Genomic DNA, 57,671 nt, shown 5'->3' with positions numbered 1-57,671 from the left:
CGCCATCGAGTAGCCGAGGCGGTCGAGCGTCACGGGTGCGTTGAACTCGGTCGCCATGCGGTGCTCGGCGACCTCGAACTGCATGGGGCCGACCACGGCCAGCACGGGCGCCTGGTCACCGCGCAGGTCCGAGCGCAGGACCTGCACGACGCCCTCCGCGCCGAGCTGCATGACGCCGCGCTGGAACTGCTTGTAGCGCGAGACGTCCTTGGCGCGCATGACCGCGAAGTGCTCGGGCGCGAACGTCGGCAGCGGCGGGAACTCGACCTTCTTGTCCAGGTACAGGGTGTCGCCCACGCGCAGGCCCGCCGCGTTGACGAGGCCCACGACGTCGCCCGGGTAGGCCGTGTCGACGATGGTGCGCTCGCGTCCGAAGACCTGCTGCGCGTACTTGGTCGCGAAGGGCTTGCCCGTGCGGCCCGAGCTCACGACCATGCCGCGCTCGAACACGCCCGAGCAGATGCGCGCGAACGCGAGACGGTCGCGGTGCGCGGTGTCCATGCCGGCCTGCATCTTGAAGACGAACGCGCTGAAGGGCGCCTCGACGGGGCGTGCGTCGCCCGTGACGGTCACGCGCGGCGAGGGCGAGGGTGCGACGTCGACCAGGACGTCGAGCAGGGCGTGGACGCCGAAGTTCTGCACGGCCGACCCGAACAGGACGGGTGTGGTCTGGCCCGCCAGGAACGACTCCTGGTCGTGGTCGCCGTTGGTGTCGGCGAGCAGCTCGGCCTCCTCGACCGCGGTCGTCCAGGTGTCGCCCTCGCGCTCCAGGGCGGCGTCCGGGTCCATGACCTCCTCGGGGGCGATCGTGGTGCCACCGGCCGTACGCGTGTAGTGCACGTACTGGCCGGTCCGGCGGTCGAGCACGCCGCGGAAGTCACCGCCGACGCCCACGGGCCACGTGAGGGGAGTGGGGACCAGGCCCGTGCGCTCCTGGATCTCGTCCATGAGCTCGAGCGCGTCCTTGCCCGGACGGTCCCACTTGTTGATGACCGTGATGAGGGGGATGCCGCGGTGCTTGCAGACCGCGAACAGCTTCATGGTCTGGACCTCGAGCCCCTTGGCGGCGTCGACGAGCATCACGGCCGCGTCGACCGCGGACAGCACGCGGTAGGTGTCCTCGGAGAAGTCGGCGTGGCCCGGGGTGTCGACGAGGTTGATCATGGCGTCGCGGTACGTGAACTGCAGCGCGGCCGACGTGATCGAGATCCCGCGGTCCTGCTCCATGTCCATCCAGTCGGACACCGTGCGCCTGCCCGCTTTGCCGTCGGCGCGCCCCGCCTCGCGGATCGCGTTGGCGTGCAGCGCGAGCGCCTCGGTGAGCGTCGACTTGCCCGCGTCCGGGTGGCTGATGACCGCGAACGAGCGACGCCGTGCCGCTTCCGCGAGGACGGTCGCCTGCTCCTTCGAGGACGTCGCGGACGTCGAGGACGTCGTGGACGTGGACGCGGCCGTCTCGTCGGTCGATGCGGCCCCCGCGGGGTCCGCCGACGAGTCGTCGGGGGCGAGGGGGCTGGAGGTCGTGGTGGGCTGGTCCGCTGAGGGCACTGGAACGTCCTGTGGCTTCCTGCAGTTTCCTGCGCGATCGAGGTCAAGGGGGTGGGGCGCATCCGCGCGGGACGCAGCACCCAGCTCTCCATTCTCCCGCGAGATCGGCGCCACGATGACCACGCGGCGACGGTCCACGCCGGGCGTCGCTCGTGACGGCCGCCCGCACGGCGCGCGCCCGCCGCGCGCTCACTCCGGGGCCGGGTCGCCCCTGCTGAGCCGGATCTCCTCGAGGTCGAGCCGTGCCTGGATCTGGCGCAGGACCGTGTCGTCGATCGCGCGCTCGTCCCGCAGGCGCACGACCGTCTCGCGCTTGCGTGCCAGCAGCGCGAGACGCAGCTCGGTGTACTCGTCGTCGAGGCGCACCGCGGGGTCCTGCTCGTCGCTCTCGCCGCCCTCGGCGTCCCGGGCGCGCAGCAGCGTCAGGTGCTCCTCGTACTCCCCGCGCAGACGGTCGACGACCGACGGGTCGGTGCCGAGCGAGGCCGCGACGTCGGGCAGCGCGTCGAGGGCCTCCTGGGCGGCCGTCTCGTCGGCGAGGCGGCGCTCGCGGGCGACCCCGTCGTCGTCGGGCAGGCGGGCCCACCTGATCGTGGGGGCGAGCAGGAGGCCCTGGACCACGAGCGTCGTCGCGACCACGCCGCACGTGATGAACACGATGAGGTCCCGGTCGGGGAACGGGGCGCCCGAGCTCAGGGTCGTCGGCACGGCGAGCGCCGCGGCGAGCGACACCGCCCCGCGGAACCCGGCGACGGTGCTGACCGCGCGTGCCCTGTTCGTGACGCGCCGCCCCCGTTGCGACGGTCGCCGGTCCACGAGGCGGATCGTGTACGCCGAGAGCACGAGGAACCCGAACCGCACCACGAGGATGACCGCGCACACGACCGCGACCCCGACGACGGCCGTGACGAGGTCCTCCGAGACCAGGTTGCGCACCGCGGACTGCGCCTCGAGCCCCACGAGCACGAACAACGACGCGTTGATGAGGTACGTCGAGACCGACCAGAACGCGACGGTCTGCTGCCGCGTCGCCGCGCGCCCGATGCGCGGCCCGACCTGGCTCATGACCAGCCCGCACACGACCACGGCCAGCACCCCGGACGCCTCGATCAGCTCGGCGAGCAGGTATGCCGTGAACGGGATGAGCAGGACGACCACGTTGCCGAGCAGCGGGTCGTCGATGCGGCGCCGGGCCAGGACCGCGAGCCACGCGACGAGCAGGCCCACCGCGATCCCGCCCCCGTAGGCGAGCACGAACAGCCAGGTCACGTGCCCGGCGCTGAGCGTCTCCTCGCCCACGGTCACGCCCACCGCGACGCCGTAGAGGACGAGCGCGGTGCCGTCGTTGACGAGGCTCTCGGCCCGCAGGACCGTGACGGTGCGCCGGGGCAGGGCCCGCGCGAGGACCCCGACGGCGGTCGCGTCGGTCGGCGCGACAGCGGCCCCGAGCACCCACGCGGGTCCCCACGGCAGGCCCAGCGCGTGGGCCGCCGCGGCGACCGCGGCCGCCGTCGCGACCACGAGCAGCGTGCTCGTCAGGACGATCCCGCGCAGGGTCGCGCGGATCTCGCGCAACGAGATGGTGATGGCCTCCCAGTAGAGGAGCACCGGGAGGAACACCAGGAGCATGAGCTCGGGCGGCAGGTGCACCTGCCGCAGCGCGGGCACGAACCCGAGCGCGATCCCCGCCACGAGCAGCAGGATCGGGTCGGCCACGCGGGTGCGGCGCGCGAGGACGCCGCACACCACGATGACCACACCGAGGACCACGACGAGCTCGAGACCGATCATGGCGTCCTCCTCCTGGTCGTGCGCGCCGCCGGGGCGGCGCGGCCCCGCGAGGCCGGCGGTCCCTGGTCGCGGGTCCGTGCGGCTCGCCGGGTGGGCGGTCGGGCGCTCCGGCGAGCCGCGAGGGTCGCGGCGCCTAGCTCGACGTCGGGACCGGGTGGCCCTCGGAGGCCTGCACGACGACGATGCCGCGACCCGTGAGCCCGAGCTGGTACGCCTCGCCCGACCCGCGGCCGATCGCGGCCGAGAGCTTCGCGGTCTTGCGGATCGTGGACGTCAGGGACGTCGACCACAGGACCGCCGCCTGCATGTCGACGTAGGTCGGCTCGTCGACGTCGAGGACGACCGGCGTCCCGTACGCCGTCACGGCCAGGGCCCCCGTGCCCGTGAAGGTCGTGTTGAACAGTCCGCCGCTGAGCATCGACGCGCCCTCGACACGGTTGATGTCCCAGGTCAGGGCGCTCTCGAACGCGAGCACGTTGGCCCCGTTGACCGTCACGGACTCGCCCTCCAGGTGCAGGACGAAGACCTGGTCGGCGTCCTGCGCGAGGAAGACGTCGCCGCTGCCCGAGACCTTCATGAGGGACATGCCTTCACCGGTGAAGGCCTTCTTGAACATCTTGGCCACGCCGCCCGCGCCCTGGTACGCGAAGTCGACGTCACCCTGGTAGGCGACCATCGAGCCCTGCCGTGCGTAGAAGAAGCCGCCCGTGCCCGCGAGGTCGACCTTGAGCATGCGGTCGTTCTGCAGCTGGAAGCTTCCCGGTTCGCCCGGCTGTTCGGTGTGGTGCATGAGTGTGCTGCGCATGGCACCGATCATCCGGCACAGGCCGGGTCGGTGCACGCGTCAGCGCTGGACGATCGTCGTCACGACGTCGGTCACGACGGGCCGTCGAGGCGTCGAGCCGAACCCGAACCGGACGGGCGGGTCGACGTCCCGCAGGTCGCCCAGCGGCTCGCCGGCCCACTCGGCACGGGCGGCCGTGATCTCGTGCACGTCGGTCGCGCCGTAGTGCTCGACCCTGCCCGGCCCCGCGCTCCCGCGCGTCCTGACCCCGCGGAGCAGGACCCGTGCGACGGGGTCGGTGAGGACCGTCGCCCGGTGGGAGGTGGCGACCCGGCGGGGCACCGCACGCAGCACGCGACCGAGTGCCGTGCGGCGCCCGACGTCGACCCACGCCTCGAGCGGCCCGGCGACCACGTGCCAGTCCTCGGGCTCGGCCACCGGGCTCACGGTGACCGGGCACACCTCGACCCGGTCGAAGCGGTACGTCGCGGCGACGAGCTCCGCGACGCGGTGCGACGGGGCGAGGAGGATGCGCTCGCCGTCGGGCCGCTCGACCATGACGTCGGCGAACGCCCCGAACGGGGAAGCGACCCAGCGCCCGACGACCAGACGCGTCCCCGACGCCGTGCCCCACCCGGCGATGCGACCGCGGAACCGCTGGAGGCTCGACATCCACCGAAGCCTAGATCGCCGGGGCGAACCCGGTCGAGAACAGGGCGGCGACGACCGCCACGGCGGTCACGAGCACGAACGCCACGAACACCAGACGCTCGGCCCCGGGGCGTCGAGCCCACGCCTGCCGGCGGGCGGCGAGCAGGAGGACCAGGCTCACGACGACGACGCCCGCCGACACCGTCGCGGCGCCCGTCCGGGTGCTCTGCGCCGGGCAGGGGGGCAGCATGTCCAAGGAGCCGTCCGGGCTGCCCCACGCCGCGGCGCACACGACCTCGAGCGTCGCGCTCCACACGAGCACCACCAGCGCAGCGGCGGTCAGCAGCACGGCACGCCGGACCGGGTGGGCGGGGCGGGCTGGGTGGACCGTCGCCGTCGGGCGTGGCGGGTCGTGGGGGCTCGTCGCGACCTCGTCGTCGGGCATCGCAGCAGTCTGGCAACTCCCGCCCGTTCCCGCCAGGCCCAGACCCCGCGCGCCCTCCAGATCCGCGCTCCGAGATCCCGAACGCCCGTCCCAGGGCCAGCCCGACCGGCGCGCCGCCGCCGGCTCCCGGCCGCCGGAGAGACCATGGCGGGATGAGCGCTGACAGCGAGGTCGCCGACCGGGTGCGGGTTCTGACGAGCAAGGGTGCGGTCGAGGGAACCGTCGTCGACGGCGTCGAACGGTTCCTCGGGGTGCCGTACGCGGCACCGCCGTTCCGCGACCGTCGCTTCGCCGCGCCCCGTCCGGTCGAGCCGTGGGACGGGGTACGGGACGCGACCCGCTACGGTCCCACGTCCCCGCAGTCGCCCTACCCCGGCGCGCTCGGCGCACTGCTCCCGACCGTGAGGATCGCGGGGGAGGACGTCCTGCACGTCAACGTCTTCACCCCGGCCGAGCGCGGGACGGGGCTCCTGCCCGTGCTCGTGTGGGTGCACGGCGGGTCGCTCGCGCACGGGTCGAACGCGCTCGCGGGCTACGACGGGACGCGGTTCGCGCAGGACGGTGTCGTGTTCGTCGGGATCAACTACCGGCTCGGCGCCGAGGGGTTCTCGGTGCTCGACGGCGCCCCGCGCAACCTGGGCCTGGCCGACCAGCTCGCGGCGCTGGCGTGGGTCCAGGACGAGGTCGCGGCGTTCGGCGGCGACCCGCGGCGCGTGACGCTCGCGGGCCAGTCGGCGGGCGGGAACACGGTCTCGGCGATCCTGGCCCACCCCTCGGCGCCGGACCTGGTCGCCCACGCGATCGTGCAGAGCGGCCCGCTGTCCGCGCAGCCGGCGGCCCGGGCCGGGCGCATCACGCGCGCCATGGGCAAGGACCTCGCGGTCCCGACGACGCGTGAGGGTTTCGCGACCGTCCTGCCCGAGGCGCTCGTCGCCTCGCAGGACCGCGTCACGGCCGGGGCGACCCCGCTCACGGGTGGGCCGGGGTTCTCGCTGTGTCTCGACGGCGACCTGGTTCCCCGCGCGCCCCACGACGCTCTCGTCGCGGGCGCCGGCCGGACGATCCCGCTGCTCGTGGGCGCCACGACCGAGGAGTACCGCCTGTGGTTCGTGCCCACCGGCCTGCTGAGCACGTTCCGACGGCTGCATCTCGCGGTGGCCCGTCGCAGGGTGGGGATCTCCGCGCGGGCGGTCCGCCTGTTCCGCCGCAACCGGCCCGGGGCACCGACGGGGGTGGTCCTCGGGGCGCTCGCGACCGACGTCCTGCTGCGCGTGCCGCTCCAGCAGGTCGCCGACGCCCGCAGGGCCGCGGGGGCGCGGACGTACGTGTACGAGTTCGCGTGGCGCAGCCCGGTCGCCGACCTCGGGGCGGCGCACGCCGTCGAGCTCGGCTTCGTGTTCGACGGGCTCGCGACGCCCGACGCGGTCGCGCTCGCGGGACCCGACGCCCCGCAGTCGCTCGCGACCGCGATGCACTCGGCGTGGGTCGCGTTCGCGACGACGGGCGACCCGGGCTGGCAGCAGTGGGACGAGACGCGCCCGGTGCGGGTCTTCGACGGCGAGCAGGACCCCGTGGTCCGTGCGCCGCGCGACGACGAACGCGCTGCGCTCGACCGGCGGTGACCCTGCCGGGTTTCTCGCGGGCACCCGGGAGGGGTGAGGATCTACCCGTGCACCGTAGCCACCTCGACACCGACGTCCCCGCCGCCCCGTCCGCCGACCTGCCTGTCGACCGGGTCGCCGGGCGCACCGGCCACAACGCCTGGACGGTGTACCGGTCGGCAGCGGTCGATGCCCCGCAGCGCCCGCCCGTCCTGCTCCTGCACGGCGTGACCGACTCGGGGGAGTGCTGGCCCGGCACGGTCCGCCACCTCGTGCGCACCCGTGACGTCCTGACGCTCGACGCCCGAGGGCACGGGGGCTCCGACCTGCCCGACGAGCCCTTCACGGTCGCGGCGCTCGCGGCCGACGCGGCCCGCGTGGTGCGCGCGGCGCTCGGGCGACCGGTGGTCGTCGTCGGGCACTCGATGGGGGGCCTGACGGCGCAGGAGCTCGCGCTGGCGAACCCCGAGCTCGTCCTCGGTCTGGTCCTGGAGGACCCAGCGTGGGAGGTCCTCGACGCCGAGCAGGACGAGGGCGGCCGCCCGGTGTTCCTTTCCCCGGGCGTCGACGAGGCCCGCGGACGCCCGACGGCGGAGCTCGCCGCGGACTTCCGTCGGCGCTACCCGCAGTGGTCGCCCGAGGAGTCGGAACCGTGGGCTCGTGCGCAGCAGGCGGTCTCGCCGCGTCTCCTGGAGGTCTCGCACGAGTGGACCGCGCGCGACTGGCCCGTCGCGTTCGCCGGGGGAGTGCCGGTCGTGGTCGCCGCGGGCGAGGTGGCGAACGGCTCGCTCGTCCCCGACGACGGGGCGCGCCGCGCGTCGGAGGCCCTGGCGGGCGCGGTCTGGGTCGTGCGCGTCGCCGGGGCGGGACACTGCGTGCGGCGGGACGCCCCGGCGACGTTCCTGGGGCTGGTCGACGGGCTGCTGGGCGAGGTCGACCCCGGCCCGGGAAGCACCCGCGGCGACAGCGACTGACGCGTGGTGGCTAGGCGAGGACGAGCTTCTCGCCGTCCGTCGCGTGCTCGGCCAGTGCGACGCTGCGGATCGCCGGGTCCTCGTAGGTGTTCCAGTAGTAGGTCGCGGTCCGGGACGAGAAGAGCCCGGTGTAGATCGTGATCTCGAACTCGCCCGAACCCATCGCGGCGCACCCGTCGACCATCGCGACCTGCTGGAGCGTGTGGAAGGCGCGGGAGACGTTCTCCTCCTCGGTCCCCTTGGTCCGGTAGTGGGTGTTGACGTAGGCGGCACGGACGAACCGGGAGGGCGAGTAGTAGTCACCGGGGATGCCGCGCATGTGCGAGCCCGAGCCGAACGGGGTGAGGTGGGCCCTGCCCAGCGTGGTCTCCTGGGGGAACTCGGGCGAGGTGTTGAGGTAGTTGCGCAGGTTCTCGTGGTGCCAGGCGAACCCGGGCTGGTTCGTCAGGACGTCGACGTCGTCGTCGAAGACCTGCATGCCCTCGCTCGTGTGCTCGACCACGATGGCGCGCTTCGCGTCGGCGATGATCCAGTGGAGCAGCGAGCTCGGGTACTTGTCGTTGATCGGCTTGTCGACGATCACCACGTCCTTGAGCGCCGCCTCGACCTCGTCCACGCTCGCGAACTGGGAGCTCACCCACAGGGGGAACTCGTACGCGGCGACGTTGACCGCGCCGTCGACGGGGCCGGGGGCGTACGCCGCGTACCCCGGGAAGTTGAGCCCTGCGACGGCCAGGCCCGCGTCGTTGCCGCAGTCGAAGTAGAGCGGCGTGTCCTCCTCCACGATGCCCATGCCGATCGTCGCGTGCCTGATGGCGGGCACCGCGCCGAACGGTGACCTCGGTGCGTAGCCCGTGGGAGTGATCACCACCTGCTCCCCGTACCCGCTCGTCCAGTCGAGGTTCCGTGCGAGATAGACGTGGTCCTGGCCGTCCGAGAACCTGATTCCCGTGCACATAGCGTTGCCCCTGTCGTCGTCGATGCAGGTCGGGGCTGACGCGGCTCGTCACACCGCTGCGTCGTGCCCCCGTGCTCCCATGCTCGTGCCTGGCGGGTGATCTCGCTCGGTGAGGTCGAGGTGGTGCCGGGCTCCGTCCCCGGTGCGGCGTCCGCACCGGCGAGTTGGTCGATCCGCCCACCCGGGGGAATGATCGACCCATGCTCACCCTCACCGGAGCCGCCGGCTCGCGCATCGTCGGGATCGGTCACCACCAGCCCGAGAAGACGCTCACCAACGACGACATCGCGCAGCTGGTCGAGACGAACGACGAGTGGATCCGGTCCCGGACGGGGATCGTGACGCGGCACGTCGCGGCCGAGGACGAGACCGTGGCCGACATGGCGACGGCTGCCGCCCGGCACGCCCTGCAGGACGCCGGGGTCGCGGCGAGCGAGGTCGACCTGATCATCGTCGCGACCGCCACGGCGCGCGACCGTTCGCCCAACACCGCGGGCCGGGTGGCGTACAACCTGCGCACGGGCGTCATGCCCGGCCAGTCCACGCCCGAGGAGGAGGACGCCCCCGACCTGCGCGGCGTCGTCGGGCCCGTGATCCTGGACGTCAATGTCGCGTGCTCGGGGTTCGCGCACGCCCTGGCGCTCGCGGACCAGGCGATCCGCACGGGCTCCGCGACCACGGCCCTCGTGATCGGCGCCGAGAAGCTCACCGACTTCACGGACTGGACCGACCGCGTGACGTGCATCCTCACGGCCGACGGCGCGGGCGCGTTCGTCGTGCAGGGCACCGACACCCCGGGGATCGGTCCGGTCGCGTGGGGCTCGGAGCCCGAGCTGACCCCGGCCGTGCTCATCGAGGCCCCGGACGAGAAGTTCGTGCAGGACGGGCGCGCGGTGTTCCGCTGGGCCATCACGCGTGCGGCGGACCGGGCGCGTGCCGCGGTCGAGAAGTCGGGCCTGACGCTCGACGACATCGAGGTGCTCGTCGCGCACCAGGCGAACCTGCGCATCATCGAGCCGCTCGCCAAGGCGCTGGGCCTCGAGGACAAGGTCGTCGTCACGGACATCACCGAGTCGGGCAACACGTCGGCCGCGAGCATCCCGCTGGGCCTGTCGAAGTGGTGGCACTCGGGCAAGATCCCGGCGGGTGTGCCCGCGCTGCTCATCGGCTTCGGTGGCGGCTTCGCGTGGGCCGGGCAGGTCGTGCAGACACCCACGCGCTGAGCGCGGTCGGCGAGGGCCGCACCTGACGCGGGCGGGCCCGCCGAGACGGCCGCGCGCCCGCGTGCCACGCTGGGCGCATGGCTGGTGACCAGCGGGTCCGTCGACTGCGCCGCGAGGCGTGGGGGTTCGTCGTCGGGTCGTTGTGCTTCCTGGTGGGTGCACTGCCGCCCTACGCCGAGGCCGTGGGGCCGGTCGTCGTGGGGGTGACGTTCTGCGTCGGGTCGGTGTTCTTCACGTTCGCCGCGACGGTGCAGCTGATCCTGAGCGGACGGCGGGTCCCGCGACGGGGCGCGAACCCGGCCGACCGGTGGGACTGGTGGTCGGCGGCGGTCCAGCTCGTCGGGACGGTGTTGTTCAACATCAGCACGGCGGCCGCGCTGGGGGCGGCGATCGCGGATCCCGCGCGCGTGGGTGCGGGCTGGCGGCCCGACGCGTACGGGTCGGTCGCGTTCCTTCTCTCGAGCGCGTTCGCGGTCGTCGCGACGAGGGACCGGGGCCGTCTGTGGGACACGGACGCGCGCACGTGGCACGGGACGTGGCTCAACCTCGTGGGGTCGGTCGCGTTCGGCGCGTCGGCCGTGGGGGCGTACGTGGCGCCGCAGACGGACTCGCTCGTGAGCGCGTACTGGGCGAACCTCGGCACGCTCCTGGGGGCGGTGTGCTTCCTGGTCGCGGCGCTGCTGTCGCGCCGCACGATCGACGCCCCTGCTCCTGTGGCGTCGCGCGGTCCGGGTCCTGCGGCCTGAGGCGCGGCTAGCGCGTGGCGCGCGCCCGCGTCGAGGACGCGGCGTCCATGCCCTGCACGACGACGGCACAGCGGTCCTCGTCGTGGCTCGCGCCGTCGGCGGCGCGGTCGAGCAGGCGGCGCAGGGTCGCGCGGTCGGCGGCGTCGAGGCCGCCGAGCAGGTCCTCCTCGGCGGCGGCGACGCGGGCGTCGAGGTCGGCGAGGACCTCGCGCCCCTTGGCGGTCGCGACGATGCGCCGGGTCCGGCGGTCGGTCGGGTCGGCCTGCCGCTCGACGAGGTCGCAGTCGACGTACTTGTCGATCAGGTAGGTCATGACGGTCCGGTCGATGCCGAGGCGCGCTGCGAGCGCGGCCTGGCTGGGCGGGGTGTCGTGCACGACGGCGGAGAGCACCTGGTAGCAGCGCGTCCCGTCGGGCAGGTCCTCGGCGAGCGAGTCGACGCGCGCGCTCCACTCGCGCAGGAGCGCGGTGAGCGGCCAGCCGAGGGGGCTGGGGGTGCGGGTGGTGTCGGGCGTCGCGAGGGTCACGGGACCAGGATACATCGGAATGATCTCGATGGAAGATGAGTTGCTGATGATATCGTCTGTAACTCAGACGATCTTTGGAGACGACCGCCGCCCCCGCGGCACACGGAGCGCGCACGCATGACGGACTACGGCCACGACCTCATCCTCGGGACCTTCCTGACCCCGCAGAACAGCGACCCGCAGGCGCCGGTGCGCCTCGCGCAGATCACCGAGAACGCGGGGCTCGACCTCGTGACCTTCCAGGACCACCCCTACCAGGCGGGCTTCCTCGACGCGTGGACCCTCATGACCTGGGTGGCCGCCGCGACCGAGCGCGTGCACGTCGCGGCCAACGTCCACAACCTGCCGCTGCGCCCGCCGGCTGTCCTGGCCCGCGCGGCCGCGAGCCTCGACCTGCTCTCGGGCGGACGCTTCGCCATGGGCCTGGGTGCGGGCGCGTTCTGGGACGCGATCGAGGCCATGGGAGCCCCGCGCCTGACACCGGGCGAGGCCGTCACGGCCCTCGACGAGGCCGTCGACATCATCCGCGGCATCTGGGACACGAGCGACCGCACACCCCTGCGCGTGCACGGCACGCACCACCAGGTCGACGGCGCCAAGCGCGGCCCGGCCCCCGCGCACGACATCCCGATCTGGATCGGTGCCGTCAAGCCGCGCATGCAGCGGCTCATCGGCCGCAAGGGCGACGGCTGGCTGCCGTCGCTGTCCTACCTCCAGCCCGGTGACCTCGCCACGGGCAACGCCGTGATCGACGAGGCCGCGCTCGCGGCCGGTCGCGACCCGAGCGCGGTGCGCCGTCTGGTCAACGTCAACGGCAAGTTCACGGCGAACCGCCTGGGCTACCTCCAGGGCCCCGTCGAGCAGTGGGTCGAGGAGCTCGGTGACCTCGCGCTCGCGGACGGGGTCTCGGGGTTCATCCTCGCGACCGACGACCCGCGCGAGATCCAGGTCTTCGGCGAGGAGGTCGCCCCGGCGCTGCGCGAGCTCGTCGCGACCGAGCGCCGGTCGGCGGGCACGGCTCCGGCCGGTCGCCGTCGCGGCGCCCTGGCGCTCGCGGCCCGCCGCGACGGGATCGACTACGAGTCGCTCCCGGCCGCGCTGACCGAGCGCGCGGTCGAGCCCGGCGACCGTGCCTACGACACGGTCCGCCACACCTACATGCGCTCGGGTGCCCCGGGCATCGTGCTGCGCCCGCGCACTGCGGACGAGGTCGCCGAGGCCGTCGTCTGGGCCGGCGAGCAGGGCGTGCCGCTCGCGGTCCGCTCGGCGGGCCACGGCATCAGCGGGCGGTCCACCAACGACGGCGGCGTGCTCCTCGACGTCGGCGCGCTCGACCAGGTCACCGTGCCCGACGACGGCTCGCACCGCGTGCGCCTGGGTGCGGGCGGGACGTGGGGCCAGGTCGCCGAGGTACTCTCCCCGCACGGCCTCGCGATCAGCTCGGGCGACTCGGGCGGCGTGGGCGTCGGCGGCCTCGCCACGACGGGAGGCATCGGCCTCCTGGGTCGCAAGCACGGCCTGACGATCGACCACGTGGTCGCCGCGGAGATCGTGACCGCGGACGGCCGGGTGCGCGTCGTCGACGCCGAGAACGACCCCGAGCTCTTCTGGGCCCTGCGCGGGGCCGGCGGCAACATGGGGGTCGTGACCTGGGTCGACGTCGAGGCGACGCCCGTGACCGACCTCGTCTACTCGACCATGGTGCTCGACGCGTCGGACACCGCGGGCCTGCTCGAACGCTGGGCCGCGACCGTCGAGTCGGCGCCGCGCGAGCTCACGAGCTTCCTGCACATGAGCGGGGCGCGCGGCGGGCGCGGCCCCATGGCCCAGCTCATGACCGTGTGGGCCGACGACGACACGGGGGCCGCGATCCGCGCGCTCGAGGCCCTCGCCGACTCGGCCCCTCTGCTCGACCACCAGGCCGTGCTGACGCCGTACTCGGGCATCGTGCGCCGGGCCGACGCCCAGCACTCGGGCGGCGGAGAGCCCGGGTCGCGCTCGGGCCTGATCGAGCACGTCGACCAGGCCACGGCCCGCGACCTCGCCCGCTTCCTCGACGGCGGCGGCGCGCAGCTCCTCCAGCTCCGCGCGGTCGGCGGGGCGGTCAACGACGTCGCGCCCGACGCGACGGCGTACGCGCACCGCACGCAGAACTTCTCCGTCGCGGCCTTCGGGTCGCGCCGCGGACCCGGCGGGATCGACGGCGCGTGGGACGAGCTCGTGCACCCGCACACCGACGGGCTCTACCTGTCGTTCGAGACCGACACCCGCCCCGAGCGCCTGCGCGAGGCGTTCCCCGAGCCGACGCTCTCGCGCCTGCGACAGGTCAAGCGTCAGGTCGACCCGACCAACCTGTTCTCGGCGAACTTCCCGATCCCGCCGGCGGACGCCTGACCCCTCCGACGGGCCGTCGCCCCGACGGGCCGTGACCCCGCCGGGGGAACGATCGAGAGCGGCAGGGGCGAGCCGCACCCCGAACCGGACGGTTCGAGGTGCGGCGGGTGTCCCGCAGCGGACCGGTCAGCGGCTGCCGTGCCGGCGACGGGTCGTGGTCAGCGCGATCCCGAGCGTCACCGCCCCGGCCGCGATCGCGAGCGCGACGCCCACGCTCGCACCTGTGTGGGCCAGCTTCCCGGGCGTGCCGGCGGCGTGGTTCGGAGCGGCCTTCGTGTGCGGACCGGCGGCGTGGGACGTCGTGGGCGCGGCGGGCTGCGAGGGCTTCTCGCTGCTCGGGGGCGTGCTCGGCTCGTCGGTGGGGCACACCGGGAACCGGGCCTGGATGCTCGCGGTCCGGTCGCCGTCGGTGACCGTGAAGGCGTAGTCGACCGCCGGGCGGACGTGCTCCGCGGAGAACGTGTCGTGCGCGACGAGCGAGCTCGTGGTGGTGGTGCCGTCGCTCATGGTGACGGTGGCACCGTCGGCGGCGTCGGTCGTGGTGCCCGGTACGGTCGAGCTCCCGTCGGCCGCGACGCACTGCTCGACGTCGAGGGCGATGGTGGGAGCGGGCGGCTCGGGGGGAGGCGGCGTGCACGCGGTGAACGTCTGGACGACGGTGGCTTCGTCGTCGGGCGTCGTGAGGGTGAACGTGTACTCGATCCCGGGGCGGACCCCGGTCGAGGTGAACGCGTCGTCCGTCACGGTCGTGGACGACGTCCCCGAGGAGTCGGTGAAGCTGACCGTGCTGCCGTCCGGGGCGTTGGTCGTCGACCCCGTCACCGGGGTGCTGCCGTCGTCGGCCACGCAGCCGGGGACCTCGAGCGCGACGGTGGGCCGCGCGCGCGGTCCAGGTGGGGGGCGGTGGTTGACGGCCGTCACGGTGACGAACGTCGACGGGTGCGTGGAGTGGACCGCCACGGGGCCGACGAGCACGCCGCCCACCTCGAACTGTGCGACCAGGTCACGCGTGGCCTGGGGGGCGTAGGGGTTGGCGGAGATGGCCGCGATGTCGGCGGCGGTGAGGGTCTGCGAGGGTAGCGGCGCCGTCAACGACCCCTGACCCCAGCCGTAGTCGGACGCGAGCGAGACCCCGGTCATCCCGGCGGCGACCTCGGCGGGGGACAGGTACTCCCACACCTGGGAGAACCAGCCCGTCATCCACCAGCCGCGGACCGTGCCGTCGGCGCCGGTCTGCCAGGCGAAGTGGCGTGACGAGCCGACCGGGTCGGTGCCGTTGGCCGAGTAGAAGATGCGGCCCGAGGGGTCGCTGCCGTCGTCGAACGTCTTGGTGATGTCGACCGCGTAGTACTTGTCGATCAGGGTGACGTGCTCGCCGTCGACCGGGGCGACCCAGGGCGTCGAGCCCAGGTAGCCCCCGGTCCCACCGACGAAGGCGGTCGGCCGGCCACCGGGGCCGACCCACCGGCCGGCCGCGTTCCACGACGAGCCCGACGGGAACCCGCCGCCGTGCCAGATGCCCTCGTTGAGCCCGTAGGACACGACGAACGAGGTCGGTGCGCCGTTCGCGGCGAATGCGCGGGGGTAGACCTGCGTCGGCATCGTGGCGTCGGCGGGGACGGTGACCGTCGTGTAGTCGCCGCCGGAGATCGTGTAGACCTGGGACGCGTCGACGGTCGTGCCGTCGGGGAGGCGGCCCGACGCGAACGTCACGTAGGTGTCGTAGCCCTGAGGCTGAGGTTGGGCCTCGCCCGCGTTCTCGGTCGCGCCGCTGTCGAGGCGGTAGATCGTGCCGATCTCGAACGTGGCCGTGTCCGGTGCCGCCTGGGCGGCCGGTGCGAGCGCCAGACCCGACAGGACCGTCAGGGCGGCTGCGCTCACCCCCGCGACCCATCGCGTCGTGTGAATCAGGGAGAACATCTGAGCTCCTTCGGCAGAGTTCGCCCCGTCGCTCTCACGAGCCGACCGGGGCCGGGGCATCCGACAGTTTGCGGATGCACCAGGAAGGACCCCTGCCCCTTCGGCATCTTGACGCGAGATGTGGGTGTGATCTGCCTCACGTGCCGAGACGGCCCCGGAGCTCGCGTGCGCAGATGCCCGGACGCACCGAGGCCCGGCCGTCCCGACGACGAGGGTCGCGGGACGGTCGGGCCGATCGACAGGCAGGTCAGGAGGTCAGCAGGTCCTCCCGTCGAAGGTCGCGGGGACCACGGTCGTGACCGGCTTCCCGGCCACGGTGCCGGTCGCGGTCACCGAGGTGCTGCCCGCCGCGACCGACGTCGTCCGGGCGTTGAAGGACTGCGCCGCGAGCCGCCCGCCCGCCACCTGGGAGAACGACTTGGTGCCGTACGGCGTCGCGAGCGCGACGTCGACCGGGGCACCCTCCTTGTTGGTCGCCGTGACCGCGAGCTGGACCGTGCCCGCCACGCAGCGCGTGACGGCCGTGGCCTGCACGGCGAGTGCCGGAGCGGGGGTCACGTCGACGCCGCCGTAGAGGTCGACGTAGCTCGGGATGGTGTCCGGTCCGTCGGCGCGCGGGCCGACGCCGTTGATGACGGCGTCGAAGATGCCCTCGCCGCCGAGCGAGACGACGAGCAGGTGGTGCATCTTGACACCGGCCACCTGGGGGACCTCGAAGCCGCCGTCGACGACGATCTCGTTCTCCTCGGTGTCGGACGTGAAGTTCGAGTAGGAGCCCAGGCCCCACGCCTCGTGGTTCTTCACGTCGTCGGCGACCTTGTAGGCGGCCCAGCCGCGGGTGTCGCCGTTCTGCCAGGCCGCCTGGTCCGGGACGTCGTACGGCAGCTCGTTCTGGTAGAACACGGTCCGGCCCCGCTCGCCGTTCCACAGGGTGTTGTACTTCTGGTAGTGCTCGACGAACAGGCCGTACGCCGAGACGTCGTCCCCGTTGACCACGAACCCGTAGTCGGACGTGTTGAGGTCCCAGCCGATGCCCTCGCCGTGGTCACCACGCCATGACCACACGTGGTCGACGATGGTGTCGTCGGCGTGGATGATCATGGCCGCGTCGACCTTGCCCGCGACGGCCCCGCCCACGCGCATGAACACGTCGTGGAGCACGATCGGGTCGTCCGAGTGGTCGGTGTGGACGCCCTCGTCGCCGACGACGAAGAGCGCCGGGGACTCGGTGACCGCGGCGTCGAACAGGATGCCCGCGACCGTGATGCCGTCCTCGTCGGCCACGTGCATGCCGACGCCCCCGTGCTCGGGGATGATCGTCGCGTAGCCCAGGCCCAGGACGACCGTGCCGGGCCTGTCGACCTGGATCGTCTGGTCGACGCGGTAGACGCCCGGGGTCATGAGAAGGTTCTTGCCCGCGGCCAGGGCCGCGTTGATCTCGGCCGCGGTGTCGCCCTCCTTGGCCACGAAGAAGTCGTCGAGCGGGATCGACGTGCCGGCCGTGTGGCCGTCCTTCCACGTCGTGCCGGTCGTGCCCTCGCGCAGCTCGGGGACGAACACGGCCCACTCGTCGCCGTCGAGGTAGAGGTACGGCTTCTCACGGACGGTGCCCGTGGTGTCGAGCGTCGTCACCGGGGGCGTGGGCCACGTCGCGGCCGTGGGCAGCGTCCCTTCGACGCCCGAGTAGACCATGTTCCAGACGCCGCCCTTCCACTCGCCGACCGAGCTGTCGCGGGCGTACCACTGCTGCTGCGTCCAGGACTCGACGACGCCGGTCACGTTCGAGTCGGCGATGTAGCCGCCCGAGGACCAGCCGTAGGCCGACGAGTCGAGCTGGAGCCCGCCGTTGACCTGGATGCGGCGGAACGGTGCCGCCTGGGACGTGGCCCAGCGGGCCATGCCGTCGTCGGGGGTGATCGACAGGTTCTCGGCCGAGCGCCAGAAGTTCTGGGTCGCGTTGCCGCCGAACCACTGCGCGTCGACCCAGTCCCCGCCCTTCACGGTCACGTCGGTCGGGTCCTGACCGACGCCCGAGAGCGAGGTGTAGAAGCCGATGCGGGCGTCGACGTCGTACTCGCCGGGCGTGAACAGGAACTGGTAGCGGCCGGGGCCGAACTGGTCCTGCTCCTGCTGGGCGAACACGGTGTCGATCTGGTGCTGGATCGCCGAGTCCGGCATCGAGGGGTCGAACACGAGGACGTTCGGGCCGAACAGGTCGGTCGTCGGGTCGATCGAGGCGCCGGGGGCGAGCACGCGGAACTCGTACATCGAGTACCCGAACGTCGTGCCGCGGGCCAGGCCCTGCCACCGCACGTACCGGGCGGAGGTCGTGTCGAACGTGACGACGTCGGTCCCGCCGTCCTGGCCGCGCGCCTGGGCGGCCGTCGTCCACGTGGTGCCGTCGGTCGAGACCTGGACGTCGTAGTCCTTGCCGTACGCGCCCTCCCACAGGATGCTCACGCCGCAGACGTCGTCCGCCTCGCCCAGGTCCACCTGGAGCCACTCGTCGTCCTGGCCGGTCCAGGTGGTCGTGTTCAGCACCGAGCCCCAGCGGGTGCTCGTGTTCTGGTCGACCGCCTTGGCGGGGGTCGAGTCGCCCTGCTGGGACGAGGCCGTCGCGGTGGCGCCCGCGGTCACGTCGGTCAGGCAGGCCGTGGGTCCGCTCGGGTCCGTGGGGTCGACCGGGTCGACCGGTCCGCCGGCGGGCTCGCCGAACACGCGGAACTCCCACAGCGAGTAGCCGTAGCCCGTGCCGCGGACGTCGCCGAGCAGACGGACGTAGCGCCCGGTGCCGTCGACGTCGAGCACGTCCGCCCCGCCGTCGCCGTTCGTCACGGTGCTCAGGGTGGTCCAGCTCGTGCCGTCGTCGGAGGTCTGGATCCGGTACCCCTTGCCGTAGGCGCCCTCCCAGTCGAGCTCGACCCGGTCGATCGTGGCCCGCCGGCCCAGGTCGACCTGGATCCACTGCGGGTCGGCCGCCAGGCTCGACCAGCGGCTGCCGCCGTCGCCGTCGAACGCCTCGCCGGCCTGGTAGCCGTTGGGCGACTGCGTCGAGGACGCCGTCGCGGGCTTGCCCTGGGACAGGAGCGTGGGGCCGTCGGCCGCTGCCGCGGGGACGAGCGGGACCGCGAGGCCTGCCGCCGCGACGGCCAGGGCCAGGGCGGCTCCGGCGCCGCGACGGGTACGTGATCTCCCGCGTGGCGGGACGGGTGCCGGTGGCGGCACGGTGGGAAGGGGCGAGAAGGGCATCGGTTCTCTCCTAGGTCGTCGTCGACCGCGTCCAGGCTCTACGTCGAGCGGGACGCACGTCGTGAGAGAGCGCTCTCTCACGATGTCGGTCAGTATTCAGGTGAGCGGGGTCCTCGTCAAGAGAGCGCTTTCCCAGTGGTCGCAGCGCTCGCCCCCCGGCGTTCCGGGGTCCGCACCCCACGACCCACGCCCGACGGCGACGCGCCCACCCGTGCCGCGCGCCGCCGTCGGGCACCGCGGTGCACCAGGACCCGCGCCCACGCTGCTAGCCTCGCCCCATGCGTGAGGACGGCCGAGTCTCGACGCCCCCGACGCTCGAGGACGTCGCCCGGGTGGCGGGAGTCTCGCGCGCCACGGTGTCCCGGGTGATCAACCAGCAGCGGCGCGTCGCCCCGGACCTGCGGGCCGTCGTCGAGAAGGCCGTCGCCCAGACCGGGTACGTGCCCAACCGGGCCGCGCGCTCGCTCGTCACGGGACGCACGGGGACGGTCGCGGTCGTGATCTCGGGCGTCGACCCCGAGATCGAGGGCAACCAGATGACGGGACAGGTCTTCGCGGACCCGTTCTTCGGGCGGATCGTCGCCGCGTTCGTGCGCGCCCTGCGGCCTCACGACCTGCACCCCGTCCTCCTGCTCGCCGAGACCGACGACGCGCGTGCCCAGGTCATGTCCTACCTGCGCCAGGGCAACGCCGACGGCGCGCTGCTCGTCGCCGCGCAGGCCGACGACCCCCTGCCCGGCATGCTCGTCGAGGCGGGCCAGCGCGCGGTCCTGTTCGCCCGCCCCGAGCCCGCGCTGCCCATCAGCTTCGTCGACGTCGCCAACCGCGACGGTGCGCGGCTGGCCGCCCGGCACCTCGTCGAGCGCGGGTGCGACGAGCTCGCCGTGATCTCCGGGCCGGCCGGCCTGCACGCCGCCGAGGAACGCCTCGCGGGTTTCCGCGACGAGGTGTCCCGGCACGGTCGCGCGTACGTGCCCGCCGAGCCCGGGGAGTTCACGCTCGAGGGCGGCGAGGCCGCGATGGAACGCCTCCTGGACACCGTCCCCGGGCTCGACGGCGTGTTCGCCGCGAACGACTACATGGCCCAGGGCGCCGTGCACGCGATCGTGGCTCGCGGCCTGCGCGTTCCCGAGGACGTCGCCGTCGTCGGGTTCGACGACAGCTCGATCGCCCCGCTGTGCCGCCCGGCCCTCACCAGCGTGCGGCAGCCCGTCGAGGAGATGGCGGCCGAGATGGCACGCCTGCTCGTCGACCAGATCTCGGGCGAGCGGCAGGTGCGGTCGGTCGTGTTCGACCCGACCCTCGTGGTGCGCGACTCGGCCTGACCCGAGAGCCGGGCCGGGGTCGCACCAGCCGTCGGGGAATCCCCGCGACCCCGCCCGGACCCCGGGTGCAGAATGGCAGCATGCCTCTTGCACCCCGCTACCTCGCTGCCGACGACCGCTACGAGTCCATGACGTACCGGCGCTCCGGTCGCAGCGGACTCGCCCTCCCTGCACTGTCGCTGGGCCTCTGGCACAACTTCGGTGACGTCAACCCGTTCGACAACCAGCGCGCGATCCTGCGCCGCGCGTTCGACCTGGGGATCACGCACTTCGACCTCGCGAACAACTACGGCCCGCCCTACGGCTCGGCCGAGGAGAACTTTGGGCGCCACCTCGCGCGCGACCTGCGCCCCTACCGCGACGAGCTCGTGATCTCGAGCAAGGCCGGCTACGACATGTGGCCCGGCCCCTACGGCGACGGCGGCTCGCGCAAGTACCTGCTGTCCTCGCTCGACCAGTCGCTCGCCCGCATGGGCCTCGACTACGTCGACATCTTCTACTCGCACCGGTTCGACCCGACGGTCCCGCTCGAGGAGACCATGGGGGCGCTGCACACGGCCGTCGTGAGCGGGCGTGCGCTGTACGTCGGCGTCTCCAACTACTCGCCCTCCCAGACGCGCGAGGCGGCCCAGATCCTCGCCGACCTCGGCACCCCGCTGCTCATCCACCAGCCCAGCTACTCGATGTTCAACCGGCACGTCGAGCTGCCCGAGGCCGGGCACGACGACGGCGAGAACCTGCTCGACGTCGTCGAGGACCTGGGCATCGGGACCATCGTCTTCTCGCCCCTCCAGCAGGGGCTCCTCACGGACCGCTACCTCTCGGGCGAGGTGCCCGCGGACTCGCGCGCCGCCGTCGGGCACTTCCTCAAGCCCACCGCGATCTCCGAGACCTACCTCGAGCGCGCCCGTGCGCTCAACGAGATCGCGGCCGGGCGCGGCCAGTCGCTCGCGCAGCTCGCGCTGAGCTGGGTCCTGCGCGACGAGCGCATCACGTCGGCGCTCGTGGGCGCGAGCAGCGTCGCGCAGCTCGAGAACAACGTCGCCGCCCTCGACGCACCGGCGCTCACGGCCGAGGAGATCGCGGCGATCGAGCCGTTCGCGGTCGACGGCACGACGCGCTGAGCCCACCCGCTCGACCCGGCAGCCGGACCCGAGGTTCGTCGGTCCGCGACGACACGTCGCCTGACGAACCTCGGGCTCGACGACCACGTAGCAGAGGGCGCCGCGCAGGTCGCTCCGTTCAGCTCCAGCGCTGGACCGCGAGCGGGGCGGCCTCCGCGAGCTCGCGGACCACGGGGTGCTCGCTCTCCGCGAGGACCTGCTGCAGCGGGCCGGACTCGACGAACTCGCCGTCGACCAGGAGGTGCGCGGACGACGTCATGCGGTGCACGAGCTCGAGGTCGTGCGACACCAGGAGCACGCCCGTGCCGAGCCGCGTGGCCGTCTCCTTGACCCGCCCGGCGATCTCGCCGCGCATGGTCGGGTCGAGCGCCGTGAGCGGCTCGTCGAGGAGCAGCACGTCGGGCCGGGTCGCGAGCGCCCGGGCCAGGGCCACGCGCTGACGCTCGCCGCCCGACAGGGTGCGCAGCGGGCGGTCCGCGTAGCGGTGCTCGAGGGCGACGAGGTCCAGCAGGTCCTCGATCGACTGCCCCGAGGGGCGCCCGCCCTTGCGTGCGTCGGTCAGCCCGGACTTGAGCACGTGCGTCACGGTGCTCGCGGGGTCGATGCCGGGCAGGCCGTCCTGCGACACGCGCCGCACCGCGGCCTTGAACGTCTTCTTGTCGCGGCGTCCGAGACGCGTCACGGTCCGTCCGCCCCACGTCACGGTCCCGCTCGACGGCTTGACCTCGCCCAGCAGCGCGCTCATGAGCGTCGACTTCCCGACGCCCGACGGGCCGACGATCCCCACGGGCTCCTGCCCCGCCGCGAGCTCGATCGAGACGCCGCGCAGGACGTCCTCACCGCCGTGCCCGGCCTAGAGGTCGCGCGCCTGCAGGATGTGGGTGGTCGTCATGCCCGGTCCTTCCGAGGGTGGGTCAACCGATACGGGGGCATGAGTGTCCCCGGTGGTCCAACGAACGACGGTACCCGCGTTCTCCCGGTGTGCGGTGCGTCGCGGGTCACACCGTCCACCGGGGGCGCCGCCAGGCGCGCCCGGTGCGCGCCCGCGACGCTCCGAGGTGACCCGGTCAGTCGCTCGTCGTCCACGCCGACGGCGCCGCGACCACGTCCCGCAGCACGGTGCGTGCCCCGCCGATCATGGCCGCGTGCCCCGCGACGAGCGCGGGCCGCAGGTCGAGCTCGGTCCAGGGCGACGCGAGCACGCGGGTCGTGAGCTCGGTCGTCAGGGCCTCGCGCAGGTAGGGCAGGAGGTCGGTGTAGATCCCGCCCAGCAGCACGGTCTCGATGTCGACGAGGTTCACGAAGTTCGCGAGTGCGCGCCCCAGCGCGGTCCCGGCCGACGTCGCGGCCTCGCGGGCCGACGGCGTGCCCTCCTCGAGCGCGTCGAGGAACCGTTCGATCGGCGCGTCCAGGGGGATGCCGGCCGCGCGCAGCATCGCGTCCTTGCCCGCGTACTGCTCGAGGCAGCCGGTGGCTCCGCACAGGCAGCGCGGCCCGTGCGGGTCGACCACGACGTGCCCGATCTCGCCGCTCCAGCCCCGGTTGCCGAGGAAGAGCTCGCGGTCGATCACGATCGCGGAGCCGATTCCCACCTCGCCCGAGACGTAGAGGAACGACGACGGCACGGGGGGAGCGGCGTCGTCGGGCCGTGTCGGGGGGCCGGAGGGTGCGGCGCTCCCCGGCTCCCCGACCGGGGCGCCCGGCCGGACCGGGGCCACGAGCTGCGCGAGCCCCGCGAGGTTGGCCTCGTTGGCGATCTCGACGGGCAGGCGGTCGGGCAGGCCGAGCAGCGGCAGGGGCAGGAACGAGGACCAGCCGAGGTTGGGGGCGACCTGGAGGCGGCCCGCGCGGGCGTCGACCAGGCCGGGCAGTGCGAGGCGCGCGCCCGCGACCTGCATGTCCTGGGCCTCGACCTGCTCGACGAGGCGGCGGGCGAGCGTGCCCAGGCGTCCGAGGACCTCCGCCGGGTCGCTGCCGTGCAGGTCGCCCGGTACGACCTCCTGCGCGACGACCTGCCCCGTGAGGTCGAGGACGGTGCCGCCCAGGTAGTCGACGTTGACCTCGAGGCCCAGTCCGACGATGGTCCGCTCGGCGGGCGTGAGGGGGACGGCGGGGCGTCCGGCGCGCAGGGGGGTCACCGGTGGGAGCTCGCGCACGAGGCGGGCCTCGATGAGCTGATCGACGAGCACGGACACCGTGGCGCGCGTGAGTCCGGTCGTCGCCGCGATGTCGGCACGCGAGCGGGGGCGGGGCGCGTCGAAGAGCGCCTGGGAGACCAGGGCGAGGTTGTACTCGCGCAGGGTGTGCTGGCGGGCGGCCGTGGGGCGCGCCCGGGTGGGCGTCCTGACGCCGGTCGAGGACTCGTCGCGGTTCACGTCTTGACCTTACCGACAGGACCGCATAAGTTCATCCGTACAACAAATGACGGCCTGCTCGATGACGGAGCCGGCCCATCTCGACGAGGAGACTGTCGTGGCTGACGCGATCGACCAGAACATCAACTTTTCCTTCGGCCTGTGGACCGTGGGCTGGACCGGCCAGGACCAGTTCGGCGGAGCCAGCCGCCCCCACCTCGACCCGGCCGAGTCCGTGCGCAAGCTCGCCGACCTGGGCGCCTGGGGCTTCACGTTCCACGACGACGACGTCGTGCCCTTCGGCTCCGACGACGCGACCCGCGAGCAGCTCCTCGGCGAGGTCAAGAAGGCCGCCGACGAGACCGGCCTGACCATCGAGATGGTCACGACCAACCTCTTCTCCCACCCCGTCTTCAAGGACGGCGGCCTCACCTCGAACGACCGCGGCGTCCGCCGCTACGCGCTGCGCAAGGTGCTGCGCAACGTGGACCTCACGGCCTCGCTCGGCGCCAAGACGTTCGTCATGTGGGGCGGCCGCGAGGGCACCGAGTACGACGGCGCCAAGGACCTCCACTCCGCGCACGAGCGCTACGCCGAGGGCCTCGACCTCACCGCCGCGTACATCAAGGACCAGGGCTACGACATCAAGATCGCGCTCGAGCCCAAGCCCAACGAGCCCCGCGGCGACATCTTCCTCCCGACCATCGGGCACGCCCTCGCGCTCATCGCGAAGCTCGAGCACGGCGACATCGTGGGCCTCAACCCCGAGACGGGCCACGAGCAGATGGCCGGCCTGAACTACACGCACGGGCTCGCGCAGGCCCTGTGGGCCGGCAAGCTCTTCCACATCGACCTCAACGGCCAGCGGTCCATCAAGTTCGACCAGGACCTCGTGTTCGGGCACGGCGACCTGCTCTCCGCGTTCTTCACGGTCGACCTCATCGAGAGCGGCTTCCCCAACGGCGGACCCCGCTACGAGGGCCCCCGCCACTTCGACTACAAGCCCTCGCGCACCGAGAACGAGGTCGGTGTCTGGGACTCGGCCAAGGCCAACATGGAGACCTACTCGATGCTCGCGCGCAAGTCCGCCGAGTACCGGGCCGACCCCGAGGTCCAGGCCGCGTTCAAGCACGCGGGCGTGTTCGAGCTCGGCGAGAGCACCCTGGGTGCGGGCGAGACCGTCGCCGACCTGATCGCGGACCGCGCGGCCTACGAGGAGTTCGACGTCGAGGCCGCGGCCGAGCGTGACTTCGGCTTCGTGCGCCTCAACCAGCTCGCGCTCAAGCACCTGATCGGCTGATGGCGGGCGTCACGGTGGCGGGGGCCGACGGCTCCGGGAACGAGCGGCCGGTCTTCCCGGCCGCTCGTACCTCACGGCCCGCCAGACCCGCCACGACCGGCCACCCGTCCCCGCCGCCGTCGGCCCCCGCGGTGAGTGGAGGTGTGGCATGAGTGCCGTCCTCGTCGCAGGGATCGACTCCTCGACGCAGTCGTGCAAGGTCGTCGTCCGCGACGCCGCGACCGGGACGCTCGTGCGCTCCGGGTCGGCCTCGCACCCCGACGGGACCGAGGTCTCGCCCGACGCCTGGTGGGCGGCGTTCCGCACCGCGGCCGAGGTCGCGGGCGGGCTCGACGACGTCGCGGCCCTGGCCGTGGGCGGCCAGCAGCACGGCATGGTCGTGCTCGACGCCGACGGCGAGGTGATCCGTCCCGCGCTCCTGTGGAACGACACCCGCTCGGCCGGCGCCGCGCAGGACCTGATCCGTGAGCTCGGCGCCGGGGACCCCGGCGCCGGGGCCAAGGCGTGGGCCGAGGCCGTCGGGTCCGTGCCCGTCGCGTCGCTCACCGTGACCAAGCTGCGCTGGCTGCGCGACGCCGAGCCGCAGAACGCGGCGCGGGTCGCGGCCGTGGCGCTTCCGCACGACTGGCTGACGTGGCGCATCGCGGGCTACGGGCCGCGGAGCGAGGGCCTCGAGCCCGACCTCGGCGCGCTCGTGACCGACCGCTCGGACGCGTCCGGGACGGGCTACTTCGACGCCTCGGCCGACGGCGGGCGCGGTGCCTACCGCACCGACCTGCTCGAGCTCGCGCTCGGACGCTCGGACGTCGCCCTGCCCCGGGTCCTCGGGCCGGGGGAGTCTGGTGGTGTGGCGGCGGGGACGGCAGCCGGGGCGGGCGTCCCGGACGGGGCCCTGATCGGCCCCGGCGCGGGGGACAACGCGGCCGCGGCCCTGGGCCTCGGCATGCGTGCGGGCGACGTCGCGGTCTCGATCGGGACCTCGGGCGTCGTCTCCGCGATCGCTGCGTCCCCCACGGCCGACGCGAGCGGGCTCGTCAACGGCTTCGCCGACGCCACGGGCAACTACCTGCTGCTCGGGGTGACCCTCAACGCGAGCCGCGTCCTCGACGCGACCGCGCGGGTCCTGGGCGTGGACCACGCGGGCCTGTCCCGGCTCGCGCTCCAGGCCCCGGCGGGAGCCGACGGTCTCGTGCTCGTCCCCTACCTCGAGGGCGAGCGCACGCCGAACCGGCCAGACGCGAGCGGCACGCTGCACGGCATGCGCCTCGCGACCATGACGCCCGCGCACCTCGCGCGGGCCGCCGTGGAGGGCATGCTGTGCGGCCTGGCCGACGGGCTCGACGCCCTGCGCGCGCAGGGCGTGCAGGTCGAGCGCCTCCAGCTCATCGGGGGCGGCGCGCAGTCCGAGGCGGTGCGGCGCATCGCACCGCAGGTCTTCGGCCTGCCCGTCACGGTCCCCGAGCCGGGCGAGTACGTGGCCGACGGCGCGGCTCGCCAGGCGGCGTGGGTGCTGTCGGGCGAGGCGGAGGCTCCCCGGTGGGAGACGTCGTCGAGCACGGGGTACGACGCGGACCCCGAGCCCGGGATCCGTGCGCGGTACGCGGCGGTGCGCGACCTGACCTGAGGTCGTGGGCGCTTGCGACGAGGGGCCGCCGTTCCGGTAGGAACGGCGGCCCCTCGTGTGGGCACGGCCCGGCGTGCCGCTCAGGAGCGACGCCGGGCGAGGTACCAGGCGCCGGCGGAGGCCGCGGCGAGCGAGGCCGCCGCCACTGCCGCGAGAGTCTGCGCGAGGCTCGCGCCCGCCGAGCCGCCCTCCCGGCCACCTGGGGAACCCGGGGGGAGGGCTTGCGGGACGAGCGTCGCGGTGGTCGCGACGAAGCTCGGCGCGGGGTGCCCGCCCGACGGGTCGGTGTCGATCCAGTCCGACGAGCCCACGGTGCACGTCTGGGTCGTGGGGAACCAGAACGCCTGACCGGCGGTGCCCGTGATGCTGGCGACGATCTCGAACCGGGCGGCGGTGCCGTCGGCGACGGGGGTCCCCTCCCAGCGGACCACGCCCGGCTCCTGCTCCGCGGCCCAACCCTCCGGCTGGGCGGTCGAGACCGCCTCGACCCCTGCGGGGAGCGTCACGTCGAGGCCCGTCGTCGGGGCGCCGTCGCAGCCGTGCTCGAACGAGAACGTGAGCGTGGTGGTGCCGTCCCCGTTCGGCGTCGCGGTCTCCAGCAGGACGTGGGCCGCCGCTCCCTGCACGCCCGTCACGGTCAGGAGCGCGGCGAGGCCGATGGCCGCGGCGGCGCGGGCACCGTGCCGACGGCCTGCCCGGGTGGTGCGGTGGCCGGGGACGGCACCGCGGCGGACCGCCGAGCCGGTGCCCGGCCGGGTGGGACGCGTCATGGGGAGACCTCCACGGGAAGCGTGACGACCGGGTTCTCGTACTTCGAGGTGCGGACGCCGACCGTGACGTCCCATGCCCCGGCCATCGGCAGGTCGATCGAGGCCAGGTAGGTCCCGGGGCCCGTCCGCGTGACGGTGGGCGTGAAGGGGCCGATGCCCAGCTCGGGCTGCGTGAGCCCGACCTCGGGGAGAGCGACGGGGTCGAGCGGGGCGCCGTCGGCGTCGAGCACGGTCAGCTCGAGCGAGTTGATGCCCAGTGCGCCCGGGGTGACCCGGGCCCGGAGCGACCCGGACCCGAGGGGTTCGTCGAACTCCTGGGCGGGCACGGCGCTCTGCGCCTCGACAGGGGCCCGGGTCTGCGCCTCGACCGGGCTCTGGGAGACGAGCACCCCGGTCACGACCAGCAGCACCGTCAGGACCGACGCCTCGGCGACGACCGTCCGGCGCAGACGCAGACGCCCCTCGGGACCCTCCGCGACGTGCGGGACGAGCCCGTACCGGTTCCACGCCGCGATCGCCACGAGGCTCAGCGCCAGGGCGATCTTGACCAGGAGCGTCCGGCCGTACCCGGTCGTCACGAGCGCGTCGAGCGAGCCGAGGATGCGCCAGCCCAGCAGGACGCCGCTCAGGGCGAGCGCGAGGACGAGCCACGCGCCCACGGTCGAGAAGCGCAGGACCGTGCGCGCCGACCGCTGGGCCGACGCACCCGACGAGCGCGCCAGCAGCAGGCACAACCCCAGGATCCCGCCGAACCACACGGACCCCGCGGCCACGTGCAGCACGTCGGCACCGAGCACGAGCCACGCCGGACCGAACGTCCGGGTGTGCCCCACGACCGTCAGCGAGGTCGCGGCCAGCGCGGCGGCGCCGAGCGCGAGCGGGACGGGCCACCGCCGACGCGTCGCCCGGCCCGCCCGGGGGCAGAACATGGTCGCGACGACCAGACCCACCAGACCGAGGAGCGCGGCCAGGGCCGACTCGGACCCCAGGGCCGCGCCCCAGACCTCGGGCTCCAGCAGCGCTCCGACCCCGCGGCCCGCCTGCCACACGGCCGTGACCGGTACCGAGACGAGCAGCCCCGCCCCGGCGAGGACCGCGAGCCCCCGGCGCCTGCGGTCGAGCCGACGCCGGAGCACCGGCATGGCGCCCGGGGTCGCGTCGAGCAGGAGGAGCTCGAACACCACGAGGCCGGCCACCCCGAGCGTCCCGACGTAGACGAACGCCTGGGACGCCCGGCGCAGCGTCGAGACCGCCGCCGACGTCGAGGGTTCGGGGGGTGCGGCGACGGTGTCGCTCGGTGCTCCGACCGAGAACGTGAACGCGCCCGCGACCGGGTGCGTGTCCCCGGACGTGACGCGCCAGCTCACGACGTACGTACCGTCGTCGAGCACCGCGGGCACCGCGATCTCCACCCGGGAGTCGACCGCCGTGGGCGTGACGGCGACGGCCGTCCCCGCGGCGTCGAGCAGCGCGACGCCGCCGGGCGGCACCTGGACGGGTTCGTTGAACGTGAGGGTCAGCAGGGCGGGGGAGTCCTCGACGACGGAGCCGTCGCGAGGATCGCTGTCGACGATCACGGCGTGGGCCGCGGCCGGGGAGGCTGACGCGAGCATCAGCACCACCCCGGCCGCGGCCGACACCACGACCGTCGTCACCCCGCGCAGGACGCGGGCGACGTTCATGGGTCGCGTCAGGCCTTGGGGCGGCGGGCGAACGCGGCGCCGCCCAGGACGAGCCCCGCCGCACCGAGCACGAGGGCGATCCCGGACAGGACGAGGGGCAGCGACGACGGCTCGTCCGAGGACCCCGCCGCGTCGGCCGTGTCGTCAGTGCCGTCGGCGCTCGCGGCCTCCGAGGCGGCCGCGTCGGAGACCGTCTCGACGTCCCCGTGCGCGTCCTCGGCCTCGGTGATCGTCAGGGTCGGGGCGGGGAGGTCGAGGTCGTGCGGGTCCTCGCCCTCGGCCGCGACCTGGACCCAGGCGGACTCACCCTCCTGGCACGTCTGGACGGTCGGGAAGACGAGGGTCTCGCCGACGGCGTCGGGGAGCTTGGTCGACAGGACGAGGGCGTCCCGGTACCCGTCGGGCAGCGGCGACTTCGCCGTGTAGACGATCTCGCCGACACGCTCGGTCAGCTGGCCGCCGTGACCGTCGTCGATCGGGGTCGCGAGGGTCACCATGACCTTCTCGACGTCCCAGCCGGGGTTGACCGTGGGGGTCACGCTCGTGATCGGCTCGGGGATCTGGATCGAGACCTTCGTCGTCGACGACTCGCCGCAGCCGTGCGGGACGCCGAACGTCAGGAGGGCGTAGGAGCCCGCGGTGGTCGTGTCGGGGTTGACCGACACGTGGGCGGACGCGCCGCTCGCGCCGAGCGCGAGGAGCAGGGTCGTCGCCGCGGCGACGGTGAGGAGCTTCGGTGAACGCTTCATGATCTGAGGCACAGGCCTTCCGTGGTCGAACGCAGGGGTCGCTCTCGCCGCGGGCACGGCGGTCCCGCGGTCGGTGGACGCGCGGGGGCACGGCTCGACGACGTGTGGGCCGTCGAGGCGGCAGGGAGCGGGTCGCGGCAGGGGCCGCGACCGAGGTCAAGGTGCTGCGTGGACCAGGACGGGAGGGGCGCGGCCCATGACCGCGCCGCGGCCGGGGGCGGCGGGGGCGGGGGACGCCGAGGCGAGGACGAGGACGCCCCGCCCCTGGGAGGCGGGGCGACGAAGGAGGCGCGGGACCGAGCGCATGGTCAGCCACGACCACAGGGTCCACAGCGCCCGGTCGGCATGGGTCAGGAGCACCGAGACGACGAGGGTCGCGAGCACGTGCGCGGCGAGCATGGGCACGGGGTTCTCGGCGGCGTGCGCGTGCGCGGGCGCCGGGGACGCCGCGAGGAGTGCGCACTGCTCGAACGTGTAGTGCAGGACGACCTGGCCCAGACCGAGGACGCCCAGGAGGAGCGGCAGCGCCAGACGGCGGCCCAGGACTCCGCGCAGCATCACGGCCGTGAGCATCACGAGGACCACGACCGGGACGGCTCCCGGTGCCGCACCCCCGGCGAGGCGGTGCGAGACCAGGGACAGCCCGACGACCGCGGTGGCGAGCAACCCTGCTCGAACCCCGCGCAGCAGACCGACCGCCGGCGACAGCACGCGACGACTGTAGCGGGCAGGGCGTCAGAAGAGGACCCCTTGTCCAGGAATGCGTCCGGTGACGGCGGTGGGCCGACCTCGGGCGACGCCGCGTGGACGACGACGGGGCCGCCGTCCCGGTAGGACGGCGGCCCCGTCACCGCCGGTGTGTCGGCGGGTGGTGAGAAGACGCGCCCGTCAGAGCACGCGGACCACGGGCCCGGTCACTGCGCCGAGGCGCCCGACGGCGAGCCCCTTGGTGACGGACCAGGCCGGCCCCTCGATCGTGAACGTCGTGACGTCGGTCGTCGAGGCCGACCGGGAGAGGTTGATGCCCCAGGCGTTCGCGGTGATCTCGAGGTGCACCCAGTCGCACGTGCCGGCGTCGAGGCGGAACGTGTTCCCGGTGCGGGTCAGGTCGAACGTGCAGGGCCCGGCGTCGACCGGCGCCGCGCTCGCGGACGGTGCGAGGGCGACGACTGCGGCGACGAGGGCGGAGACGGCCAGGGCGCGCTTTCCTGTGGTTCGCATGGAGCTCCTTTGCTGCGAGGGAGGGGACGTCGTCGTCCCCCGGACCTGTCCAGTCCATCCTGGACGCCGGTGCCAGGACATCCGTGAAAACCCTTCCATGGACATTTCACCCTGTACGGGGAATCCCTCACACGCCGCCCGCGAACCCCGTCTGTCGCCAGGCCTCGTAGATCGCGATCGACGCGCTGTTGGTCAGGTTGAGCGACCGGCGGCCGGGCAGCATGGGGATCTTGACGTGGTCGGTGATCCGGGGGTGGGCCAGGACGTCGTCGGGCAGTCCCGTGGGTTCGGGGCCGAACAGCAGCACGTCGCCCGGGCGGTACTCGACGTCGGTGTGCCGGGTCGTGGCCTTGGTCGTGAACGCGAAGACGCGCGCCTCGGGCATCGAGGCCAGGGCGGCGTCGAGGTCGGCGTGGACCTCCATCGCGGCGAGGTCGTGGTAGTCGAGGCCCGCGCGGCGGAGCTTGGGCTCGTCGAGGTCGAAGCCCAGGGGTTCGACGAGGTGCAGGCGCGCGCCGGTCACGGCCGCGAGCCGGATCGCGTTGCCCGTGTTGCCGGGGATGCGCGGCTCGAAGAACACGAGGTGGGGCAGCGTCGGGGCGGGGCGCTCGGCGTCGGTGCCGAGGTGCGGGCGCCAGTCTTCTGCGCCGGTGACCCCGGGCGACGGTGCGGGCACGGGGGAGGAGGAGACGTCGTCGGGCATGGTCCCGATTCTCCCACCGCACCTGCCCCCCACGTGTCAGAACGAGCGTGACCTCCAGACCACGCTCGTTCTGACACACGCGAGGTCAGCCCCTCTGCGTGAGCGCGGCCTCGTCGACCTCGTGCTGCAGTGGTTCGCCCGCGAGGAAGCGCGCGATCTCCTCGACCACGATCGAACCCTGCCGCAGCCGCCCCTGGACCGTCGCGGCCGCGTGGTGCGGGGTGAGGAGCACGTTCGGCAAGGTCCGGAAGGGGTGGTCGACGGGCAGCGGTTCGGCGTCGAACACGTCGAGCGCCGCGTCGATCCGTCCGCTCGCGACCTCGCGCAGCAGGGCTTCCTCGTCGGTCAGCCAGGACCGGGCGGTGTTGACGAGCCCGGCGCCGTCGGGCATGAGCGCGAGCTCGCGTGCCCCGACGAGGTGGTGCGTCTCGGGCAGCGTGGGCGCGTGGACCATGGTGATGCGGCTCGTCGCGAGCAGGTCGTCGAGGCTCAGAAGCGCGACGCCCAGGGCCCGGGCGTCCGCGGCCGACAGCGTCGGGTCCGCGACCACGACCTCGGCCCCGAGCGCGCGGAGCATCGTGATCGCCGCGCGCCCGGTCCGGGACGCGCCGATCACGCCGACGCGCGTGCCCGCGATCTCGTACCGCGGGGGCGCGGCCTCGGCGTCCTCCCACGAGGCACCCGACGCGAGGCCGTGGTGGAACCGCGGGAGCTGGTGGAGCAGGGCCATGGCGAACACGACCGACACCTCGCCGACCGACTGCGCCATTCCCTGCCCGGCCTGCGTCACGCGCACGCCGCGCGCGAACAGCTCGGGCGTGACGAAGGGCTTGACGCTCGCGCCCGTGTGCGCGACGAGGCGCAGGTCCGGCAGGCCGTCGAGCAGCGCGGCGTCGAGGCGCGGGGTGCCCCACGAGATGACGAGCACCTGCGCACGCGAGGGGCCCGACGGCGCAGCGCCCGTCCGGGCATCGAGCGTCGCACCCAGCGTGGCCGGGTCGTCGACGAGGACGACGTCGGTCAGCGCCGTGAGCGTCTCCCACGCCGCGGGCGCGAAGAACTCGGCCCGCAGCGCGGGGGAGACGCTGACGACGCTCGGGGTGCGGCTCATCGCAGGATCATCCCAGCCACGCGTCGAGGTGCTCGGCGATGAACGCGTCGTCCGACGCGCCGAGCCACGGGTACGCGGCCGTGACGCGCGTGAGCTCGTCGGCCTGCCCGGGGGACAGCGTCTCGGCGGGGTCGAGGCACCAGATGCCTTCGAGGAGTCCCTGGCGTCGCAGGACCTCGTGCACCCCGGCGATGACGCCCGCGAAGTCGTTCGGGGAGTCGAACACCGCGGCGTTGGCGTCGGCGAGCGCGGTCTGCCGGGCGACCAGGAGGCGCAGGGCCGCGTCGTCGGGCACGGTGAGCGTGCCGTTGGGGGCGACGCCGCGCGCGGCCTGGGCGAGGCGCAGGGTCTCGACCGCCCCGCGCGTCCACACGGCCCACTGACCGAGCAGGCCGCCCACGAAGCGTGCGGTGTACGGGCTCGCGCTCCCCGCGACCGGGACGTCGACCTGGGAGACCAGGTCGGCGATGATCGCGTCGTCGTTGCCCGTGTAGAGCGAGATCTGGTCGGCGCGGCCGGACTCGGCCACGCCGCGCAGCACGTCGATGGTCCGGTACCGGTCGAACGGCGCGGCCTTGACCGCGACCACGGCCTCGATCGCGGCGAACTCGCGCCAGAAGTCGACCGAGAGCCGCGGCCCGCCGATCGCCTCCTGGAGGTAGAAGCCGATCACGGGCAGGACCTCGCCCACGGCCCGCGCGCGGTCGAGCAGGTAGCGCTCGACCTCCTCGCGCGTGCCGCTCAGCCCCGCGACACGCGGTGCGAGGAGCACCGCGTCGTAGCCGAGCTCCGCGGCGACCTGGGCCTCGGCCACGGCCTGGGCCGTCGGTCCCGAGGCTCCGGCGACCTGGACGAGCGGGCGCGGGCCGGTGACCGTGGACCCCGCGGGCGCGTGCCCGCCCGTCGTCTCGCGCGAGACCTCGGCCGCCATCTCGAGCACGGGCCGGTACAGCCCGACGTCGCGGATCTCGAACTGCGTCGTGTGCACGCCCACGGCCACGCCGCCCGCCCCGGCCGCGTGGTAGTACCGCGTCAGGGCGCGCTGCCGGCGCTCGTCGAACCGGCGGTCGGCGGTCAGCGCGAGCGGCTGAGCCGGGACGACCGTGCCGGCGCGCAGGAGCGCGAGCGACTCGGGCTTCATGGCGTCGACCACCGAGCCCATCAGAACTTCCCGTCGCGCACGGTGAACTTGGTGGCCTTGCCGCTCGTCGGCAGACCCGCGGCGAGCCACTGCGCCTGCCAGTCGACGAGCGTGCGCAGCGAGACGTCGGGGTAGCCGAACAGCTCGTGGCACAGGCTCGCGTCGTTGAGCAGGGCCGTGCCGGCCTCGGTGCCCGTGAACGACACCTCGCGGCCCAGGCCCGCGCCGAGCAGCCCCGCGAGGCGACGCACCGACGCGGTCTCCGGGCCCGTGAGGTTGACCGTGAACGCGGGGGACGACGCGTGGCCGAGCGCGCGCAGCGCGACCTCGTTCGCGTACCCCTGCCACACGACGTTGACGTGGCTCGTGGTCAGGTCGACCGGTTCGCCCGCGAGGAGCGGCGCCGCGACGTCGCACAGCACGCCGTAGCGCAGGTCGACCGCGTAGTTGAGGCGGATGTTCGCGACCTTGGTGCCGCGCGTGAGGGCCGCGTGCTGGAACAGGCGCTCGCGCCCGAGGCAGCTCATGGCGTACTCGCCGACGGGCCCGGTCGGGTCGTCCTCGGAGCAGCCGCCCGAGGACACGGGCACGAGCGGGTAGACGTTCCCGGTCGAGAACGCGGCGATGGTCGAGTCCGCGTAGCGGCGCGCGACGTCGCTCACGAGCGCGGCGTTCGCGGCCCACGCGAGCGAGGGGGCCGACGACGTGCCGAACTTGGCGCCGACCATGTAGACGACGTCGGCGCCGTCGGGCAGGCCGGCCAGGACGGCCGGGTCGCCCGTCATGAGGTCCGCCGTCACGACGTGCACGCCCGCGTCGCGCAGGTGGTCGGCCTGGGCCGGGTCCGACCAGCGCGAGACCGCGTGGACCGCGTCACCGGTGCGGCCCGCGGCGTCGAGCGCGCGCCGGGCGAGGACCGTGAGGCTCGGGCCCATCTTGCCGCCCGCTCCCAGGACGACCAGGTCGCCCGAGCGGGCGGCCATGTCCGCGACGAGCGCGGGGGAGGGCGTGGTGAGCAGGTCCTCGAGCTCGGCGAGCGAGGAGGGACCGGCGGAGCGCCCGACGGCGGAGGCACCGGCGGGAGCGACGGCGGCGGGCAGGGGGCTGGGTGAGGTCGAAGACACGAGTGCTATCCCTTGATTCCGGACATGGTGACGCCCTCCTGGAAGTAGCGCTGGGCCACGAGGTAGGCGGCGAAGATCGGCACGAAGGAGATGGTCGCGCCGGCGAGGATCATGTTGAGCGGCACGTCCTGCTGCTGCAGCGACGCGATGCCCACGGTCAGGGTCCAGTGGTCGGTGCCCTGGCCCATGATGAGCGGCCACAGGAAGTCGTTCCAGTGCCACAGGAAGACGAACGTGCCGAGCGTCGCGAGGATCGGCTTGCACAGCGGCAGCACGATGCGCGTGAAGATGCGCCACTCGGACGCGCCGTCGAGCTTGGCCGCCTCGAAGAGGTCGTCGGGCATGTCCATGATGAACTGCCGCATGAGGAACACCGCCTGGGCGTTCGCGAGCGTCGGCAGGATCAGGCCCCAGTAGGTGTCCAGGCCGCCGACCTGCGCCATGAGGATGAACGTCGGGATGAGGGTCACGTGGTACGGGACCATGACCATCGCGAGGAACGACCAGAACATGGCCTCGCGGCCCGGGAACTTCTTCTTCGCGAACGCGTAGCCGGCCATCGCGGAGAACGCGAGGACCAGGACCACGGACACGACCGAGTAGATGAGCGTGTTCCCGAACCAGGTCCAGATGTTCCCCGCGCCGAGCACGCGGTCGTACGCCGCGAAGCCCAGGTTCGTGGGGATCAGGCTCTGCGGGAACTGGATCGCCGCGGCCGGCTTGAGCGAGAGGACGACCATCGCGTAGAACGGGAAGATCGTCACGACCGCCGCGAGGCTCAGCACGACGTAGCGCACGACCTTGCCGCGCCACGTCAGGTCCATGCCCGAGCTCTTGCTGCGCCTGCGGCGTGGTGTCAGGGCAGGCGAGGTGGTGGTGCCGGCAGCGGTCCCGGGGTGCCCCGGGGTGCCGGGGGTGGCGAGCGTGGTCACTTGTCCCTCCCGATGAGGCGACGCTGCACCAACGCAACGACGATGGTGATGATGAACAGCGCGACGCCGAGCGTGCTGGCGTAGCCGAGGTCGAAGTACTTGAAGCCCTGGTCGTAGATCTGGTAGACGAGGCTGTAGCTCGCGCGGGCGGGCCCGCCGCCCGTCATGGTGTAGACGAGGTCGAAGATCTGGAACGACGCCGTGGTCTCGATGACCGCCAGGAAGAACAGCGTCGGCTTGAGCTGCGGCATGATGATGTGCCAGAACCGGTGCCAGGCGTTCGCGCCGTCGAGCGCCGCGGCCTCCTCGAGCTCACGCGGCAGGTCCTGCATGCGGGCCAGGAGGATGAGCATCCCGTACCCGAAGCGCGACCAGATCGACACGAGCGCCAGGGCCGGCAGGACCAGGGTCGTGCTCCCCAGCCACGAGTCCGTCGACAGCCCGATGAGGCCCATGAGCTGCGACCACGGGCCGCCCGTCGAGAAGACCCACGTGAACACCGTCGCGGCGAGCACCAGGCTCGTGACGACCGGCAGGAAGAACACCGAGCGGTAGAAGCCCGAGCCACGGAACGAGCGACGGACCAGCAGCGCCATGAAGGTCGAGATCGCGAGCGACAACGGCACGATCAGGACGCTGAGGATCAGGGTCACGCGCATCGCGGACCAGAAGATCGGGTCGTTGACCATGCGCTCGAAGTTGTCGAGGCCGGTCCACTCGGCGGTGCCGCCGATCGTGTACTCGAAGAAGCTGAGCCCCACGCCCGCGATTGCCGGTCCGAACCGGAAGGCGAGGAAGAGCAGGAAGGCCGGGAGCGCGAAGAGCAGGCCGATCCGGGCCTCGCGGCGGGCCATGGTGCGGCGAAACGCTGATGGTCCTGTCGGGCCTGTCGGCGCGCTTCCGCCCGAGGGGCGCGAGGACCCACCGGACGGTGCCTGCGCGACGGTCGTGGCGCCGTCGGGCACGGAGCCCTCGAGGCCGGGACCGAGGACGTCTCCGGACGGGGTGGTTGCTGTCATGGGGTTCTTCTCCTTCGCCTCACCGGGCCGAGGGCCGCGTCAGCGGCGGCCACCCGGCCCGGTGGGTGTGGTGCGAGATCAGCCGAGGAGCGGGTTCGCGGCGGCGGCCGCGTCCTTCATGGCCTGCTCAGGGGTCTTCTGGCCGATGAGCGCGGCCTGGATCTCCGGGGCGAGGATGCCCATGACCTCGCGCGACTTCTCGTTGAGGTCGCCGGAGGTCGTGGCGTCGAGCGTGGCCTCGAGCGCGGCCATGGTCGCGTCGTCGCCGTACAGGCCCGTCTGCGAGGTGTACGGCGTGAACCAGCCCGCAGCCTTCGCGTACTCGGCCGAGGCCTCGGGCCGCGTCGCGAACGCGAGCCACTTGCCCGCCGCGTCCAGGTTCTCGGCCTTCTTCATGAGGGCCAGCGAACCGACCGTGCCGTAGCCGATCGACTCGGCCTGCTTGAGGGAGGGGAGCACGACCGTGTTCTCTTCACCCCAGAAGCTCGCGACGTCGCCGGGGCCCTGCTGCCACGTGCAGGCGATCTTGCCCTGCGCGGTGCGGGTCTGCTCGAACGCCGGGATGGTCGTCAGCAGGTCCTTCTCGACGAAGCCGCCCTCGGCCAGGTCCGTGACGAACTGGAGCGCCTCGACGCCCTCGGGCGAGTCGAACGCGACCTCCGTGCCGTCCTCCGAGAACACCGAGCCGCCCGCCTGCCACAGCAGCGGGTAGAAGGACTCGTTGAGCGTCGCGTCGACCGCGCCCCAGTAGTTCGTGACGTCGTACCCGGCGTCCTTGAACTTCGGGGCCAGGGCCATCAGGTCGTCCCACGTGGCCGGGTAGTTGCCCGACTCGCCGATCGCGTCGAACGCCGCGGCGTTGCACACGAGCGGCTTCGAGTTCATGATCAGCGGCGCGCCCATCATGGCCCCGTCGATGCTCACCGACTTCGCGGCGTTCTCGCGCAGGTCGCCCGTGTTGTCGGTGATGTAGTTGTCGACCGCCGCGAGGGACTTCGCGTACTTCGGGAGCTGGTCCGGGATGAGGTAGACGACGTCGGGGCCCTTGCCGCCCGCGATGCCCGTCGCGAGCGTCTCGTCACGACCCGCCCACGGGTAGATCTCGACCTTGACGTCGACGTCCGGGTTCTCCTTGGTGAACTCGGCGATCTGCGTGTCCCAGAACGCCTTGTGGGCCGCCTCGTCAGCGATGACGGGGTAGGTCCACATGGTGACGGACCCCGAGGCCGCGCCGTCCGAGGGGACGGGGGTCGAGCCGCCGGCCGCGTCGCCGCCACCGCAGGCCGTGAGAGCGCCGAGGGCGGTGATCGCTGCCAGAGCGGTCACCACGTGCTTCTTCGGCATGGTCATTTTCGTGCTCCTTTGACGTCGAATGATGACTACCGTGCTGGTTGATCCGTGTGCTGTTGAGCCCGCCAAGCGCATCGTCGCGCCCTGCGGGGTGCTGCTCTGCCCGGGCGGCCGGAGGGCCGCCCGGACGGGACGTGCTGCTAACGGGCCGGGACCTCGACGACGGTGCGCGAGTGCCGCGACTCCTCGGCCGCGAACACGGCGAGGTGGCTCTGGAGGGACTCGACGGCACCCGACCGGACGTGGCTCGGGTCCCCCGTCGCGACCGCACGGACGAACGCGTCCATGACGCCCGAGTCGCCGCCGCCGTGGTCGTCGGCCGCGTTGGTCGCGCCGTGGTGACCCGAGTCGTGGACCGTGACCGAGCCGTCCCGGAAGTCCGTGACCCGGATCTTCTCGCCGTCGCCGTCGAGGCAGCCGTGGGTCCCGAAGATCTGCGTCTTGCGGTGGTCCTGCTCCGAGAAGGCCGTCATGGTGAACGTCGCCGCGCCGCCGCCCTCGAGCTCCATCGCGACGACCTGGTGGTCCACGACGTCGTTGTCCGAGGCGTAGACGCACCGGCCGTAGTCGCCCGTGCGCAGCGCCTCGATCACCGACGCCTCGTCGGTGCCGTCCGTGACGACCGTGACGGGCCAGATCGCGCCCTTCTCGCGCAGCGTGCCCAGGTACAGGCGCGGCGCGGAGTAGGGGCACGTCGGTTCGAGCGGGCAGTCCAGGCAGCGGTCCGCAGCGCCCTCGGGACGCTCCTCGGGCCGGAAGTGCTTGAGCGAGCCGAAGCTCGCGACGGTCGTGATCCGCTTGCCCGTGACGTACCGGATCCAGTCCAGGTCGTGGCTCGACTTGGCGAGCAGCATGGGGCTCGACGTCTTCTCCGAGCGCCACGGGCCGCGCACGTACGAGTGCGCGTCGTGCCACCAGCCGACCGGCTCGAGGTGCTGCACGTTGACGATCTCGCCCAGGACGCCCGAGTCCACGACCGACTTCATGAGGTCCGTGTACGGCATGTAGCGCATGACGTGGCACACGCCGAACAGGACGCCCGCGGCCTCGACCGCGTCGACGACGTCGCGGCACTCCTCGGCGCTCGGGGCGAGCGGCTTCTCGACGAGGATCGCGTAGCCCTGCGCGGCGAGAGCCACGACCGGGTCGCGGTGCTCGCGGTCCTGCGTCGCGACGATGACCATGTCCGCGAGAGGGGCCGGGGTGCCTGCTGCGACCAGGTCCTCCCAGTCCGCGAACTGTGCGACGGGGGCGGCGTCGGGGGTCGCAGCGGCCGCGCCGTCGCTCACGAGGGACCGCTGGAACGGGCGCGGGTCTGCGACCGCGACCAGGCGCGCACGGTCGGGGTGCGCGGCGATCCAGCGTGCGTAGGTCTGACCACGGTTGCCGGCGCCCACGAGGGCGACGGTCACGGGTGCGTCATTGCGGGTCACGAGCGGTCCTTGCGTCGTTGCGGGGGCTGCGGGGGTGGGGCTGGTGGTGCTGGTCGAACGCTCGGTGGGGGCCGAGAGCCGGGCGAGTACGGCTTTATTTGCTATTTGCTATAGCAACTATGCCAGATGATCCTGCGCCCTGACAGCCCGTCAGGTCAACTTGCGACCGAGTCGTGATCTTCGGTCGGTGCCGAGAACGGGGTTGAGGTCGTCACATCACGGTTGACGACCTCAACCCCGTGGTCGAGGCGGACTGGCCCGCGTCAGAGGATGAGCGTGCCCGTCGTGGAGACCGTCGGGCCGTCGGCCGGGATCGCGACGCGCTGCACGCCGCTCTCCACGTTGCCCGAGTGCAGGAGGTAGGAGCCTGCGCCGAACGCGCCGTCGGCGAGCTGGAGGCGACCACCCGTGAAGGTGGAGCCCACGGCCGACCAGCGATTGATACCTGTGTCTAGCTTCACGTGACCAGTGTCACCCGACGCGGCCACCGATCGTGCACCGTCCAGGTTCCAGGTGACGGGCTTGTCCGCCTTCGCCCGGCTCAGGAACGTGCCACCCGCGGGTGATCCCTCGAGCCGCGCCCCGTCGCCGACCCGGACGGTCTGCTCGGCGGTGCCCGCCGCGACGACCGCGACGTTGCGCACCACGCCGCCACGGATCGTCAGGTCCCCCGACGCCGTCACGGTGCCCTTGCCCTCGGCCGCCTCGAGCGTGCACTGGTCCAGGACCACCTGGCCCGAGCCCGCGAACGACGCACCCTCCAGCCCGTTCAAGGTCGTGCGGACCAGGTGGATCGGGTTGGTCACGGTGGCCTGCGTGATCGGCGTCCCCGGCAGGACGTTGAAGCGCGAGCCCTCGATCACGTTGGGGCGCTTCGAGCGGCTCGACGCCTGCGACACGATCAGGGTGTCGTCGGCCTGGCAGCCGCGCAGCTGGACGCCGTCGGCGTTGACCCACAGCATGCCCGAGCCCGCGAGGCCCTCCTTGCGGATGACCTGGACGTCCTCGAGCGTCAGGTCGGTGACCTTGACGCGTGCCACGAACCACGAGCACACGTGCTTGCTGACCGTGATGCGCTTGGCCGACGAGCCCCACGCCGCACCCGAGTTGGCGAACGTCATGAGCCCGGAGTTCCCGACGTACGTCAGGTCGTGCTCGTACTGGCCGTGCGTGACGAACGGGCCCTGGTCGTCGCCGTCGCCGTGGCAGTTCTCCACGAGACCGTACGCCGAGGCCGTCCAGTCGTTGAGGTGGCGGCAGTTCGAGGTGTGGCAGTCGGACACGTGCCCGTACAGGCAGTAGATCTGCTGCGTGAGGTAGCCCGCGCCGCCCCACGTGATCGAGGCCGGGTTGGCGAGCGAGCAGCGCGACGTCGTGAAGAACGTCGACCACCGGCGCATGACCAGAGGCCAGAACGTCGCGACCCCGTGCACGTTCTCGACGTCGCAGCTCACCGCGTACTCGAACGCGAGCGGGTGAGACCCCGTGTACTGGTCGCCGCCCGCGACGCCCACGAACGACAGGTTGCGCACGTGCACCTGCTGCACGGGCTCGACCTTGGTCCACGTGAGCGTGCGCCCTGCGGCGAGCTCCCAGCCGTTGAGGTAGTTGACGCGCACGTGCGTCGCGTCGACGATCTGCGTGACCTGGACCTGGAGCTGCAGCTCGCGCTCCCACTTGCCCGCGAGGGCGTTGACCTCGAGCGCGTACCACTCGCCCACGGCGTACTGCGAGGAGTCGGCGACCTCGAAGTCGTCGCGCAGCTCGGGCATGACGGCCGTGAGCTTGTGGGTGCGGACGTCGTCGGTGACGGTGCCGCGGAAGAACAGGACGGCTGCGAACGGGTCGTCCTGCCCGGCCTTCTCGATGCCCTCGGTCGTCATGGTGTGCCCGCCGAAGTCGAGCTCGAGGTGCGAGCGCGTGAACCGGTGGCGGCGCACGAAGTTGAGGTCGGAGTGCGCCTCGATGCGGCTCACGGTCGGGTCGTTCACGAGTGCGTCGAGCGCGTCGTCGGCCGGGGTGTCCTTCCCGAACAGCCCGAACCAGCGGAAGTCGGCCGTGCCGGTGTGGAGCGTGTGCCACCGCCCCTTGCCCGGAGCGTCCTTCGGGGCCAGCACGGTGCCGCCGTTGGCCGCCGCCTCGCTCTTCGCGTCGTAGCGGACGAGGCGTGCGGCGCCGTCGCCCGGCGTGGCGTGGCCGAGGAGCTGGACGACCGTCCCGTCGTCGATCTTCTTCGCGCGCCAGCCCACGAGCTGGGCGACGGACGCCGCGACCAGGACCTCGTCGTCGGGCTCGTCCTTCTTCAGGGGCAGCACGCCCGACGGCGCCGCGGCGGTCGGCGTGGCGGCTGCGGCCGGGTGCGTGCCCATCAGGGCGCCAGCGGCCACGAGGCCGCCGATCCCGGCGACGCGCAGCAGGTTGCGGCGCGAGGGGGCCTCGACCGTGGGGGCCTGGCGGGGCGAGGTCGGCGTCGTCGCCGGTTCGCCGGGGGTCTGTCCGGACGTGAGGAGGTTCGTCATCTGCAGGGGCCTTTCATCAGGGGTTCTTCCGGGTGGGCAGGGGGAGCTCGTGCGGTTCACAGCGCGAGCGAGTCGGTGACGAGGACGTGGTCGCCCTCGGGGAAGCCGGTGCGGTCGACGCCCTGCTCGACGCAGCCGGACTGGAGCACGCGCGTGGTCGGTGCCAGGTCGTAGCGACCGCCGCGCAGGCGCGTGCCGACCGCGGTCAGCGTGTCGGTGCCCGCGAGGGCGACGTGGGCGGTGGTCCCGCTCGCGGCGAGCGTCGCGCCCCGCAGGTCCACCTGGACCGTCCCGGGGCCAGGTGCCCGCGAGACCAGGGCGCCCGCCGTCGTCGTGCCGGAGAGCTCCGCCCCGCGGACCGTGAGCCGCTGGTCGCGGACCCCGCTGAGCTGGATGCCCGCGCCCGTGAGGGTCCCGCCGTTGACCGTGACGTCGGTCGACCCGACGAGCGCGGGGGCCGCGGGAGCGGCCTCGTCGGTCGAGCCGACGAACGTGCAGTCGGTGAACGTGACCGGCCCCGCGCCGCGCAGGATCGTGCCGTCGAACCCGGTGAATCCGGTCCGGACGAAGTGGACCGGGTTGGCGACGGGCGTCTGGTGCAGCACGCTGGCGACCGGCAGCGAGAAGTGGCAGTCCTCGATGACGTTGGGCCGCTTCGACAGGTTCGAGCGCTGCGCGACCGCGAAGAACGACGCGGTGCACCCGCGCATCTGCACGCCGTCGGCGTTGACCGTGAGGCTGCCCTGCTGGTCGAACGTCGAGCGCGCGACGACGTGCACGTCCTCCAGCGTCAGGTCGGTGATCTTGGTGCTCACCGTGAACCACGAGGCCACGTGTCCCTTGACCGTGATGCGCTTGGCGCTGATGCCCCACTGCGCCCCCGAGTTGGCGATGTCCATGAGGCCGCTGTTGCCCTGGAACACGAGGTCGTGCTCGTACTGGCCGTGCGTCGTGAACGGGTTGCCGCCCTGGTCGTCGCCGTCGCCGTGGCAGTTCTCGACGAGGCAGTACGCCGAGGCCGTGAGGTCGTTGAGGTGGCGGGCGTTGTGCGAGCGGCAGTCCGCGACGCGTCCGTACAGGCAGTAGATCTGCTGCGTGAGGTAGCCCGCGCCGCCGTAGAAGACCGTGGGCGGGTTCGCGACCGAGCAGCGTTCGGTCGCGAAGAACGTGTTCCAGCGGCGCATGATGACGGGCCACCACGTCCTGGAGCCGTGCACGTCCGACACGTCGCAGCGCACCGCGAACTCGTACGCGACCGGGTGCGAGCCGGTGTACTCGCGGTCGTCGGGCAGCTCGCCGTTGAGGGGGCCGTCGTAGGGGCCGGCCCCGACGAACGTCATGTTCCGCACGTGCACCTGCTCGACGGGCACGACCTTGCGCCACTCGAGCACGCGGCCCGGGGCGAGCTCCCAGCCGTTGCGGTAGTCGACGCGCACGTGCGCCGCGTCGACGACCTCGGTGACCTGCACGAGCCGCTGGAGCTCGCGCTCGTCGCGCCCGCCGCCCGGCCGGGGGTCGACCTGCACGGTCCACCAGTCGCCGACCGCGAACGCGGACGAGTCCGCGACCTCGAACACGTCGCGCTGGTCGGGCAGGGTCTCGGCGAGCGTGCGCTGCTGGGCCACGTCGGTCACGGTCCCCTGGAAGAACAGAACGGCGCCGAACGGGTTGTCGTGCGCGTTGCGCTCGATGCCCTCGGTCGTGATCGTCCGGCCGCCGAAGTCGAGCTCGAGGTGCGAGCGCGCGTAGGTGTGGCGGCGCACGAAGTTGAGGTCGGTGTGCCCCTCGATGCGGCTCACGGTCGGGTCGTTCACGAGCGCATCGAGCGCGTCGTCGGCACTGCCCGTGGGGGCGTCGGCGCCGAAGATCCCGAACCAGCGGAAGTCGGCCGTGCCGGTGTGGAGCGTGTGCCACCGGCCGCGGCCGGTCGCGCCGAGGGGGGCCAGCACGGTGCCGCCGTTGGGGGCCGCCTCGCTCGTGGCGTCGTAGCGGACCAGGCGTGCGGCGCCGTCGCCGGGGGTCGCATGGCCCAGGAGCCGGACGACGGTCCCGTCGTCGATCTTCTTCGCGCGCCAGCCCACGAGCTGGGCGACGGACGACGCGACGAGGACCTCGTCGTCGGGCTCGTCCTTGCTCAGGCCCAGCGGTGCGGCGAGGGCTGCGGGCGCCGTGCCCGTGGACAGCGCGAACGCGGTCGCGGTCAGCGCGCCCATGCCCGCGACGCGCAGCAGGCTGCGGCGCGAGGGGTCGGCGGGGGCTGCGGGGTCGGGGGAGAGGTCGGGGGCTGCCGCGCTCTCGCGGGCAGTCAGGGGGGTCTTCACGTGGGTCACCCTTCGGACGGGTCGATGAGACGGGTCCGTTCAGGCGTGGCCGACGCGCGGCAACGGGCGTGCGGGTGGAGTCCGTCGGGCCGGGGCTGCGGTGACCGGGGACGGGAGTGCGAGGGAACGGTTCAGGCTGGGCGCGGCAGGCCGCGACAGCAGGATGGATGCGCTTCGTTGCGTCCGGATGAACCGGGCATTTCCCGGAGATTAGGCCGGTGCTATAGCAATGTCAAGAGGTTGGTGACGACTCGCCAGGTCCGCCGAGGCGAGAGCATCGAGATGCGGCCAACGGGGGTTCGCGGCGCCCGCAGACCCCCGTTGGCCGCATCTCGACGACGGCGCGTGCGGCTTGAGGGCGTGGCGCGGGAACATCTCACAGGTAGTCGCCGGGCCAGTGGAAGCCCGCCGCGGGGCCGCTCGTCGCGGCGCGCAGGGCGTCGATCTCGACCGTCGAGCGCCGGACCGGGCGCAGCATCCCGGTCGCGTCGGACGTCGTCTCGCGACCGCCCGGCGTCAGCAGCGCGTCGGTGAGCGCCGCCGCGGCCGGGACGCGCGGCAGGCGCACCTCGACGCGGGTCACCCCGGACTCGCGGGCCAGCGAACGGGCGGCGAGCGCGAGCACGTCGAGAGCGTCGAGCGCCTCGCGCCGCTCGGGTGCCGCCGCGTCTCCGGGCCCGACGGCGAGCTCCCGCACGCGCAGCACCTCACCCTTGACCTCCACGACCAGGTAGCCCACGATCGACCCGTCGGGGCGCCGCGCCGTGAGGAGCTCAGCCGCGGAGTACCAGAGCGGGATCCGGCGCTCCCAGTGCTCGGCCGTGCGGCGCGTGGTCAGAGGGGCGGCGTGGAACGCGTCGTGCAGGGCCGCGAGGCCCTGCCACGGGAGGTCGGTGCTCCAGGCGGGGAACGTCGTGGGGACGGGGGAGTTCGCACGGGGCGGGCGCTCGTGGTGAGCGACGACCCCGGTCGAGCCGGGCCGCGCGGGGCGAGCGGCGCCGTCGGGCAGGAGGAGGCCGTGCGTGACCGGGACCTCGAAGACCTCCCAGCCGCTCGGTCGGTAGACGCCCGGGGTGCCCGTGAACAGCAGCGAGGCGTCCATGCCCGCGGCGTGCATCTGCTCGACGGCCTGGGCGAGCGCGAGGCGGACCAGGCCGCGCCCGCGCAGGTCCGGCGCCGAGGCGACGTTCGCGACGCCGCCCACGGTGAGCGTGGTGGTCGCCCCGTCGGGGCCGGGGAGCCCGACGAGAGTGCGGGGGGTCCAGCAGACCGAGGCGACGACGCGGTCCTCGGCGGGGGTCAGGCCAGGGAGGACCGCGACGACCGTGCGGTCGAGCCGGCCGTCGTCGGTCTCGTGGACGGGGACCATGAGGGGCGCGTCGAACGCGGCGGCCCACAGCGCGTACAGCGACGGGACGTCGGCGGGCGTCGCGGTGCGGAATTCCATGGGGCTCCTCGGTGAGCGGGGCGCGTCGGTGCAGGTGGGGGTTTTGCGCGGGGCGGTCGGCGGCTTCGCCTTGACGGTTTGCTATAGCAAGAATAGTCTCGCATCCACGTTCTCGAGTGAACGATGCACGGCAACGAAGCACGTGCGAGGTCGGGCTGGACCTCGCACGAAGTGTCCATCCCTCGACCGTCCCCCCTCGCTGCCGAACATGTGGTTACGGTCGTGAATCGCCCCGATTCCGACGCCCACCGCATGTTCGAGGAGCGCCTTCCGCATGGTCGACCATCGCCGCACCGTCCCCGGCGTGGTGCTCGTCGACCTCGACAACACCCTCGTCGACCGGGCCGGGGCCTTCGCGGCCTGGGCCTCGGCGTTCGCGAGCGACCGCGGGCTCGGCTCCGACGCCGCCGCGTGGCTCGTCGAGGCCGACCGCGACGGCTACGCGCCCCGGGCCGTGCTCGCCGAGCGGATGCGCGCGCGGTTCCACCTGCCCGACGACGTCCCGCACCTGGTCGAGCGTCTGCTGTTCGAGCATCTTGCCTGGGTCGCGCCGTACCCGGGCGTGCCCGCGCGTCTCGACGCGCTGCGCTCGGCGGGGATCCCCGTCGTCGTCGTGACGAACGGGACGGTCGACCAGCAGCGGGCCAAGCTCGACCGGACCGGCCTCGCGGACCTCGTGCCGGGGGTCGTGATCTCGCAGGAGGCGGGCTTCGCGAAGCCCGACCGGCGGATCTTCGAGACGGCGCTCGCGGTGGCGGGTGTCCCGGGCGTCCCCGGAGCCCCAGGGGCCGGGGTCGCGTGGATGGTCGGCGACCATCCCGCCGCGGACGTCGGCGGGGGCCGGGACGCGGGCCTGCGGACCGGGTGGGTCGCGCACGGCCGGGCCTGGACCGAGGAGTGGGCGCCCGACGTCGTGCGCGGCTCGACGGTCGAGGTGCTCGACGCGCTCCTCGACCTGTCCCGCGAGGCGCGCCTGGCCCGATGATCGCCGAGCGTGGGCGTTCGGGCTGTCGGGATCGTCTCGTGACGACCCGGACTGCACGCTCGACGACGCTCGCGCCACCGACGCCCCGCCACCGCGCCGGTCAGGCGCGCCCGGCCTCCACCGTGGGCTCCTCGGCGACGTCGCCGTCCTCGGTGTGGCTCTCGAGTCGTGCCGCGGCCTCGCCGATGTGCTCGGCCATGACGGTCCGCGCCCGCTCGGGGTCGCCGCTCGCGATCGCGTCGATGATGAGGTTGTGCGTCTCGGCGTGCGCGACGCGGGCCTCGGGGTCGAGCGCCACGTTCGCGGCGCGCAGGAAGCCCGTGATCCGGGAACGGAGCTGGGACGTGATGGTCATGAGCATCCGGTGGTCGGCGAGCTCCCAGAGCTGCTCGTGGAAGCGTCGGTCGAGCTCGAACACGCGGGCCGAGCTGCCGCGCTCGGCCGCGTCGACCATCTGCTGCACGGTCTTGCGCAGGCGGGCCTCGGTCTTGGCGTCCCACTCGGCCTGCACGCGCACGACGACGAACTGCTCCAGGAGCGTGCGCAGGCTCGAGATCTCCTCGAGGTCGCGGCTCGTGAGCGCGGCGACGCGGGCCCCCCGGTGGGGGAGGCGTTCGACGAGCCCTTCCTCGGTGAGGCGGGTGAGGGCCTCGCGCACGGGGATGTGGCTCGTGCCGAGGCGTTCGGCGAGCTTGCGCTCGACCAGTCGCGACCCGGGCGCGAGGTCGCCGCTGAAGATGGCCTCTCGCAGCTCGACGGTCACGCGGTCGGCGACGTTCAGGTCGGGCACGCTCTTGAGCGCCATGGGTTCTCCGTAGTGTTCTGCGGTCCGATCCGGGAGGTGCCCCGAAGGATAGCGGTCGGCGAACCGGGCCCGGCTGCTCGCCCGCCGTGCGTGGTCGGGGCGAGGTCTGCGCGGGGCGCACCGTTGTGCCACCATCGAGGCGAAGGGCCACCGGACGGCTTGCCCCCTCACTACATGCTATAGCATTCGAGGGTTGACGCACAGGCTCGAGGAGGATCCATGGTGTCCCTGCACGACCAGGTGAAGGTGCCTGGTTTCCGCGGACTGGCAGGCGTAGCCCGCCGCGACGTCACACCGCCCGTGGGTATCCGCGCCCGCAACTGGGGCCCCGCCGACTGGAACGCCTCCCGGGGCACGCACCGCGCGATGACCCTCACCGCGATCGCCCTCGCGCAGGAGACGGAGGGCACCTCGCCGTCGCGCAGCACGCCCGACGGCGCCGCGCACCCCGCGCAGGTCGGCCCGCCCGACGGCGCCGCTCGCCCCGAGCGCCCCGCCGCTCCCCGGGCCGAACCGCTCGTCATGATCACCGTGGACGCCACGTGGTGGCGCCGCGTCGACGACGAGCGCGGCGTCCGGGACGCGGTCCTCGCGGGCCTCGACCTGGCGCCCGAGCGGCTGCTCGTCTCGTTGTCCCACACCCACGCCGGCCCGGTGCTGTGCAGCCACGACGCCGACCTCGAAGGTGGCGAGCTCGTCCCCGCCTACCTCGAGCACCTCGCGGCGCAGGCCGTCGACGCGGGCCGCGAGGCCGTGGCCTCGCTCGCCCCCGCCACGCTCGAGTGGACGACGGGACGCTGCTCGCTCGCGGCGGACCGCGAGCTGATCCTCGGCGCAGGCGGGTCGCACGGCGAGCCCGTCGACACGACACCTGGTGCGTCCGGCGCCACGACGTCCGCCGTGTCCGGCGCCACGACGTCCGCCGTGTCCGGCGCCACCGCGGACTTCGGGCTCCCCGTGATCGGGTTCAACCCGTCGGTCCCGCGAGCCGCCACCGACGACACGGTCGTGATCGGCCGACTCAGCCGGGTCGAGCCACACACCGGGCACGATCACCCGGCACCGACCGGGCACGACCACCCGCCGTCGACCGCCGACGCGAGCCGCTGCCCCGCCTGCGCGGCCGCCAGCGGTCCCCTGCCGACCACGACGCCCCTCGCGACGATCGTCAACTACGCGTGCCACCCCACGACGCTCGCGTGGCAGAACACCCTGGTCTCCCCGGACTACGTGGGCGCGATGCGCGACCTCGTCGAGGCGTCGACCGGGGCACCCGTCGCGTTCTTCCAGGGCGCCTCGGGCGAGCTGGCCCCGCGCGAGCAGTACACGGGGGACGTCGCGGTCGCCGACCGGCACGGCACCTCGCTCGGGCACGCGGTCCTCGCGGCGCTCGCCGAGCTGCCGCCCCCCGGCACGGCCCTCGAGCTCACGCACGTCGTGCAGTCCGGCGCGCCGCTGGGACTGTGGGAGCCGCGCCCCGCCGAGGGCTCGCGCGTCCTGCGCGCGGTGAGTGACGTCGTCGTGCTGGAGCTGCGGGACCTGCCGAGCCTCGCGCAGATGGAGGCCGAGTGGGCCGACATCGATCCGCGCAGCCGCGACGAGCGGCTGCGCCGCGCGCGCAACCTGCGCGACGGCTACGTGACCGGCCCGACCGTCGAGCACCCCACCTGGGTGTGGCAGATCGGGGACGGGTTCCTCGTCGCGCACCCGGGCGAGGCGTACTCGCGCTTCCAGCGCACGGTCCGCGAGCACGCGGGCGACCGTCCGGTCGTGGTCGCGAACCTGACCAACGGCCCGGGCTTCGTCTACCTGCCGACCGACCAGGCGTACGTGCGCGGCGCCTACCAGGCGTGGCAGTCGCCGCTCGCGCCCGGTTCGCTCGCGCGGCTCGAGCAGCACGCGAACCACCTCATCGACACCCTGGCGGCGACGACGCCCGCACCAGCGCAGACTTCCACGGAGGACCAGTGAGCACCACGACCACCCCGACCACGTCCGGCGCCCCGGCCGGCGCCCCGCTCCGCACCGCGATCGTCACGGGCGGCGCGGCGGGCATCGGCCGCCAGATCGCTGAGCGGCTCGCGGCCGACGGCCACCGCGTGGTGTGCGCCGACGTCGTCCAGCACGACCTGCCCGCGCTCGACCTCGCGGCCCTGCGCGCCGAGCCGGGCCTGGTCTGGATGCCCCTCGACGTCACGGACCACGCGGCCGTGGGGGCGGCGTTCGACGCGGTCGCCGCCGCGACCGGCAGCATCGACGTCCTGGTCAACAACGCCGGGATCCAGCGCCACCGCGGCATCGAGGACCTGACCTGGGACGAGTGGAAGGCCGTGGTCGACGTCAACCTGCACGGCGTCTTCACCTGCCTCCAGGCCGCGGGCCGGCACATGCTCGCCGCGGGCTGCGGCGCGATCGTCAACATCTCGTCGGTCTCGGCGCGCGGCTCCGCGGGCCGGGCCCCGTACTCGACGACCAAGGCGGCCGTGATCGGCCTGACCTCGACCGCGGGGGCCGAGTGGGCCGCGCGCGGGGTACGGGTCAACGCGGTCGCGCCCGGGTACATCGACACGGGCGTCTTCCGTCAGGGCGTCGCGGCCGGGACGCTCAAGGAGGAGACGATCCTCGCGCGCATCCCCGCGGGCCGCCTCGCCGACGCCTCGGAGATCGCGAACGCCGTGAGCTGGCTCGTGTCCGACGAGTCGCGGTACGTGATCGGCCAGACCCTCTACGTCGACGGTGGGTTCATCATCGACTACGGCGTCCCGCTCGCGAAGAAGCCGGAATGACGAGCCGGACCATGAGCCGGGGCGGGCTCGCGCGCATCACCGACGTCCGCACGTCGACGACCGTCGTGGCCCTGCCGCAGCCCCTGCAGCTCGGGGCCATGACGGTCACGCGCCGCGAGTACGTGGGCGTCCAGGTGCGTGCGGTGCTGCCCGACGGCACCGAGGTCACGGGAGTCTCCTACGCCCTGACGCGTGAGGCGCCCATGGCGGAGATCGTCGAGCGCCTCGTCGCGCCGCACGTCGTGGGCCGCGACCTCGCGGTCGACGACCCTGCCGCAGGGGTGCGGGCGGCGTGGGACGCCGCGCTGCGCGGCTCGGCGATCGTGGGGCGCGTGGGCCTGGTGCGCCGGGCGATCGGTCTGGTCGACGTCGCGCTGTGGGACGTCGCGGGCAAGGTCGCGGGGCTCCCGGTGTGGCGCCTCCTGGAGCGGTCGCTGCCCGACGCTGCCGCGCGCGTCCTGCCGTCGGCTCCCGGTCCGCGCGGGGAGTCTGCGCTGCCCGACGGCGCCGCTCAGGTCCCGTCGTCGGCCCGCCCCGGTCAGGAGCCGAGCGGGGACGCGGCCGGGCACGTCGTCCCGGCGCCGCGGCCCGCGATCCTCGTCGCGGCCTACCCGACCCCCGGTCGCACGGCCCGTGCCGTCGCCGACGAGGTGCTCGACCGTGCCCGCGAGGGCTGGCCGCTGCTCAAGATCTCGCGCTCGCCCGACCGCCACCTCATGCGCGACCTGCTCGCGATCCTGCGCGCCGAGCTGCCCGGGGTGACGGGCCGCGAGACCGAGGCCGGTCGCACCGGCGTCGTCGTGGACGTGGGCTTCGGCTGGCGCGACGCGGACGAGGCGCTCGCGGACCTCGACGCGTGGGGGATCGGCGGTCCCGCAGGGGCCGGAGCGCCCGCGCTCGCCTGGCTCGAGGACCCCGTGCTGCCCGAGGACGCCGCCGGCGCCGCGCGCATCCGCGAGGTCACGGGGCTGGCGCTCGCGATCGGCGACGAGGTCACGGACCCCGAGGTGTTCGCGCGGCTCGCTGCGCTCGGCGCGCTCGACGTGGCGCGCGTGGACGTGGTCGGGATCGGTGGCCTCACCGCGGCCGACCCCCTGGTCCGGTCCTGGCAGGACGCGGGGCTCGTGACGTCGAGCCACGTGTACCCCGAGGTCAGCGTGCACCTGGGCGGCGCCGCGGGGATCGGGGTCGAGACGTTCGAGCGGTCGCCGCAGGGCAACCCCTACGACCCGGCCCCGCTGCTCGTCGAGGGCGGGCCGACGTTCTCGGACGGCACGGCGCTGCCGCCCGAGGTCCCCGGCCTGGGCTTCACGCTCTCGCCCACGTACTTCACGTTCGACCCCACACCTTCGCTGCCGAGCATGCGGTTGGCGTCCGGCATCGACCCCGCGACGACGACCACCGCATGCTCGACGAACGACAACCGCATGCTCGGCGACCAGGAGGACCCATGACCGACCCGACCAGCACGCCCGGGGCGGGCTCCGCCGTCGGGCCGGACGGCGAGCGAGGACCGGGGGCCGCCCAGAGCCCGACCGGACAAGCCTCCGTGCCAGGACCAGCCGCGACCCGCAGCGTCGTGGTGACCGGGAGCGGCAAGGGCATCGGCCGGGCCATCGCGGCGCGGCTGACCGCGGACGGGTGGGCCGTCGTCGGGCTCGAACGCAGTGCCGGGTCGGGGACCGTCGAGGAGGGAATCTGCGCGGCCGTGGTGCTCGCCGACTCGCGCGACCGTGAGTCGCACCGCGAGGCCGCGCGCGTCGCCCGGACCCTCGCGCCGCTCGCAGGCTGGGTCAACAACGCGGGCATCACCCGGACCACGCCGCTGCACGCGCTCGGCGACCCCGCGCGCGCCGAGGAGATCGAGCGCACGGCGCGCGACGTCGTCGAGATCAACGGCCTGGGCTACCTCTGGGGGGCCGCCGCCGCGGTCGAGGCGTTCACCGACCAGGTTGGCGGTGGGTCGATCGTGAACGTCGGGTCGATCCACGGGCGGTCGTCGTTCGTCGACCACGCGGCCTACGAGCTGACCAAGGGTGGGATCGACGCCCTCGCACGCAGCGTCGCCGTCACGTACGGGCGGTACGGCATCCGGGCCAACACCGTCGCACCGGGCGGGGTGCGCACGCCGCACCTCGACGCGCAGATCGCGCACGCCGTCGACCCCGAGGCGGAGGAGCGCGGGCTCGCCGAGGGCCCACCGCTCGGGCGCATCGCCGAGTCGTCGGAGATCGCGGCCGTGGTCGCGTTCCTGCTCTCGGACGAGTCGTCGTACGTGTCGGGCCAGTCGATCGCGGCCGACGGCGCGTGGACCGCGTCGTTCGGCACGCTGCCGCACGACGTAGAGCTCGACGCGCGGTACGGGCTCGACTGACGGGCGTCCCGATGCGCTGCCGGGCGGGCTGCCCTAGCCGTCGAGGACGGCCCGGCCCAGGTGGCGCCGCGCGCGGTGCAGCCGCGACTTGACCGTGCCCTCGGGAAGCTCGAGGAACGCGGCCGCGTCGCGCGTCGTGACGTCGTGGAGGATGCAGAGGTCGGCCACCTCGCGCAGCGCGGAGGGAAGAGCCGCGATCTCGCGGCGGGCACGACCCGCGAGGATCGCCGCGAGCACGCTCGCCTCGGCGCCGTCCGCCGACGGCGCGGACCGCCCGTGCACCTGCGCGACGCGGGCCACCAGCCAGCGGTGCCGCCGAGCGGCCCGCTGCTCGTTCGAGCAGAGGTTGGCCGCGGTCGCGAGGAGCCACGGGAGCACCGAGTCGCGGACGACCATCTCCCGCCGTCGGCGCCACGCCGCCAGGAACACGCCCGAGGTCAGGTCCTCGCACCGCCCCGTGACGTCGTCGTGCAGCCCGCCCGACGTCAGCAGCGCGCGGCACAGGCCGTGGACACGCCGCGAGTAGCGCCGGTAGACGACCGCGAACGCCTGCTCGTCACCCTCCTGGACCCGGCTCCAGAGGTCCACCTCGGCCACGGACCCCTCGTCGAACACCGACGACTGCTCACGCATCACTGCCCCCTGGTGCTGCCCGCCTGCGGGTACCGCTCCGCCCCTGCCCGTACGGTGGCACCCCTCCGACCATCGTCACCCGCGGGTCCTGCGCAGGCGAGAGGAAGCGGCCTCGGGCAGCGTCCGTGCCCGGGGCCCGGTCCCTCGATCCGGCCAGCCCCGTCAGCGAGCACCCACCCGGGGCCGGTCGATGTACCCGACCGCGTGGAACCACCGGACGTACGCGTCGAGCATCTCGGCGTCGACCGGCGGGCAGGCGATGCCGCTCCCGGCGAGGTCCTCGTCCGCCCGCTCCCGGCCGAACCGCGGGAACGTCCCCTCGAAGTAGAGCTCCTTGACCGTGAGCGTGCTCGACGACGCGATGTTCGTGAAGATCGGCAGGAACGACACGATCGGGTGCTCCGGGTGCGCCCTGCAGAACTCCGACAGGTCGTGCAGCCAGGTGTCGTAGTCGACGACGTCGATCGGGTGACCGTGCGCGCGCAGCCGCTCGACCATGAGCCCCAGCAGCGCGTACCGGGGGTTCGTGAGGTGGTACGTCTGCCCCTGCGCGGGCCGGGTCTGCGCGAGGTGCACCACGGCGCGGGCCAGGTGGTCGACCGGCACGAAGTCCAGGGGCAGGTCGACGTCCGGAGCCCGGCCCATCTCGACGATCGCCTTGAAGAACGCGCAGATCGCGGCCTCGGTGTTCCAGTGGCCGTCCACGGTGCTGCCCGTGATCTCGTAGGGCCGGTGGACCACGACGGGCAGCCCCCGCGCCGACGCCGCACGCAGGATCTGCTCGGCCACCCACTTGCTCTCCGGGTAGCCCATCGACAGCCGTTCGACGTGGTCGAGCGGGGTGTCCTCGGTGACGTGCCGGACGGCCGCGGAGCCCGAGCCCGCCAGCACGGCGATGGTCGAGACGTAGTGGAGCGGGACGCCGCCGCCCGCCTCGGCCAGCTCGACCAGGCTGCGCGTGCCGTCGACGTTCGTCCGCCGCAGCCACTCGTAGGGGTAGACGAAGTTCACGTGGGCGCCCGAGTGGTAGATCAGGTCGGTGCGTGCGGCGAGCGCCTCCCACGCCGCGTCGTCCAGCCCGAGGCGGTGGGCCGTGAGGTCCCCGGGCACGGCGACGACCCGGTCGGCATCGAGGGGACCGTGGCCGTACCTGCGCTGTGCCGCGAGCACGCGAGCCATGGCGGCGTCCTCGTCGGCAGCGCGGACGAGGCAGCGGACCGTGGCGCCCGTGCGGTCGACGAGCTCGCGCAGCAGCGCGGAACCGAAGAACCCCGTCGCGCCCGTGAGCAGCACCTCGGCGGGAGGATCGGACCGAGGGGCCCGGTCGACCGGGACCGGCCGGGAGAGCAGACGGACGTCGGGGCGCCACCGGTCGGTGCCGTCGGCCCCCGGGGCGCCGGTCGGGTGCACCCGGATCCCGTCGACGACCGCCGCGAAGGCCGCAGGGCGCGGGTCCGACAGCAGGCCGCGGATCAGGTCGTGGCCGTGGGCGCCGTCGAGCGACAGCGACGACTGGACGCGCGCGATGAGCTGCGCCGCCATGAGCGAGTTGCCGCCCAGCGCGAAGAAGTCGCCGTCCGGGTCGACGACGTCGAGCGCGAGGGTCTCGCGCCAGGCGTGCTCGACGGCCTCGCGGGCGTCCCGTGGTGCGTCCGCCCCGTCCTCGGTGGCGGGGCGGGTCGCGGTGGCCGCCGCCCGGTCGGCGAGGACGCGTCGGTCGACCTTGCCGTTCGTGGTGAACGGGAGGGCCTCGACGGGCACGACCGTCGCCGGGAGCATGTAGTCGGGCAGGGAAGCGGCGAGCGCACGGCGGACCGAAGCAAGGTCGGGGACCGGCGCCTCGGGCCTCGCGGGGGTGCAGAAGGCGACCAGGACCCGGCTCGTGCCGTCCTCGACCGCCACGACAGCGGCCTCCCCGACTCCCTCGATCGCCGAGAGAGCCCTCTCGATCTCGGTGAGCTCGATCCGGTGACCGCGGACCTTGACCTGGTCGTCGAGCCGTCCGCGGAACTCCAGGAGACCGGCCTCGCCCCACCGGACCTGGTCCCCGGTCCGGTAGTACCTGACCGGGGGAGTGCCGTCGATGCTCAGGTGCACGAAGCGCCGGGCGGTCTCCACCGGGTCGCCCAGGTAGCCGGCCGCGAGACCGTCTCCGGCGATGTGCAGCTCGCCGTCGTCGCCCGGGGCGACCGGGGAGCCGTCCGGGTCGAGGACGGCGACCGAGACGTAAGGGAGCGGGGTGCCGATCGGGACGGGCCCGTCGTCGCTCTCGCCGAGGACGTGCGCGACGGCCACGACCGTCGTCTCCGTCGGCCCGTAGCCGTTGACGACGTGCGTGGCCCGTCCCACGGCCCGTGCGGCGAGGGCAGGGTTCAGGACCTCGCCGCCGGCGATCGCGTGACGCAGGCCGTCGAAGACCTCCGGGCAGGACCGGGCGACGTGGTGGAAGACCCCTGTCGTGAAGAAGACCGAGTCGATCGCCGCGGCCCGGAGCGTGTCGCGCAGCGCGGCAGGAGCGAGGAGCAGCGACTGGTCGACGATCACCAGGCACGCTCCCGACAGGAGGGTGGGCCAGATCTCGAGCGTCGACGAGTCGAACGACAACGAGGCCGCGTGCATGAAGCGGTTCGCGGGGTCGAGGACGAGGAAGCCGTTGTCGGTCGCCAGGCGCAGGACGCTCCGCTGACGCACGGCCACGGCCTTGGGCGTCCCCGTCGAGCCGGACGTGAACATCACGTACGCCGTGCGGTCGAGGTCGGACGGGAGGTCGCCGCCGGCGGCGTCCCCCGCGAGCCCGTCGCCCGGTTGCCCGGCGCGGTCCGGTGCGCGGTCCGGTACGTGGTCCGCCCCGGGGAGGTTCGGTGCGAGGTCCACGACGTCGACCCCCTCGGGGGCGTCCGCCCGGCTCCCGGCCGGGCGGACCGCGAGGGTCACGCCTGCGGTGTCGAGCATCGCGCGGACGCGCACGGCGGGCAGGTTCGCGTCGACCGGCACGTAGGCGGCCCCTGCCCGCAGGATGCCGAGCATCGTGGCGCAGGTCTCCGCGGACCGGTCGCCGAGGACGGCGACGGCCGCGCCGGGCGAGACGCCCTCGGACCGGAGCCGGCGCTCGACCTGCCGGGAGGCTTCCTGCAGGTCCCGATAGGTCCAGCGGCCCGTGTCCCACTCGACGGCGCTGCGGTTCGGCCAGGTGTCGGCGACGGCGTCGAAGGCATGGGGGACGGAGGAGGCGTGGCGGACCCTCTCCAGGGTCGGCTCGCTCGCCGCGGCGCGGGCGTCGGTGGTGCCGGTCTGCGCGGGGCGCGGCTCGTGCCGGCTCGTCGTCATGGTCGGTCTCCTCGTCGCCAGAAGTGGTTCATCGCGATCGGGTCCTCGGGGAAGGGGCGGAGCTCGGTCACGCGTCCCTGCTCGATGCGGTAGACGTCCGCGAACCGGGCGCTCACGTCCTCGCCGTCCCGCCGCGCCGAGTCGACGGCGATCACGACCCCGCCGGTGTCGTCGACCAGGACGCGCTCGACGGCGGCGTGCGAGGTGCCGCCGGTGATCGCCGCCATCTGCGCGAAGGCTCCGAAGACCTCGTCGCGGCCGCGGAAGGTGCCCGAGATCTGGGTCGCTCCCGGGATCACCATGGTCATGTCGTCGGCGAAGAGCTCTTTCAGTCGGTCGACGTCGCCGCGGTTGAACGCGCGGTAGACCTCGTCGAGGATCGCTCGGTGCTCGGTCGCTGCCATCTGCTGGCTCCCTGCTCGGTGGACGGACGGGTGCGAGGGGTCCCTCGTCCTGGTCAATGTCCGGCAGGGTGGGCGGGGTTCGCACGGATCGATCGAGACCGGCCCCCTCCAGTACAGGATTCCCTGGATTCAGGATCCCGTGTACTGTCCGACGCATGGAGACCGTCACCCTCACGCACACGGCCGCGCTCGCGCGCCTCGGGCACGCGCTGTCCGACGAGACGCGTACGCGCATCCTGCTCACGCTGCGCGAGGCCCCCGCCTACCCCTCGGACCTCGCAGACGCACTCGGCGTCTC

General features: G+C 73.5%; 46 protein-coding genes (2 of these 46 running past the window's edge). 15 read left to right on the top strand and 31 right to left on the bottom strand.

Translation table 11 applies throughout. The features are described 5' to 3' along the window. The 5 genes from JOD49_RS07480 to JOD49_RS07460 all read right to left on the bottom strand — a co-directional run. Positions 1–1,548: the 5' portion of a peptide chain release factor 3 gene (locus JOD49_RS07480; RefSeq protein WP_307822437.1), read on the bottom strand. It extends 171 nt beyond the left edge of the window; 1,548 of the gene's 1,719 nt are visible here — the first part of the coding sequence; it begins with the start codon at positions 1,546–1,548; its stop codon lies beyond the left edge, outside the window. A gap of 189 nt (positions 1,549–1,737) precedes the next feature. Further along, on the bottom strand, positions 1,738–3,339 hold the full coding sequence (locus JOD49_RS07475; protein ID WP_205306610.1) for a Na+/H+ antiporter: 1,602 nt from the start codon (positions 3,337–3,339) through the stop codon (positions 1,738–1,740). Between the two features lie 133 nt (positions 3,340–3,472). Next, on the bottom strand, positions 3,473–4,144 hold the full coding sequence (locus JOD49_RS07470) for an AIM24 family protein (protein WP_205306609.1): 672 nt from the start codon (positions 4,142–4,144) through the stop codon (positions 3,473–3,475). Positions 4,145–4,183: 39 nt separating this feature from the next. After that, positions 4,184–4,795, bottom strand: a complete 612-nt coding sequence (locus JOD49_RS07465) for a hypothetical protein (RefSeq protein ID WP_205306608.1) — start codon at positions 4,793–4,795, stop codon at positions 4,184–4,186. A gap of 10 nt (positions 4,796–4,805) precedes the next feature. Continuing rightward, positions 4,806–5,219, bottom strand: a complete 414-nt coding sequence (locus tag JOD49_RS07460) for a hypothetical protein (protein WP_205306607.1) — start codon at positions 5,217–5,219, stop codon at positions 4,806–4,808. A 152-nt stretch (positions 5,220–5,371) separates the two neighbouring features. Between JOD49_RS07460 and JOD49_RS07455 the strand changes: the two genes are divergently transcribed. Further along, the gene (locus tag JOD49_RS07455; RefSeq protein WP_205306606.1) at positions 5,372–6,841 is read left to right on the top strand and encodes a carboxylesterase/lipase family protein; all 1,470 of its coding nucleotides are present in this window, start codon (positions 5,372–5,374) and stop codon (positions 6,839–6,841) included. 47 nt (positions 6,842–6,888) lie between these two features. Next, a complete protein-coding gene (locus JOD49_RS07450) occupies positions 6,889–7,794 on the top strand; it encodes an alpha/beta fold hydrolase (RefSeq protein ID WP_205306605.1) in 906 nt (301 codons plus the stop codon). Positions 7,795–7,804: 10 nt separating this feature from the next. Here JOD49_RS07450 and bsh read toward each other — a convergent pair whose 3' ends face one another. After that, entirely contained in the window at positions 7,805–8,752 is a 948-nt protein-coding gene (gene bsh, locus JOD49_RS07445; protein WP_205306604.1) for a choloylglycine hydrolase, read from the bottom strand. 200 nt (positions 8,753–8,952) lie between these two features. Between bsh and JOD49_RS07440 the strand changes: the two genes are divergently transcribed. Continuing rightward, positions 8,953–9,975 carry a beta-ketoacyl-ACP synthase III gene (locus JOD49_RS07440; protein WP_205306603.1) on the top strand — a complete coding sequence of 341 codons (1,023 nt, stop codon included), beginning with the start codon at positions 8,953–8,955 and terminating at the stop codon, positions 9,973–9,975. Positions 9,976–10,052: 77 nt separating this feature from the next. Continuing rightward, complete coding sequence (locus JOD49_RS07435) at positions 10,053–10,721, top strand: hypothetical protein (RefSeq protein ID WP_205306602.1); 669 nt, start codon at positions 10,053–10,055, stop codon at positions 10,719–10,721. A 7-nt stretch (positions 10,722–10,728) separates the two neighbouring features. On the opposite strand, the gene JOD49_RS07430 is transcribed toward JOD49_RS07435, so the two are convergent. After that, the gene (locus JOD49_RS07430; RefSeq protein WP_307822436.1) at positions 10,729–11,247 is read right to left on the bottom strand and encodes a MarR family winged helix-turn-helix transcriptional regulator; all 519 of its coding nucleotides are present in this window, start codon (positions 11,245–11,247) and stop codon (positions 10,729–10,731) included. Positions 11,248–11,364: 117 nt separating this feature from the next. Between JOD49_RS07430 and JOD49_RS07425 the strand changes: the two genes are divergently transcribed. Then, positions 11,365–13,641: an LLM class flavin-dependent oxidoreductase gene (locus tag JOD49_RS07425; RefSeq protein ID WP_205306600.1), complete on the top strand. Its 2,277-nt coding sequence runs from the start codon at positions 11,365–11,367 to the stop codon at positions 13,639–13,641. Positions 13,642–13,767: 126 nt separating this feature from the next. On the opposite strand, the gene JOD49_RS07420 is transcribed toward JOD49_RS07425, so the two are convergent. Next, positions 13,768–15,561: a hypothetical protein gene (locus JOD49_RS07420; RefSeq protein WP_205306599.1), complete on the bottom strand. Its 1,794-nt coding sequence runs from the start codon at positions 15,559–15,561 to the stop codon at positions 13,768–13,770. A 255-nt stretch (positions 15,562–15,816) separates the two neighbouring features. Next, the gene (locus JOD49_RS07415; RefSeq protein WP_205306598.1) at positions 15,817–18,810 is read right to left on the bottom strand and encodes a discoidin domain-containing protein; all 2,994 of its coding nucleotides are present in this window, start codon (positions 18,808–18,810) and stop codon (positions 15,817–15,819) included. Between the two features lie 278 nt (positions 18,811–19,088). Between JOD49_RS07415 and JOD49_RS07410 the strand changes: the two genes are divergently transcribed. Further along, complete coding sequence (locus tag JOD49_RS07410; protein WP_205306597.1) at positions 19,089–20,135, top strand: LacI family DNA-binding transcriptional regulator; 1,047 nt, start codon at positions 19,089–19,091, stop codon at positions 20,133–20,135. Between the two features lie 80 nt (positions 20,136–20,215). Further along, positions 20,216–21,259 (top strand): L-glyceraldehyde 3-phosphate reductase, encoded by a 1,044-nt coding sequence (mgrA, locus tag JOD49_RS07405; RefSeq protein ID WP_205306596.1) that lies wholly within the window; start codon positions 20,216–20,218, stop codon positions 21,257–21,259. Positions 21,260–21,377: 118 nt separating this feature from the next. Here mgrA and JOD49_RS07400 read toward each other — a convergent pair whose 3' ends face one another. Together JOD49_RS07400 and JOD49_RS07395 are read right to left on the bottom strand one after the other, a co-directional pair. Then, positions 21,378–22,088: an ABC transporter ATP-binding protein gene (locus JOD49_RS07400; RefSeq protein WP_239526056.1), complete on the bottom strand. Its 711-nt coding sequence runs from the start codon at positions 22,086–22,088 to the stop codon at positions 21,378–21,380. A gap of 238 nt (positions 22,089–22,326) precedes the next feature. Next, entirely contained in the window at positions 22,327–23,634 is a 1,308-nt protein-coding gene (locus tag JOD49_RS07395; RefSeq protein ID WP_205306595.1) for an ROK family transcriptional regulator, read from the bottom strand. Positions 23,635–23,695: 61 nt separating this feature from the next. Between JOD49_RS07395 and xylA the strand changes: the two genes are divergently transcribed. Both xylA and xylB read left to right on the top strand, forming a co-directional pair. Beyond that, complete coding sequence (gene xylA, locus JOD49_RS07390; RefSeq protein ID WP_138825887.1) at positions 23,696–24,913, top strand: xylose isomerase; 1,218 nt, start codon at positions 23,696–23,698, stop codon at positions 24,911–24,913. Between the two features lie 148 nt (positions 24,914–25,061). After that, complete coding sequence (gene xylB, locus JOD49_RS07385; RefSeq protein WP_205306594.1) at positions 25,062–26,537, top strand: xylulokinase; 1,476 nt, start codon at positions 25,062–25,064, stop codon at positions 26,535–26,537. Positions 26,538–26,617: 80 nt separating this feature from the next. Here xylB and JOD49_RS07380 read toward each other — a convergent pair whose 3' ends face one another. The 16 genes from JOD49_RS07380 to JOD49_RS07305 all read right to left on the bottom strand — a co-directional run bounded on the left by JOD49_RS07380 (position 26,618) and on the right by JOD49_RS07305 (position 46,059). After that, positions 26,618–27,307 (bottom strand): DUF1775 domain-containing protein, encoded by a 690-nt coding sequence (locus tag JOD49_RS07380; RefSeq protein WP_205306593.1) that lies wholly within the window; start codon positions 27,305–27,307, stop codon positions 26,618–26,620. Beyond that, positions 27,304–28,989, bottom strand: coding sequence for a copper resistance CopC/CopD family protein (locus JOD49_RS07375; protein WP_205306592.1), 1,686 nt, complete (start codon positions 28,987–28,989; stop codon positions 27,304–27,306). The genes JOD49_RS07380 and JOD49_RS07375 overlap by 4 nt, the downstream gene beginning before the upstream one ends. An 8-nt stretch (positions 28,990–28,997) precedes the next feature. Next, the gene (locus JOD49_RS07370) at positions 28,998–29,738 is read right to left on the bottom strand and encodes a YcnI family copper-binding membrane protein (protein ID WP_205306591.1); all 741 of its coding nucleotides are present in this window, start codon (positions 29,736–29,738) and stop codon (positions 28,998–29,000) included. 156 nt (positions 29,739–29,894) lie between these two features. Then, entirely contained in the window at positions 29,895–30,449 is a 555-nt protein-coding gene (locus tag JOD49_RS07365) for a hypothetical protein (protein ID WP_205306590.1), read from the bottom strand. Positions 30,450–30,626: 177 nt separating this feature from the next. Continuing rightward, the gene (locus JOD49_RS07360; RefSeq protein ID WP_205306589.1) at positions 30,627–30,959 is read right to left on the bottom strand and encodes a hypothetical protein; all 333 of its coding nucleotides are present in this window, start codon (positions 30,957–30,959) and stop codon (positions 30,627–30,629) included. Between the two features lie 127 nt (positions 30,960–31,086). Then, positions 31,087–31,551, bottom strand: coding sequence for a tRNA (cytidine(34)-2'-O)-methyltransferase (locus JOD49_RS07355; protein WP_239526049.1), 465 nt, complete (start codon positions 31,549–31,551; stop codon positions 31,087–31,089). Positions 31,552–31,747: 196 nt separating this feature from the next. Then, positions 31,748–32,773: a hydroxyacid dehydrogenase gene (locus JOD49_RS07350; protein ID WP_205306587.1), complete on the bottom strand. Its 1,026-nt coding sequence runs from the start codon at positions 32,771–32,773 to the stop codon at positions 31,748–31,750. Between the two features lie 7 nt (positions 32,774–32,780). After that, entirely contained in the window at positions 32,781–33,935 is a 1,155-nt protein-coding gene (locus tag JOD49_RS07345) for a dihydrodipicolinate synthase family protein (protein WP_239525161.1), read from the bottom strand. Further along, positions 33,935–35,038, bottom strand: a complete 1,104-nt coding sequence (locus JOD49_RS07340; protein WP_307822435.1) for an NAD-dependent epimerase/dehydratase family protein — start codon at positions 35,036–35,038, stop codon at positions 33,935–33,937. The genes JOD49_RS07345 and JOD49_RS07340 overlap by 1 nt, the downstream gene beginning before the upstream one ends. A 5-nt stretch (positions 35,039–35,043) precedes the next feature. Beyond that, positions 35,044–35,970, bottom strand: coding sequence for a carbohydrate ABC transporter permease (locus JOD49_RS07335; protein ID WP_051703238.1), 927 nt, complete (start codon positions 35,968–35,970; stop codon positions 35,044–35,046). Next, positions 35,967–36,989 carry a carbohydrate ABC transporter permease gene (locus JOD49_RS07330; RefSeq protein WP_239525160.1) on the bottom strand — a complete coding sequence of 341 codons (1,023 nt, stop codon included), beginning with the start codon at positions 36,987–36,989 and terminating at the stop codon, positions 35,967–35,969. The genes JOD49_RS07335 and JOD49_RS07330 overlap by 4 nt, the downstream gene beginning before the upstream one ends. A 78-nt stretch (positions 36,990–37,067) precedes the next feature. After that, positions 37,068–38,339 (bottom strand): ABC transporter substrate-binding protein, encoded by a 1,272-nt coding sequence (locus tag JOD49_RS07325; RefSeq protein ID WP_205306586.1) that lies wholly within the window; start codon positions 38,337–38,339, stop codon positions 37,068–37,070. Between the two features lie 140 nt (positions 38,340–38,479). Beyond that, complete coding sequence (locus JOD49_RS07320; RefSeq protein ID WP_205306585.1) at positions 38,480–39,772, bottom strand: Gfo/Idh/MocA family protein; 1,293 nt, start codon at positions 39,770–39,772, stop codon at positions 38,480–38,482. 263 nt (positions 39,773–40,035) lie between these two features. Next, positions 40,036–42,291 carry a peptidase C14 gene (locus JOD49_RS07315; RefSeq protein WP_205306584.1) on the bottom strand — a complete coding sequence of 752 codons (2,256 nt, stop codon included), beginning with the start codon at positions 42,289–42,291 and terminating at the stop codon, positions 40,036–40,038. Positions 42,292–42,347: 56 nt separating this feature from the next. Then, the gene (locus JOD49_RS07310) at positions 42,348–44,612 is read right to left on the bottom strand and encodes a peptidase C14 (RefSeq protein ID WP_307822434.1); all 2,265 of its coding nucleotides are present in this window, start codon (positions 44,610–44,612) and stop codon (positions 42,348–42,350) included. A gap of 376 nt (positions 44,613–44,988) precedes the next feature. Further along, a complete protein-coding gene (locus tag JOD49_RS07305) occupies positions 44,989–46,059 on the bottom strand; it encodes a GNAT family N-acetyltransferase (RefSeq protein ID WP_205306583.1) in 1,071 nt (356 codons plus the stop codon). A 274-nt stretch (positions 46,060–46,333) separates the two neighbouring features. Here JOD49_RS07305 and JOD49_RS07300 point away from each other — a divergent pair, with 274 nt between their 5' ends. After that, positions 46,334–47,044 (top strand): HAD family hydrolase, encoded by a 711-nt coding sequence (locus JOD49_RS07300; protein ID WP_205306582.1) that lies wholly within the window; start codon positions 46,334–46,336, stop codon positions 47,042–47,044. 100 nt (positions 47,045–47,144) lie between these two features. Here JOD49_RS07300 and JOD49_RS07295 read toward each other — a convergent pair whose 3' ends face one another. Beyond that, on the bottom strand, positions 47,145–47,849 hold the full coding sequence (locus JOD49_RS07295) for a GntR family transcriptional regulator (protein ID WP_205306581.1): 705 nt from the start codon (positions 47,847–47,849) through the stop codon (positions 47,145–47,147). A 219-nt stretch (positions 47,850–48,068) separates the two neighbouring features. Here JOD49_RS07295 and JOD49_RS07290 point away from each other — a divergent pair, with 219 nt between their 5' ends. The 4 genes from JOD49_RS07290 to JOD49_RS07275 are packed head-to-tail and all read left to right on the top strand — an operon-like array spanning position 48,069 to position 53,009. Continuing rightward, entirely contained in the window at positions 48,069–49,820 is a 1,752-nt protein-coding gene (locus JOD49_RS07290) for a hypothetical protein (RefSeq protein ID WP_205306580.1), read from the top strand. Continuing rightward, entirely contained in the window at positions 49,817–50,635 is an 819-nt protein-coding gene (locus JOD49_RS07285; RefSeq protein WP_205306579.1) for an SDR family NAD(P)-dependent oxidoreductase, read from the top strand. The genes JOD49_RS07290 and JOD49_RS07285 overlap by 4 nt, the downstream gene beginning before the upstream one ends. Further along, positions 50,632–52,089: an enolase C-terminal domain-like protein gene (locus tag JOD49_RS07280; RefSeq protein WP_239525159.1), complete on the top strand. Its 1,458-nt coding sequence runs from the start codon at positions 50,632–50,634 to the stop codon at positions 52,087–52,089. Before JOD49_RS07285 ends, JOD49_RS07280 begins: the two co-directional genes overlap by 4 nt. Continuing rightward, the gene (locus tag JOD49_RS07275; protein ID WP_205306578.1) at positions 52,086–53,009 is read left to right on the top strand and encodes an SDR family NAD(P)-dependent oxidoreductase; all 924 of its coding nucleotides are present in this window, start codon (positions 52,086–52,088) and stop codon (positions 53,007–53,009) included. The genes JOD49_RS07280 and JOD49_RS07275 overlap by 4 nt, the downstream gene beginning before the upstream one ends. 33 nt (positions 53,010–53,042) lie before the next feature. Here JOD49_RS07275 and JOD49_RS07270 read toward each other — a convergent pair whose 3' ends face one another. From JOD49_RS07270 to JOD49_RS07260, 3 genes are all read right to left on the bottom strand, one after another. Beyond that, the gene (locus tag JOD49_RS07270) at positions 53,043–53,642 is read right to left on the bottom strand and encodes an RNA polymerase sigma factor (RefSeq protein WP_205306577.1); all 600 of its coding nucleotides are present in this window, start codon (positions 53,640–53,642) and stop codon (positions 53,043–53,045) included. 162 nt (positions 53,643–53,804) lie between these two features. Beyond that, positions 53,805–56,969 (bottom strand): non-ribosomal peptide synthetase, encoded by a 3,165-nt coding sequence (locus tag JOD49_RS07265; RefSeq protein WP_205306576.1) that lies wholly within the window; start codon positions 56,967–56,969, stop codon positions 53,805–53,807. Next, complete coding sequence (locus tag JOD49_RS07260) at positions 56,966–57,373, bottom strand: nuclear transport factor 2 family protein (protein WP_205306575.1); 408 nt, start codon at positions 57,371–57,373, stop codon at positions 56,966–56,968. Before JOD49_RS07260 ends, JOD49_RS07265 begins: the two co-directional genes overlap by 4 nt. Before the next feature lie 155 nt (positions 57,374–57,528). Here JOD49_RS07260 and JOD49_RS07255 point away from each other — a divergent pair, with 155 nt between their 5' ends. Then, positions 57,529–57,671: the start of an ArsR/SmtB family transcription factor gene (locus JOD49_RS07255; RefSeq protein WP_056649628.1), read on the top strand. It continues 190 nt past the right edge of the window; the window shows 143 of its 333 coding nt (coding positions 1–143); its start codon is at positions 57,529–57,531; its stop codon lies off the right edge, out of view.

The sequence above is a fragment of the Oerskovia jenensis genome (genome assembly GCF_016907235.1).
Classification (GTDB): Bacteria; Actinomycetota; Actinomycetes; order Actinomycetales; family Cellulomonadaceae; genus Oerskovia; species Oerskovia jenensis.
Note: the sequence above shows the minus strand (reverse complement) of the source record. Positions and strands in the feature narration are given on the sequence as shown.

Bases quoted from the DNA above. Each gene is read 5' to 3' on its own strand.
- JOD49_RS07420 (WP_205306599.1), bottom strand. From the start codon at position 15,561: ATGTTCTCCCTGATTCACACGACGCGATGGGTCGCGGGGGTGAGCGCA.
- JOD49_RS07375 (WP_205306592.1), bottom strand. From the start codon at position 28,989: ATGAACGTCGCCCGCGTCCTGCGCGGGGTGACGACGGTCGTGGTGTCG.
- JOD49_RS07460 (WP_205306607.1), bottom strand. From the start codon at position 5,219: ATGCCCGACGACGAGGTCGCGACGAGCCCCCACGACCCGCCACGCCCG.
- JOD49_RS07300 (WP_205306582.1), top strand. From the start codon at position 46,334: ATGGTCGACCATCGCCGCACCGTCCCCGGCGTGGTGCTCGTCGACCTC.
- JOD49_RS07305 (WP_205306583.1), bottom strand. From the start codon at position 46,059: ATGGAATTCCGCACCGCGACGCCCGCCGACGTCCCGTCGCTGTACGCG.
- JOD49_RS07315 (WP_205306584.1), bottom strand. From the start codon at position 42,291: ATGACGAACCTCCTCACGTCCGGACAGACCCCCGGCGAACCGGCGACG.
- JOD49_RS07470 (WP_205306609.1), bottom strand. From the start codon at position 4,144: ATGCGCAGCACACTCATGCACCACACCGAACAGCCGGGCGAACCGGGA.
- JOD49_RS07435 (WP_205306602.1), top strand. From the start codon at position 10,053: ATGGCTGGTGACCAGCGGGTCCGTCGACTGCGCCGCGAGGCGTGGGGG.
- JOD49_RS07475 (WP_205306610.1), bottom strand. From the start codon at position 3,339: ATGATCGGTCTCGAGCTCGTCGTGGTCCTCGGTGTGGTCATCGTGGTG.
- JOD49_RS07360 (WP_205306589.1), bottom strand. From the start codon at position 30,959: ATGCGAACCACAGGAAAGCGCGCCCTGGCCGTCTCCGCCCTCGTCGCC.
- JOD49_RS07440 (WP_205306603.1), top strand. From the start codon at position 8,953: ATGCTCACCCTCACCGGAGCCGCCGGCTCGCGCATCGTCGGGATCGGT.
- JOD49_RS07280 (WP_239525159.1), top strand. From the start codon at position 50,632: ATGACGAGCCGGACCATGAGCCGGGGCGGGCTCGCGCGCATCACCGAC.
- JOD49_RS07290 (WP_205306580.1), top strand. From the start codon at position 48,069: ATGGTGTCCCTGCACGACCAGGTGAAGGTGCCTGGTTTCCGCGGACTG.
- JOD49_RS07410 (WP_205306597.1), top strand. From the start codon at position 19,089: ATGCGTGAGGACGGCCGAGTCTCGACGCCCCCGACGCTCGAGGACGTC.
- bsh (WP_205306604.1), bottom strand. From the start codon at position 8,752: ATGTGCACGGGAATCAGGTTCTCGGACGGCCAGGACCACGTCTATCTC.
- JOD49_RS07275 (WP_205306578.1), top strand. From the start codon at position 52,086: ATGACCGACCCGACCAGCACGCCCGGGGCGGGCTCCGCCGTCGGGCCG.
- JOD49_RS07270 (WP_205306577.1), bottom strand. From the start codon at position 53,642: ATGCGTGAGCAGTCGTCGGTGTTCGACGAGGGGTCCGTGGCCGAGGTG.
- JOD49_RS07370 (WP_205306591.1), bottom strand. From the start codon at position 29,738: ATGAAGCGTTCACCGAAGCTCCTCACCGTCGCCGCGGCGACGACCCTG.
- JOD49_RS07345 (WP_239525161.1), bottom strand. From the start codon at position 33,935: ATGGGCTCGGTGGTCGACGCCATGAAGCCCGAGTCGCTCGCGCTCCTG.
- JOD49_RS07350 (WP_205306587.1), bottom strand. From the start codon at position 32,773: ATGAGCCGCACCCCGAGCGTCGTCAGCGTCTCCCCCGCGCTGCGGGCC.
- JOD49_RS07465 (WP_205306608.1), bottom strand. From the start codon at position 4,795: ATGTCGAGCCTCCAGCGGTTCCGCGGTCGCATCGCCGGGTGGGGCACG.
- JOD49_RS07260 (WP_205306575.1), bottom strand. From the start codon at position 57,373: ATGGCAGCGACCGAGCACCGAGCGATCCTCGACGAGGTCTACCGCGCG.
- JOD49_RS07265 (WP_205306576.1), bottom strand. From the start codon at position 56,969: ATGACGACGAGCCGGCACGAGCCGCGCCCCGCGCAGACCGGCACCACC.
- JOD49_RS07425 (WP_205306600.1), top strand. From the start codon at position 11,365: ATGACGGACTACGGCCACGACCTCATCCTCGGGACCTTCCTGACCCCG.
- JOD49_RS07415 (WP_205306598.1), bottom strand. From the start codon at position 18,810: ATGCCCTTCTCGCCCCTTCCCACCGTGCCGCCACCGGCACCCGTCCCG.
- mgrA (WP_205306596.1), top strand. From the start codon at position 20,216: ATGCCTCTTGCACCCCGCTACCTCGCTGCCGACGACCGCTACGAGTCC.
- JOD49_RS07295 (WP_205306581.1), bottom strand. From the start codon at position 47,849: ATGGCGCTCAAGAGCGTGCCCGACCTGAACGTCGCCGACCGCGTGACC.
- JOD49_RS07380 (WP_205306593.1), bottom strand. From the start codon at position 27,307: ATGACGCGTCCCACCCGGCCGGGCACCGGCTCGGCGGTCCGCCGCGGT.
- JOD49_RS07325 (WP_205306586.1), bottom strand. From the start codon at position 38,339: ATGACCATGCCGAAGAAGCACGTGGTGACCGCTCTGGCAGCGATCACC.
- JOD49_RS07455 (WP_205306606.1), top strand. From the start codon at position 5,372: ATGAGCGCTGACAGCGAGGTCGCCGACCGGGTGCGGGTTCTGACGAGC.
- xylB (WP_205306594.1), top strand. From the start codon at position 25,062: ATGAGTGCCGTCCTCGTCGCAGGGATCGACTCCTCGACGCAGTCGTGC.
- JOD49_RS07330 (WP_239525160.1), bottom strand. From the start codon at position 36,989: ATGACAGCAACCACCCCGTCCGGAGACGTCCTCGGTCCCGGCCTCGAG.
- xylA (WP_138825887.1), top strand. From the start codon at position 23,696: ATGACGGAGCCGGCCCATCTCGACGAGGAGACTGTCGTGGCTGACGCG.